At 59.7% G+C, this 57,671-nt stretch carries 51 protein-coding genes and 2 tRNA genes (2 of these 53 running past the window's edge); 25 read left to right on the top strand and 28 right to left on the bottom strand.

What is annotated here, in order from left to right; all coding sequences use genetic code 11:
* From BM036_RS01045 to pyrF, 7 genes are all read left to right on the top strand, one after another.
* Positions 1-357, top strand: partial view of a bifunctional prephenate dehydrogenase/3-phosphoshikimate 1-carboxyvinyltransferase gene (locus BM036_RS01045; protein ID WP_245742394.1) — the end only. Its footprint begins 1,893 nt before the window's first position; 357 of the gene's 2,250 nt are visible here — the last part of the coding sequence; the start codon falls outside the window, past its left edge; it ends in the stop codon at positions 355-357.
* On the top strand, positions 357-1,046 hold the full coding sequence (cmk, locus tag BM036_RS01040; protein ID WP_091848371.1) for a (d)CMP kinase: 690 nt from the start codon (positions 357-359) through the stop codon (positions 1,044-1,046). The genes BM036_RS01045 and cmk overlap by 1 nt, the downstream gene beginning before the upstream one ends.
* A gap of 173 nt (positions 1,047-1,219) precedes the next feature.
* Positions 1,220-2,911 carry a 30S ribosomal protein S1 gene (gene rpsA / locus BM036_RS01035; RefSeq protein ID WP_091848370.1) on the top strand — a complete coding sequence of 564 codons (1,692 nt, stop codon included), beginning with the start codon at positions 1,220-1,222 and terminating at the stop codon, positions 2,909-2,911.
* 259 nt (positions 2,912-3,170) lie between these two features.
* Complete coding sequence (locus BM036_RS01030; RefSeq protein WP_091848369.1) at positions 3,171-3,467, top strand: integration host factor subunit beta; 297 nt, start codon at positions 3,171-3,173, stop codon at positions 3,465-3,467.
* Between the two features lie 100 nt (positions 3,468-3,567).
* Positions 3,568-3,870, top strand: a complete 303-nt coding sequence (locus BM036_RS01025; RefSeq protein ID WP_091848368.1) for a LapA family protein — start codon at positions 3,568-3,570, stop codon at positions 3,868-3,870.
* Complete coding sequence (gene lapB, locus BM036_RS01020; protein ID WP_091848367.1) at positions 3,871-5,040, top strand: lipopolysaccharide assembly protein LapB; 1,170 nt, start codon at positions 3,871-3,873, stop codon at positions 5,038-5,040.
* A gap of 79 nt (positions 5,041-5,119) precedes the next feature.
* Positions 5,120-5,824, top strand: a complete 705-nt coding sequence (gene pyrF, locus BM036_RS01015; protein WP_091848366.1) for an orotidine-5'-phosphate decarboxylase — start codon at positions 5,120-5,122, stop codon at positions 5,822-5,824.
* A gap of 230 nt (positions 5,825-6,054) precedes the next feature.
* Here the strand turns inward: pyrF and BM036_RS01010 are convergent.
* Together BM036_RS01010 and BM036_RS01005 are read right to left on the bottom strand one after the other, a co-directional pair.
* A tRNA-Asn gene (locus BM036_RS01010) sits at positions 6,055-6,130 on the bottom strand.
* Positions 6,131-6,253: 123 nt separating this feature from the next.
* Positions 6,254-7,438: a pyridoxal phosphate-dependent aminotransferase gene (locus BM036_RS01005; protein ID WP_091848365.1), complete on the bottom strand. Its 1,185-nt coding sequence runs from the start codon at positions 7,436-7,438 to the stop codon at positions 6,254-6,256.
* Positions 7,439-7,581: 143 nt separating this feature from the next.
* Between BM036_RS01005 and uvrB the strand changes: the two genes are divergently transcribed.
* From uvrB to BM036_RS00990, 3 genes are all read left to right on the top strand, one after another.
* Positions 7,582-9,612: an excinuclease ABC subunit UvrB gene (gene uvrB, locus BM036_RS01000; protein WP_091848364.1), complete on the top strand. Its 2,031-nt coding sequence runs from the start codon at positions 7,582-7,584 to the stop codon at positions 9,610-9,612.
* Between the two features lie 119 nt (positions 9,613-9,731).
* Positions 9,732-10,535 carry a flagellar motor protein MotA gene (locus BM036_RS00995; protein WP_245742393.1) on the top strand — a complete coding sequence of 268 codons (804 nt, stop codon included), beginning with the start codon at positions 9,732-9,734 and terminating at the stop codon, positions 10,533-10,535.
* 6 nt (positions 10,536-10,541) lie between these two features.
* On the top strand, positions 10,542-11,609 hold the full coding sequence (locus tag BM036_RS00990) for a peptidoglycan -binding protein (protein WP_091848363.1): 1,068 nt from the start codon (positions 10,542-10,544) through the stop codon (positions 11,607-11,609).
* Here BM036_RS00990 and rimI read toward each other — a convergent pair.
* Positions 11,590-12,735 (bottom strand): ribosomal protein S18-alanine N-acetyltransferase, encoded by a 1,146-nt coding sequence (gene rimI, locus BM036_RS00985; protein ID WP_091848362.1) that lies wholly within the window; start codon positions 12,733-12,735, stop codon positions 11,590-11,592. The genes BM036_RS00990 and rimI overlap by 20 nt on opposite strands.
* Before the next feature lie 191 nt (positions 12,736-12,926).
* On the opposite strand from rimI, the gene BM036_RS00980 reads away from it, so the two are divergent.
* On the top strand, positions 12,927-14,423 hold the full coding sequence (locus tag BM036_RS00980; protein ID WP_091848361.1) for a RimK family protein: 1,497 nt from the start codon (positions 12,927-12,929) through the stop codon (positions 14,421-14,423).
* Positions 14,424-14,464: 41 nt separating this feature from the next.
* On the opposite strand, the gene BM036_RS00975 is transcribed toward BM036_RS00980, so the two are convergent.
* Positions 14,465-15,604 (bottom strand): cation diffusion facilitator family transporter, encoded by a 1,140-nt coding sequence (locus BM036_RS00975; RefSeq protein ID WP_091848360.1) that lies wholly within the window; start codon positions 15,602-15,604, stop codon positions 14,465-14,467.
* 455 nt (positions 15,605-16,059) lie between these two features.
* On the opposite strand from BM036_RS00975, the gene BM036_RS00970 reads away from it, so the two are divergent.
* Positions 16,060-17,094 carry a quinone-dependent dihydroorotate dehydrogenase gene (locus tag BM036_RS00970; protein WP_091848359.1) on the top strand — a complete coding sequence of 345 codons (1,035 nt, stop codon included), beginning with the start codon at positions 16,060-16,062 and terminating at the stop codon, positions 17,092-17,094.
* Positions 17,095-17,430: 336 nt separating this feature from the next.
* Here the strand turns inward: BM036_RS00970 and rmf are convergent, their stop codons facing one another.
* The gene (gene rmf / locus BM036_RS00965) at positions 17,431-17,643 is read right to left on the bottom strand and encodes a ribosome modulation factor (protein ID WP_091848358.1); all 213 of its coding nucleotides are present in this window, start codon (positions 17,641-17,643) and stop codon (positions 17,431-17,433) included.
* 354 nt (positions 17,644-17,997) lie between these two features.
* Between rmf and rlmKL the strand changes: the two genes are divergently transcribed.
* Positions 17,998-20,175 (top strand): bifunctional 23S rRNA (guanine(2069)-N(7))-methyltransferase RlmK/23S rRNA (guanine(2445)-N(2))-methyltransferase RlmL, encoded by a 2,178-nt coding sequence (rlmKL, locus tag BM036_RS00960; RefSeq protein WP_281246998.1) that lies wholly within the window; start codon positions 17,998-18,000, stop codon positions 20,173-20,175.
* Between the two features lie 3 nt (positions 20,176-20,178).
* Here the strand turns inward: rlmKL and BM036_RS00955 are convergent, their stop codons facing one another.
* Positions 20,179-20,697, bottom strand: a complete 519-nt coding sequence (locus BM036_RS00955) for a hypothetical protein (RefSeq protein ID WP_091848357.1) — start codon at positions 20,695-20,697, stop codon at positions 20,179-20,181.
* Between the two features lie 534 nt (positions 20,698-21,231).
* Between BM036_RS00955 and BM036_RS00950 the strand changes: the two genes are divergently transcribed.
* Complete coding sequence (locus tag BM036_RS00950; RefSeq protein ID WP_091848356.1) at positions 21,232-22,527, top strand: M18 family aminopeptidase; 1,296 nt, start codon at positions 21,232-21,234, stop codon at positions 22,525-22,527.
* 12 nt (positions 22,528-22,539) lie between these two features.
* Here BM036_RS00950 and BM036_RS20230 read toward each other — a convergent pair whose 3' ends face one another.
* From BM036_RS20230 to BM036_RS00940, 3 genes are all read right to left on the bottom strand, one after another.
* Positions 22,540-23,202, bottom strand: coding sequence for a methyl-accepting chemotaxis protein (locus BM036_RS20230; protein ID WP_245742391.1), 663 nt, complete (start codon positions 23,200-23,202; stop codon positions 22,540-22,542).
* Positions 23,203-23,232: 30 nt separating this feature from the next.
* Positions 23,233-24,171, bottom strand: coding sequence for a HAMP domain-containing protein (locus BM036_RS20225; RefSeq protein ID WP_245742389.1), 939 nt, complete (start codon positions 24,169-24,171; stop codon positions 23,233-23,235).
* Positions 24,172-24,358: 187 nt separating this feature from the next.
* Positions 24,359-24,434 (bottom strand) — tRNA-Asn (locus tag BM036_RS00940).
* 81 nt (positions 24,435-24,515) lie between these two features.
* Between BM036_RS00940 and BM036_RS00935 the strand changes: the two genes are divergently transcribed.
* Positions 24,516-25,526 carry a YheT family hydrolase gene (locus tag BM036_RS00935; RefSeq protein WP_091848355.1) on the top strand — a complete coding sequence of 337 codons (1,011 nt, stop codon included), beginning with the start codon at positions 24,516-24,518 and terminating at the stop codon, positions 25,524-25,526.
* Between the two features lie 29 nt (positions 25,527-25,555).
* Here the strand turns inward: BM036_RS00935 and BM036_RS00930 are convergent, their stop codons facing one another.
* Complete coding sequence (locus BM036_RS00930) at positions 25,556-26,239, bottom strand: arylesterase (protein WP_091848354.1); 684 nt, start codon at positions 26,237-26,239, stop codon at positions 25,556-25,558.
* A 69-nt stretch (positions 26,240-26,308) separates the two neighbouring features.
* Between BM036_RS00930 and BM036_RS00925 the strand changes: the two genes are divergently transcribed.
* Together BM036_RS00925 and BM036_RS00920 are read left to right on the top strand one after the other, a co-directional pair.
* Entirely contained in the window at positions 26,309-27,028 is a 720-nt protein-coding gene (locus BM036_RS00925; protein ID WP_091848353.1) for an ABC transporter ATP-binding protein, read from the top strand.
* Positions 27,028-29,514 (top strand): ABC transporter permease, encoded by a 2,487-nt coding sequence (locus BM036_RS00920; protein WP_091848352.1) that lies wholly within the window; start codon positions 27,028-27,030, stop codon positions 29,512-29,514. The genes BM036_RS00925 and BM036_RS00920 overlap by 1 nt, the downstream gene beginning before the upstream one ends.
* Before the next feature lie 48 nt (positions 29,515-29,562).
* Here the strand turns inward: BM036_RS00920 and BM036_RS00915 are convergent, their stop codons facing one another.
* From BM036_RS00915 to BM036_RS00900, 4 genes are all read right to left on the bottom strand, one after another.
* A complete protein-coding gene (locus BM036_RS00915; protein WP_091848351.1) occupies positions 29,563-30,348 on the bottom strand; it encodes a substrate-binding periplasmic protein in 786 nt (261 codons plus the stop codon).
* Positions 30,349-30,549: 201 nt separating this feature from the next.
* On the bottom strand, positions 30,550-31,734 hold the full coding sequence (locus tag BM036_RS00910; protein ID WP_091848350.1) for an iron-containing alcohol dehydrogenase: 1,185 nt from the start codon (positions 31,732-31,734) through the stop codon (positions 30,550-30,552).
* Complete coding sequence (locus BM036_RS00905; RefSeq protein ID WP_091848349.1) at positions 31,731-32,291, bottom strand: SCP2 sterol-binding domain-containing protein; 561 nt, start codon at positions 32,289-32,291, stop codon at positions 31,731-31,733. Before BM036_RS00905 ends, BM036_RS00910 begins: the two co-directional genes overlap by 4 nt.
* A 130-nt stretch (positions 32,292-32,421) precedes the next feature.
* Positions 32,422-33,711, bottom strand: coding sequence for a M48 family metalloprotease (locus BM036_RS00900; protein ID WP_413774361.1), 1,290 nt, complete (start codon positions 33,709-33,711; stop codon positions 32,422-32,424).
* A gap of 177 nt (positions 33,712-33,888) precedes the next feature.
* On the opposite strand from BM036_RS00900, the gene BM036_RS00895 reads away from it, so the two are divergent.
* The 7 genes from BM036_RS00895 to BM036_RS00865 all read left to right on the top strand — a co-directional run bounded on the left by BM036_RS00895 (position 33,889) and on the right by BM036_RS00865 (position 41,447).
* A complete protein-coding gene (locus tag BM036_RS00895) occupies positions 33,889-34,359 on the top strand; it encodes a PaaI family thioesterase (RefSeq protein WP_091848348.1) in 471 nt (156 codons plus the stop codon).
* The gene (locus BM036_RS00890; RefSeq protein ID WP_091848347.1) at positions 34,356-34,790 is read left to right on the top strand and encodes a PaaI family thioesterase; all 435 of its coding nucleotides are present in this window, start codon (positions 34,356-34,358) and stop codon (positions 34,788-34,790) included. The genes BM036_RS00895 and BM036_RS00890 overlap by 4 nt, the downstream gene beginning before the upstream one ends.
* Positions 34,791-34,920: 130 nt before the next feature.
* Complete coding sequence (gene htpG / locus BM036_RS00885) at positions 34,921-36,813, top strand: molecular chaperone HtpG (RefSeq protein ID WP_091848346.1); 1,893 nt, start codon at positions 34,921-34,923, stop codon at positions 36,811-36,813.
* Between the two features lie 6 nt (positions 36,814-36,819).
* A complete protein-coding gene (locus BM036_RS00880; RefSeq protein WP_091848345.1) occupies positions 36,820-37,038 on the top strand; it encodes a DUF2835 domain-containing protein in 219 nt (72 codons plus the stop codon).
* Between the two features lie 374 nt (positions 37,039-37,412).
* Positions 37,413-39,587 carry a catalase/peroxidase HPI gene (gene katG, locus BM036_RS00875; protein ID WP_091848344.1) on the top strand — a complete coding sequence of 725 codons (2,175 nt, stop codon included), beginning with the start codon at positions 37,413-37,415 and terminating at the stop codon, positions 39,585-39,587.
* Between the two features lie 148 nt (positions 39,588-39,735).
* Entirely contained in the window at positions 39,736-40,701 is a 966-nt protein-coding gene (locus BM036_RS00870; protein ID WP_091848343.1) for a tRNA dihydrouridine synthase, read from the top strand.
* 35 nt (positions 40,702-40,736) lie between these two features.
* A complete protein-coding gene (locus BM036_RS00865; RefSeq protein WP_091848342.1) occupies positions 40,737-41,447 on the top strand; it encodes an SIMPL domain-containing protein in 711 nt (236 codons plus the stop codon).
* Between the two features lie 34 nt (positions 41,448-41,481).
* Here the strand turns inward: BM036_RS00865 and BM036_RS00860 are convergent, their stop codons facing one another.
* Together BM036_RS00860 and BM036_RS00855 are read right to left on the bottom strand one after the other, a co-directional pair.
* The gene (locus BM036_RS00860) at positions 41,482-41,892 is read right to left on the bottom strand and encodes a PaaI family thioesterase (protein WP_091848341.1); all 411 of its coding nucleotides are present in this window, start codon (positions 41,890-41,892) and stop codon (positions 41,482-41,484) included.
* A gap of 156 nt (positions 41,893-42,048) precedes the next feature.
* Complete coding sequence (locus BM036_RS00855) at positions 42,049-42,969, bottom strand: hypothetical protein (protein ID WP_091848340.1); 921 nt, start codon at positions 42,967-42,969, stop codon at positions 42,049-42,051.
* A 289-nt stretch (positions 42,970-43,258) separates the two neighbouring features.
* On the opposite strand from BM036_RS00855, the gene BM036_RS00850 reads away from it, so the two are divergent.
* The gene (locus BM036_RS00850; RefSeq protein ID WP_091848339.1) at positions 43,259-43,678 is read left to right on the top strand and encodes a universal stress protein; all 420 of its coding nucleotides are present in this window, start codon (positions 43,259-43,261) and stop codon (positions 43,676-43,678) included.
* 27 nt (positions 43,679-43,705) lie between these two features.
* Here BM036_RS00850 and BM036_RS00845 read toward each other — a convergent pair whose 3' ends face one another.
* The 12 genes from BM036_RS00845 to BM036_RS00790 form a co-directional block, all read right to left on the bottom strand.
* Entirely contained in the window at positions 43,706-45,286 is a 1,581-nt protein-coding gene (locus BM036_RS00845) for a sensor domain-containing diguanylate cyclase (protein WP_091848338.1), read from the bottom strand.
* 138 nt (positions 45,287-45,424) lie between these two features.
* Entirely contained in the window at positions 45,425-45,895 is a 471-nt protein-coding gene (locus BM036_RS00840; RefSeq protein WP_091848337.1) for a universal stress protein, read from the bottom strand.
* Positions 45,867-47,486 carry a BCCT family transporter gene (locus BM036_RS00835; protein WP_091848336.1) on the bottom strand — a complete coding sequence of 540 codons (1,620 nt, stop codon included), beginning with the start codon at positions 47,484-47,486 and terminating at the stop codon, positions 45,867-45,869. Before BM036_RS00835 ends, BM036_RS00840 begins: the two co-directional genes overlap by 29 nt.
* A 123-nt stretch (positions 47,487-47,609) precedes the next feature.
* Positions 47,610-48,473, bottom strand: a complete 864-nt coding sequence (locus tag BM036_RS00830) for a universal stress protein (protein WP_091848335.1) — start codon at positions 48,471-48,473, stop codon at positions 47,610-47,612.
* Positions 48,463-50,883 carry a Lon protease family protein gene (locus BM036_RS00825; protein WP_091848334.1) on the bottom strand — a complete coding sequence of 807 codons (2,421 nt, stop codon included), beginning with the start codon at positions 50,881-50,883 and terminating at the stop codon, positions 48,463-48,465. The genes BM036_RS00830 and BM036_RS00825 overlap by 11 nt, the downstream gene beginning before the upstream one ends.
* A 105-nt stretch (positions 50,884-50,988) precedes the next feature.
* A complete protein-coding gene (locus BM036_RS00820; RefSeq protein WP_177185956.1) occupies positions 50,989-51,777 on the bottom strand; it encodes an SDR family oxidoreductase in 789 nt (262 codons plus the stop codon).
* A gap of 141 nt (positions 51,778-51,918) precedes the next feature.
* A complete protein-coding gene (locus BM036_RS00815) occupies positions 51,919-52,584 on the bottom strand; it encodes a cupin domain-containing protein (RefSeq protein ID WP_091848666.1) in 666 nt (221 codons plus the stop codon).
* A 259-nt stretch (positions 52,585-52,843) separates the two neighbouring features.
* Positions 52,844-53,320 (bottom strand): Mut7-C RNAse domain-containing protein, encoded by a 477-nt coding sequence (locus tag BM036_RS00810; protein ID WP_091848332.1) that lies wholly within the window; start codon positions 53,318-53,320, stop codon positions 52,844-52,846.
* 27 nt (positions 53,321-53,347) lie between these two features.
* Entirely contained in the window at positions 53,348-54,127 is a 780-nt protein-coding gene (locus BM036_RS00805) for a Crp/Fnr family transcriptional regulator (RefSeq protein WP_091848331.1), read from the bottom strand.
* Between the two features lie 412 nt (positions 54,128-54,539).
* Complete coding sequence (locus BM036_RS00800) at positions 54,540-55,058, bottom strand: PaaI family thioesterase (protein ID WP_091848330.1); 519 nt, start codon at positions 55,056-55,058, stop codon at positions 54,540-54,542.
* Between the two features lie 152 nt (positions 55,059-55,210).
* Positions 55,211-57,412, bottom strand: a complete 2,202-nt coding sequence (locus tag BM036_RS00795) for an OsmC domain/YcaO domain-containing protein (RefSeq protein WP_091848329.1) — start codon at positions 57,410-57,412, stop codon at positions 55,211-55,213.
* A gap of 144 nt (positions 57,413-57,556) precedes the next feature.
* Positions 57,557-57,671, bottom strand: partial view of a GNAT family N-acetyltransferase gene (locus BM036_RS00790; protein ID WP_091848328.1) — the 3' end only. The gene runs 365 nt beyond the window's last position; 115 of the gene's 480 nt are visible here — the last part of the coding sequence; the start codon falls outside the window, past its right edge; its stop codon occupies positions 57,557-57,559.

Here is a 57,671-nt window from a genome sequence, read left to right as displayed (position 1 = left end):
GTCCTGTTCATTGCTGCCGCCTGTGCCGAAGGGCGCACGGTTCTGCGCGGTGCGGAAGAGCTGCGAGTCAAGGAAAGCGACCGTATCCAGGTGATGGCAGACGGTCTCAGGGCCGTTGGGGTGGAAACCACGGTAACGCCTGATGGCATCATCATTGACGGTGGCCAGGCCATTGCCGGGGGAGAGGTAGACAGTCATGGTGATCACCGGATTGCCATGTCTTTTGCCGTGGCGTCCCTGTGTGCCACCGGCGAAATCGTAGTCAACGACTGTGCCAACGTGGCGACCTCGTTCCCGGGCTTCGTCGAGCTGGCAACCTGTACGGGTATCCGGATTCAGTCCGAGGAGGGTGAGTGATGCAGGGGGTGGCGGATAACTCGGTGCCCGTGGTTACCGTCGACGGGCCAGGCGGTTCCGGCAAGGGAACGGTGACACAGATGCTGGCACGCCGGCTCGGCTGGCACCTTCTCGATAGCGGTGCACTTTATCGGCTGACCGCCCTTGCAGCCCGTCGGCAAGGCGTGGACCTGGCAGATGAGGCCGGGCTGGTGGGCGTGGCGGCCGGCCTTGATGTTTCCTTCCAGCCGACACCCGAGGGCGAGCCGGTGCGGGTGTTCCTGCATGGCGATGATGTCACCCGTGAAATCCGTACCGAGGAAACCGGGGACGGTGCCTCCCGGGTGGCGGTGATCCAGGCGGTGCGGGATGCGTTACTGCAGCGCCAGCGGGATTTCCGCCAGGCGCCTGGCCTGGTGGCGGATGGCCGCGACATGGGCACGGTGGTTTTTCCCGATGCGCCGGTCAAGGTCTTCCTTACCGCCAGCGCCGAGGAAAGGGCTCGGCGACGCTACCTTCAGTTGAAGGAAGCGGGTATGGATGTTAATATTCAGAATCTTTTAGACGAGATCCGGGCCCGCGACGACCGTGATATGAATCGTTCGGCGGCCCCGCTTAAACCTGCAGATGATGCGCAAGTCATTGATTCTACGGGTTTAAGTATAGAGGAGGTGCTATCGAAGGTTATGGCTCTTGTGGGCCAGGCCTGACTGCACCTTTTTGCTATTTCTGCTGTATTTTTGAGCAGTTCTGCGGCGGAAATGGTGGTTGAAGGATCCGGCAATGGCGCGAAAGCCAGCCCCTTGCCATAATCGGATTACTACTAATAGACCGTGCTGCTGGCCGCACGGATGAAACTTGCGTTGAACACATAGGACACATAATGAGCGAGAGCTTTGCTGATCTTTTCGAAGAAAGCCTGAAAGAAATTGACATGCAACCGGGTTCCATCGTCCAGGGAACCGTGGTGGATATCGACAACGACTGGGTCACCGTTAACGCCGGACTGAAGTCCGAGGGCGTTATCCCCGCCTCCCAGTTCCTGAATGAAAAAGGCGAGTTGGAAATTGCTGTCGGCGACGTTGTCGATGTAGCTCTCGACGCGGTTGAAGACGGTTTCGGTGAAACCCGTCTGTCCCGCGAAAAGGCCAAGCGTGCCGAAGCCTGGAAGGTACTGGAGAAGTCCTTCGAGGCGGAAGAGGTTGTCAAGGGCATGATTAATGGCAAGGTCAAGGGTGGTTTCACCGTCGACCTGGCTGGCATCCGTGCCTTCCTGCCAGGCTCCCTGGTAGACGTTCGTCCGGTTCGCGACACCGCGCACCTGGAGAACAAGGAACTGGAATTCAAGGTTATCAAGCTGGACCAGAAGCGTAACAACGTGGTGGTTTCCCGCCGCGCCGTTCTGGAAGCCGAGAACAGTGCCGAGCGTGAAGCGCTGCTGGAAACCCTGACCGAGGGCATGACCCTGCAGGGTATCGTCAAGAACCTGACCGACTACGGTGCGTTCGTTGACCTGGGTGGCGTTGACGGCCTGCTGCACATCACTGACATGGCCTGGAAGCGCATCAAGCACCCGAGTGAAATCGTCAACGTGGGTGACGAGATCACCGTCAAGGTCCTGAAGTTTGACCGTGAGCGTAACCGCGTATCCCTGGGTCTGAAGCAGCTGGGCGAAGATCCCTGGGTGGACATCAAGGGTCGCTATCCGGAAGGCAGCAAGGTTACCGCCCGCGTAACCAACCTGACTGACTATGGTTGCTTTGCTGAGCTGGAAGAAGGTGTTGAAGGTCTGGTTCACGTATCTGAAATGGACTGGACCAACAAGAACATCCACCCGTCCAAGGTGGTCCAGGTAGGTGACGAAGTTGGCGTCATGATCCTGGATATTGACGAAGAGCGTCGTCGTATCTCCCTGGGCATCAAGCAGTGCGTACCCAACCCCTGGGAAGAGTTCTCTGCGAACTACAACAAGGGCGACAAGGTTTCCGGCAAGATCAAGTCCATCACCGATTTCGGTATCTTTATCGGTCTGGACGGCGGCATTGACGGCCTGGTGCACCTGTCTGACATCAGCTGGAACGAGACAGGCGAAGAAGCCGTCCGTGAGTACAAGAAGGGTGACGAAGTTGAAACCGTTATCCTGTCTGTTGATCCCGAGCGTGAGCGTATCTCCCTGGGTATCAAGCAGCTGGAAAGCGATCCGTTCGCCGAGTTTGTTCAGCTGAACGACAAGGGCTCCATCGTCAAGGGTACTGTGTCCGCCGTTGACGCCAAGGCAGCCACTATCGCCCTGAACGACGAGGTTGAAGCGGTACTGAAAGCTTCTGAAATCAGCCGTGACAAGGTGGAAGACGCCCGTAACGCGCTGAAGGAAGGCGAAGAAGTCGAGGCCAAGATCATCAGCATCGATCGCAAGAACCGCGTAATCAACCTGTCTGTCAAGTCCAAGGACGTTGAAGACGACAAGCAGGCGCTGGAAAGCGTACGCAGCAAGGCCGCTGAATCTTCTGGTGCGACCACCATTGGTGATCTCATCAAGGAGCAGATGCAGCAGCAGAACGCCAACAAAGAGTGATTCATTCCTCTTGAAGGCAAAAAAACGGGCTCTAAGAGCCCGTTTTTTTTGTCTTTTTTTCAGTTTTGGCTAAACTAGCAGTGTCCTCGTTGTCTGGATCAGCCGCCGCTCGGGTTAGCTGGAATCTGAAGGACCGGCGCGGACGGGGAGTTGAGTAGCCGAATCCCGGCGTCTGTGCAGTCTGCTTCGCAGTCCCGCGTTGGCAACGTGCACAACGATGGCCAGGGCTTGGTAATAAAAACGAAAAGGGATGGGCCTCATGACAAAGTCTGAACTGGTCGAACTGATTGCTTCGAAACAGACTCAGCTGTCTGTGAAAGACGTGGAACTGGCGGTTAAAACCATTATCGAACACATGTCGCAGTCCCTTGCGGACGGCCAGCGGATCGAGATCCGAGGGTTTGGCAGTTTTTCTCTCCATTATCGTGCAGCGCGTACCGGACGAAATCCGAAGACTGGGGAGGCGGTGCAACTGCCGGCCAAGTATGTGCCACATTTCAAACCGGGCAAGGAATTGCGTGAGCAGGTCAATGACAGCATGAAGAAGGGCTACTGAGCGCTTCCGGATTGATTCTGCTCAGAAAGCCCGGACTCCGCTGCGGGTTACAATGAGCGTCATTGGCAAGTCAATTCCCTATTCCTGGAGCAGGGGTGCTATGGCAGGGTTTCAGAAGATCATCATCCTTCTGGTGGTCATACTGGTAGCTATTCTGGTGCTGGTGTTTTCCATGAACAACCAGATGGCGGTATCGCTCAATTTCCTGTTTTTTGAGACCCAGCCTCGCGGGGTCGCAGTCTGGCTGATCCTGGGCTTCGTCTTTGGCATTCTGCTGGGAGTTATACTTACGCTGATGGCGACGGTTCGTGTATCCGTCTCTCGCCGTCAGCTGCGCAAGCGCCTCGATAAGGCTGAAAAAGCCCTGGAGCAGAATAAAACCCCTGAAGACCGGGCTATCTAGATGGATATGCTTTTTCAGTGGCTGCTGCTGACAGCTGCGGTTGCCGCTGGCTGGTTTGTGGGGCGCTATTTCCGGGCTGAGCGCAGTTCGGTCAGGGACATATCCGATGAGTCTTCGGTCCGCGAACGGCTCCAGTTCCTGTTTACCAATTATTCTGACCAGGCTGTCGAAAACTTTGTTCAGTCACTCGCGGTCAACAGGGAGACGGTTGGCCTGCACCTCTCCATCGGTGCGCATTTTCGCAACAAGGGTGAAACCGACCGCGCCATCCTGATTCATCAGAACCTCCTTGCTCGCCCGGAATTGCCCGGGCATTTCTCGCCCCAGGTTACCTTCGAGCTGGCCCGGGACTACCTGGCCGCAGGCCTCCTTGATCGTGCCGAGGCGCTCTTTCACCAGTTAATGGATGATCGGGGTTATGGTGAGCGGGCCGCAGCCGAGCTTATCGAGCTGTACCAGCAGGAAAAGGAGTGGGGCAAGGCCGCCCAGGTTGCCCGCACCCTGATGAAGAGTCGCCTTGATCCTCAACTGGCACGGCAACTGGCGTATATCACCTGTGAGCTTGCAGACGACTGCCTGCATCGGGATGACCGTTGGGGTACCCAGAAACTGGTCAGGGAGGCGCTTTCCATCGATGCTAACTGTGTCCGCGCCAGCTTTATTCTGTCTACCCTGCAGGCCCGTCAGGGGAACTACCGGGAGGCGGCTAATCAGTGCCTGAAAGTGTTCGACCAGAATCCCGAGTTTGGACCCGAGGCCGTGGATCGTTTCATGAAGCTGGAGCGCTCCCATGGTGATGTCGGACGCAATGCGAAAAAACTTCGCAAGCTCTATGAGCAGCATCCCGGAACCAGCCTCCTGCTCGCCCTGGCAGAGGCGGTGGAGCACGTGTCCGGGCGCCAGGCCGCCATTGAGCTGCTGCGTAACGAACTGGAAACCCGTCCCAGCGTCGGGGGGCTTTTAAGGCTGGTAGAGCTGTCGGGCTATGAACGGGGGCTCGCTACCGGTGAGGGCCGCCTGGTCAGTCGGATCGGTCAGCTCATTCTCACCAACCGTCCGGTATATCGTTGTGTCAGCTGTGGGTTCTCCGGTCAACAGCTGCATTGGCTGTGCCCCAGCTGCAAGGAGTGGGAAACCGTGCGTCCGATTCAGGGTGTAGAGGCAGAGTAGGGCGTTTTCTGCCATAATCCCCGCCCGATCGCCTCCGGCAAAGCCGGATTCCCCCGTTCGGACACAGGAGTCTCTCCCCATGCAGGATTCACTCGGCCCACGCATCATCGTTGCCCTTGATTTTCCCTCCGAGGCCCCGGCCCTCGCCCTGGTAGATACCCTTGATCCCACCCTGTGCCGCCTGAAAGTCGGCAAGGAGCTGTTTACTCGCTCTGGTCCGGAGCTGGTTCGAAAACTCCAGGATCGTGGTTTCGATGTGTTTCTGGATCTGAAATTCCACGATATTCCGAACACGACGTCGGCGGCGGTAGCCGCTGCCGCGGAGTTGGGTGTGTGGATGGTCAACGTGCATGCCTCCGGGGGTGAAAAGATGATGGTTGCCTGCCGGGAGCGACTGGAATCTTTTGGGGCGGATCGGCCTTTGTTGATCGCGGTGACGGTACTGACGAGTATGGGTGCTGAGGATCTTGCCGGTATCGGCATTACCGACTCACCGGCGGACCAGGTGAATCGCCTGGCGACGCTGACTCGCAACTGTGGTCTCGATGGGGTGGTGTGCTCGGCCCAGGAGGCGACCGCGCTCAAGCGTGATCAGGGCGCGGAATTCAGACTGGTAACGCCGGGTATCCGGCCGGCTTCCGCTGAGCGGGGTGATCAGCAGCGGGTTATGACGCCTTCTGCGGCCATTGCGGCCGGTAGCGATTACCTTGTGGTTGGGCGGCCGATTACTCAGGCTGCTGATCCTCTGGCTTCCCTGCGGGCCATTGTCGCTGAGATTTCTTGATCTGGCTTCTGTGACTGGCCGTGTAGCCTGATAAGCCGTGCCGGAGGGCTCAGGTCGATACCCTTTTCCGTGGGACGTACTTGCGGGGCGTCTCCCGAAAAACGTTATCGGCCTGCCGCTCCCGGCACCAAACCTGAAGGCTGCCAGGCCCATCATCAAAGTCAGATTCCAGGAGATCTGAGAACGAAAAAAGCCGCGTCTGCAAAACAGAGGCGGCTTTCCGGAATTAGTGGCTCCCCGACCTGGGCTCGAACCAGGGACAAACGGATTAACAGTCCGTTGCTCTACCAACTGAGCTATCGGGGAACAGTCGATGTCGACGAGGCGCGTATATTAAAGAGCCGGTACCCCCTCGTCAACCCTTTCAAAAGACTTTTTGGTGCCCGCTGAAGATTCCCCATGCGGGCACCGAAAGCCAATCGTCAACGCTTATGATAGCGCCTTCTTCAGGCGGGTAACCGCCTCCTTCAGAACATCCATACTGGTGGCGAAGCTCAGCCGCATATGGCCCGGGCAACCGAATGCCGAGCCTGGAACCAGTGCCACGCCGGCGCCCTTGAGCAGAACCTCCGCCATTTCCACATCGTCGGAAACGTTCGGGGTTTTCTCGATAGCGCCCTGGAAGCTCGGGAACACGTAGAAGGTGCCGTCACCCTCCAGGCACTCGACGCCTGGCAGCTCGTTCAGGGCCTTTACCAGGTAATCATGACGTTCCCGGAAAGCTTTCACCATTTCGCCGACACAGGCCTGGTCGCCATCCAGTGCTGCCTGGGCCGCAGCCTGAGAGATGGACGCCGGGTTGGAGGTGCTCTGGGACTGGATTTTCTTCATGGCGCCGATAACCTTGGCAGGCCCTGCGGCGTAGCCGATCCGCCAGCCGGTCATGGAGTAAGCCTTGGACACCCCGTTGAGTACGAAGGTGCGGTCGTACAGCTCCGGTGTGGCGTTAAGGATGTTGCAGAAAGGCTTCCCGGTCCACAGGATCGGCTCGTACATGTCATCGGTGGCGACCATGATGTTCGGGTGCTTCTTCAGCACCTCACCAATGGCCTGCAGCTCTTCCATGGAGTACGCCATACCGCTGGGGTTGGAGGGACTGTTGATAACGAACAGACGGGTGCGGTCGGTAATGGCGTTTTCGAGCTGCTCCGGGGTGATCTTGAACCGGGTGTCAGCGCTGGTTTCAATAATGACCGGCTTGCCTTCCGCCACCAGCACCATGTCCGGGTAGGAAACCCAGTAGGGGGCAGGGATAATGGCTTCGTCGCCGGGGTTCAGTGTGGCAAGTGCCAGGTTGAAAAAGCTCTGCTTGCCACCACTGGATACCAGTACCTGGTTCGGCTCGTAGTCCAGACCGTTGTCCCGCTTGAACTTGGCGATGATCGCTTTCTTCAGCGCGGGAGTACCATCCACTGCAGTGTATTTGGTCTGACCGTTACGGATGGCCTCGATGGCCGCTTCCTTGATGTGGTCAGGGGTATCGAAATCCGGTTCCCCGGCACCCAGGCCGATGATGTCCTGGCCTGCGGCCTTGAGTTCCGCTGCCTTATTGGTGACAGCGAGGGTGGGGGATGGCTTGATGGCCTGTACACGGGTGGAAAGTTGAAGGTCCAAACTTGCGCTCCTTAAAGATGCGTCTGAGAGGGCTGCAGCGGCCATGTGGCGGCACAGAGCCGTCAACACGGGCTGTTTAACCCGTGGATGTTACCATGAGAGATTCGCAACGATAAGTTTCCCGCAAGGGTGGAGGTAAATCAGTGTCCAGGTTCAGAGTGGATTCTCCCTACAAGCCGGCCGGTGACCAGCCGAAGGCCATCGAGGGCCTGGTGGATGGCATCGAGTCGGGGCTGGCCCACCAGACGCTGCTGGGGGTGACCGGTTCGGGGAAGACCTTCACCATCGCCAACGTCATCGAGCGGGTGCAGCGGCCAACTATTGTCATGGCGCACAACAAGACCCTGGCGGCGCAATTGTATGGGGAGTTCCGGGAATTTTTTCCGGACAATGCGGTTGAGTACTTCGTGTCCTACTACGACTACTACCAGCCTGAGGCCTATGTCCCGTCCTCCGACACGTTTATCGAGAAGGATGCATCGGTGAACGAGCACATTGAGCAGATGCGCCTCTCTGCAACCAAGGCTCTGCTGGAGCGGGAAGATGCGATTATCGTTGCGACGGTATCCTCCATCTACGGCCTGGGTGACCCCCAGTCGTACCTGAAGATGATGTTGCACCTGGACCGGGGCGACCAGGTTGACCAGCGCACCATCCTTCGGCGACTGGCAGAGTTGCAGTACACCCGCAATGATGTGGAATTCCACCGGGCCAACTACCGCGTGCGCGGTGATGTCATCGATGTATTTCCGGCCGAATCCGAGAAAGAGGCCATCCGCATCGAGCTGTTCGACGACGAGGTGGACAACCTCAGCTACTTCGACCCGCTGACGGGGGAAGTGTTAAGGCGTGTGCCGAGGGTAACCATTTACCCCAAGACACACTATGTCACCCCCAGGGAAACGGTGTTGGGTGCTATCGAGCAGATCAAGGTAGAGCTGGATGAACGGCTTAAACAGTTCCGGGACAACAATCGCCTGGTGGAAGCCCAGCGGCTGGAGGAGCGCACCCGCTACGATATCGAAATGATGCTGGAGCTGGGTTATTGCAACGGCATCGAGAACTACAGTCGCTATCTCTCCGGCCGCAATCCCGGAGAAGCGCCGCCCACATTATTCGACTACATTCCGCCCAATGCCCTCTTGGTGGTGGACGAGTCCCACGTGACCATTCCCCAGATTGGTGCGATGTACAAGGGTGACCGCTCCCGCAAGGAAACCCTGGTTGAATATGGTTTCCGCCTGCCGTCGGCGCTGGATAACCGGCCCATGCGATTCGACGAGTGGGAGCGGATTGCGCCCCAGATGATATTCGTGTCGGCCACCCCGGCCAAGTACGAGGAAGAACATGCCGGACAGGTGGTGGAGCAGGTGGTACGCCCCACCGGTCTGCTGGACCCCGAGATCGAGGTACGCCCTGCCTCCACCCAGGTGGACGACCTGCTCGGGGAGATCCGCGAACGGGTAGCCGTTAACGAACGGGTGCTGGTTACCACCCTGACCAAGCGCATGGCGGAAGATCTCACTGACTTCCTGATGGAGCATGACGTGCGGGTACGTTACCTGCACTCGGATATCGACACGGTAGAGCGCGTGGAGATCATCCGTGACCTGAGACGGGGTGAGTTTGATGTGCTGGTGGGTATCAACCTGTTGCGGGAAGGGCTGGATATGCCAGAGGTTTCCCTGGTCACTATCCTGGATGCCGACAAGGAGGGCTTCCTGCGGTCGGAGCGGTCGCTGATCCAGACCATCGGCCGGGCGGCACGGAACGTTCATGGCAAGGCCATTCTCTATGGTGATGTGATCACCGGGTCCATGCAGAAGGCTATCGACGAAACCGAGCGTCGCCGGGCGAAGCAGGCGGCGTTTAACGAGGAGCACGGTATTACCCCGCAGGGCCTCAACAAGAAGATCGCCGATATCATGGAAGGCGCCGCCGGAGGCGGTGGACGTGGTCGCCGCAGGGCCGAACGGCCGGGTCAGAAGGCCGCCGAGGAGGCCGAGAAATACCAGGTGAAGGCCAAGGGCAAATCACCGGAGGAGCTGCTCAGGGAGATTACCCGGCTGGAGGACGACATGTACAAGGCGGCTTCAGACCTGGACTTCGAGACTGCGGCGCGTATCCGTGACGAGATCTCGGAGCTGAAGGAGGCGGCCGTTCGTCTGGGTTGAGATTGACGTCGCGCCGGATGGCCGTTATAGGCCTTGCATTCCCGGGGGCGGCTTGCCAGTCTTAGGAAGCATGCGCAGTCGCGCACCCGGCTCATCCACCTTTCACGCGGTATTCCTGCATGAGTAACCTGAAGCACACGCTTTTCTGGATGTCCCTTTTCCTGGCCATTGTGGTGGCAGTATGCGCGGCAATCTACCGGCCGCTGCAGACAGCCTTCATGGCGAACTGGGTATTCAACCTGCTGATCCTCCTCGTTCTCCTTGTCGGTATTGTGCTCACTTATCGCCAGGTGCTCGTGTTGTTCCCCGAGCTGCGCTGGGTAGCCCAGTTTCGGACCGGGCATTCCGGGCTCTCCGTGCTCCAGGAGCCTCGCTTGCTGAAGCCACTGGCCCGGCAGTTGGGAGAAGACACCAAGCGCGACCAGTTCCGCTTGTCCACCCTGTCCCTGCGGACGGTGCTCGATGGCATCCACAGCCGGATGGACGAGCAGCGGGAAATTACCCGGTATTTCATCAGCCTGTTGGTCTTTCTCGGCCTGCTTGGTACCTTCTGGGGCCTGCTTGGCACGATTAACGCGGTTGGAGCGGTGATTGGCGACCTCAATATGGATCAGGGCGATTTTGGTGCCGTGTTTGCAAACCTCCAGGGTGGTTTGCAGGAGCCACTCAAAGGCATGGGGACCGCGTTCAGTTCCTCGCTGCTGGGTCTTGGAGGCTCCCTCATCCTGGGGTTCCTTGATATCCAGGCCGGGCATGCCCAGAACCGGTTTTACGACAACCTGGAAGAGTGGCTTACCGGGGTGACCGACCTGGTGGGTGGTGTCGACAGCATGGAGGCCCAGCCGGCCCGGGCGTCTGATGACCTGGAGCGACTGGCCGTCGAAAACCAGCGGCTCAGAGACCAGTTGGCGGACCGGGAGTAAGCGCCCATGATCGGCTATCGACGCCGCAACCGCAGTGCGGTCAATATCTGGCCGGGCTTTGTTGACGCCCTCTCGTCCCTGCTGATGCTGGTTATCTTCATGTTGCTGGTGTATGTGGTCAGCCAGCTTTACCTCTCCCAGACCCTGTCTGACCGGGACACGGAGTTGGCCCGCCTCAACAGCCGCTTGCAGGAAATTTCTGCGTTACTGGGCCTGGAACAGGGCCGAACCGAGGCACTTGAGCGGGAGATGCAGCGGGTCCAGGACCAGCTCGGGGCGTCACTGGCCCTGAATGATGAACTGGAAGTGGAGCTGGAAGAGGCCCGGGACGAGTCGCTGGGGCGGCTCAATGATATCGAGGCCCAGTCCATGCAGATCGCAGAGCTGGAGGATTCAGTGGCCCGGGCCCGTAAACAGCTGGACGAGAAGGAGCTGCTTTCGGCCACCCAGCGGGCCATGTTGCAGCAGCTGTCCAACCGTATTGGCCAACTACAGGCCCAGTTACAGCAGATCGCCACTGCACTGGAGATGCAGGAGGTTGAGACGGCTGAGAAAGAGGCGGAATTGCAGGAAGTCAGCCAGCGGCTGAATACCCTGCTGGCGGAGCGGGTCAACCAGTTGCAGCGTTACCAGTCTGAATTCTTCGGGCGCCTGCGGGAAATCCTGCAGGATAATGAGAACATCCGGGTGGTGGGTGACCGCTTCCTGTTGCCCTCGGAGCTGCTGTTTGGCTCCGGTTCGGCAGACCTGGGGCCATCCGGCCGGGCTGAGCTGGACAAGCTGGCAAACGTGCTGCTCGACGTGGCTGGGCGCATACCAGACGATATCGACTGGATTCTTCGAATTGATGGCCATACCGACCGGATTCCCATCAATACCGCAGAGTTCCCCTCCAACTGGGAGCTGTCCACGGCCAGGGCGGTGGCGGTTGTGCGCTACCTGGCGGACAAGGGCGTGCCGGAGGGTCGCATGGCCGCCGCTGGTTTCGGTGAATTCTTCCCGGTGGCGGAAGGCCGTACCGAAGAGGCTCTCCGCCAGAACCGGCGCATCGAGATCAAGCTGACGTCCCGCTGATGCGGGCATCGCCGGTGCGTTTGGGGCCGACGATGACTGCCGCTTGCAGGGGCTGGTTACGCCCGTACCGGGACATGCGGTCGAAGATCCGGCGGTCAACAGGCAGATACTGGTTGTCAGCGATGGTTTCGCCTTCCTCGACGTCCACTTCCGGGTCATGGAGATAGACGAACTGCTCGTCGACGGCGCAGACGGTTACCCAGTGGGGCACCCGGCTGCGGTTCAGTTGCCAGGTGCTGATCAGTATCACCGGTACCTGGCCTTCTCGCAGGGCCCGTTCGATTTCTTCAAGGGTCAGGGGGTCGTGGTGCAGCTCGATACCGGTCTGACCGATGTCGTGCAGGAAACCCTCATGGACCAGCTCCAGAACCCGTTTCTTGTCATCATTGCGCACCGTTTCCCGGAACAGGGGGCCTTCCTGGCTGATCCATGCCGTGGCGTTGTAACCGCGATTCCAGGCGGCCAGGGCCAGGCCGTGGGGGCCACAACCGCCGTGCCCGGCGAGCATGAAGATGGTAGTGGCCTCCCGCCAGATGCGAAGCTCTTCCAGGGTAGTCAGGGATTGGTCATGGGCTACCGCCGCCATCGCCATCAACAGTGATGCGGGGCCACAGGTAAAGTCCGTGGTCTGGGGGTAGTAGGGTACCTCCGGGAATTCTGCAGACGGCTCATAGAACAGGATTCGTCTCTCAAACCGCAGCGCATCGCCGTGATCCTCGTAGTAATCCCGCAGCGTGCCGAACTGACGATAGCCCAGGCGCTCATACAGTGCGATCGCGCCATGGTTATCGGTGCGCACTTCCAGGCGCATCAGAATACGCCCGACGTCAGCAGCCTGTCGCTCCGATTCCCGCACCAGGGCTTCGCCCAGACCTTCGCCGCGTCGTTCCGGGGCCACCGCAATGGAATAGATCCTGGCCAGGCGGGTGTTGGCTTTCATCAATACCAGGCTGTAGCCGGCCAGCTCTCCTCCCTGTTCCGCCAGGACCAGGCGATCACGGGGCATATCGATAAAGCGGCGGAAACTGCGGCGGGAAATACGATCGTCCCGGAAACACCGGTTCTCCAGCGCGACGAGGGCATCGATATCGGCCAGTGAGGCGTTACGGAAAGTAGTCCTGGTCATAGTGACAGCCGCCAGCAGAGGGTGGAAACGCCGCTATTATGGGTGACAGGGCTCGTACCGGATAGCGCCCTGTCATGCGTAAAAGCACGCATCCGGTGACGATTGCCGAAACCGGTTACTGGTACTACTGTAGCCAACATTGCGTTCACGGGTGAACGCCTTTGCCTGTGCTGGCCGGGAGGCCTCTTCTGATGTCACGATTGCTGCTTGTTGTGGACCATGCCAGGGACTGGGCGCCGTACTATCCCAGTGAGGATCTGCTGACCTTCGATCAGTACCTGCAGTTTTCAGCGCCGGCACACAGCCGGGTACGGGTCATCAACCTCTGCCAGAGTGCCCGCTACCTGAGTCAGGGGTACTACTGTTCCCTGCTGGCAGAGGCCCGGGGCCACCACGTGGTGCCCTCGGTCATGACCCTGAATGACCTGGGGCGCAAGGGTTTGTTCTCGCTGCAACTGGAAGAGTTGGATCCCTCAGTGATCCAGTGGCTGGACCAGGCAGCGAGGGATGAGGTGCCGGACAGCAAGGGTGGCCGTAATGTAAGGGTGCGCACCTTCTTTGGCCAGGCCGAGGTGCCCGATCTCAAGCCAGTGGCGCGGGCCCTTTTTGAACGTTTTCCATGCCCGATCCTTGAAGTGTCCTTCCGGTACCGCAAAGGCAAGGGTTGGCAGATTGATGCCATGAAGCCGGGTGCCCCGGCGGACCTGACGGAAGCCCAGCAGGATGCCTTCGCCGCAGCCCTGGACCGGTTCAGTAGTATCGTCTGGCGCAAGCCCCGCACCCGCAGGCGATACCGTTTCGACCTGGCGATGCTGGTCAACCCGGAAGAAGACATGCCCCCCAGTGACGAAGTGGCCCTGGGCCGCTTCGAGAAGGCCGGGCGCAAGCTGGGTATCAATGTGGAGCGAATCACCCGCCGGGATTACATGCGCCTGCCGGAGTACGACGGGCTGTTTATCCGGGAGACCACGGCCATTGACCACCACACCTATCGTTTTGCCCGCAAGGCGGAGGCAGAAGGCCTGGTGGTGATTGACGATCCGGTTTCCATCCTGCGCTGTACCAACAAAGTGTTCCTGGCGGACCTGCTGAAAACCAACAAGGTTCCTACGCCACGAACGCTGATCCTGTCAAAGGACCAGAAAAACGCAGCGAGCCAGGTGATTGAGCAGCTGGGCTTGCCGGTGGTGGTCAAGATCCCGGACGGGGCGTTTTCAAAAGGGGTACTCAAAGCCCGGGACGAGAAAGAGCTGAGGGAAGCGCTGAAGACCCTGTTCCGCCAGTCCGCACTGGTGCTGGCCCAGGAATACCTCTACACCGACTACGACTGGCGTATCGGGGTACTCGGAGGGCGGGCCATCTACGCCTGCAAGTATTTCATGGTCAAGGGGCACTGGCAGATCTACCAGCACGGGGAAGCCAAGCAGGTGGACAGCGGCGACTTTGATACCTTGCCCACCTACGAAGTCCCCAGGAACGTGGTCCAGGCTGCCCTGAACGCAACCCGGCTGATCGGCAATGGCCTCTATGGCGTAGACATCAAGCAATCCGGGAACCGGGTGGCGGTGATCGAGGTGAACGACAACCCCAGCATAGACTCCGATGTGGAAGACAGGTTCCTTGGGGGAGAACTCTACACGCTTGTCATGCAGGAATTTCTCTCCCGCATGGAGGCCAAGCGCCGGTAGGCCGCCGTAGTTGGGATCGTTTCCCCGATAGTGGGCCGGATTCAGCCTGGCTGCCAGACTCTCAGGCTGCCCAGCCAGGCGGGGGAGTCAAGCCTTGCCATCACAGTGTCCCCAGAAAGGGGGTGTGGCGGGGATTCGTCGAGGAAAAGCTCTACGTGTACCTGATTGCCAAGATAGTGCAGGCGCAGGTGGTGCCGGGTTTTGTCCAGTTCCGGAACCTGCCCGCGTAACCACTCGCGGATCGACTTGCGAGACGGCAGTTCGGGGTTGGTAATGATGCCTTGCTGGTCATTCTCGGCGTCAATATGGAAATTGATGTCGCGGATCTCAGGCAGGGTTTCGCGCATGCGCCGGATGACCTGCATGCCCACCTGGTGGCCTTCTGACACGCTGATTTCCGGCTTTACCACAAGGTGTACATCCACCAGGATATCGCTGCCCATGCGCCGGCTGCGCAGGTCATGGACATTCCGTACTCCCTCCGTTTCCATGGCCGCAGAGCGCAGGCGCTGGGTGTCTTGGTCAGATAGGCCGGTATCCACCAGCTCCCTGACGCTGCTCCAGGTAAACTGCCAGCCAACATGGGCAATAATGATCGCAATGATGATAGCTGCCAGGGCGTCAAGCCAGGGGAAGCCGGCCATGGCACCTATGGCGCCCACCAGTACGACGACCGACGAAAAGGCGTCGGTACGGCTATGCCAGGCATTGGCGACAATCAGGTCCGAGCGTATTTCTTCACCCACTTTACGGGTGTAGCGGAAGATCCATTCCTTGCCGAGAATCGACAGGGCTGCAATCACCAGTACGGGCCAGCCAGGAATCGCCAGTTCATTGGACGTGAGTACCCGCCACAGGTTGTCCCAGGCGAGGGCGCCGCCAATCGCGATCAGGAAGCTGCCCAGGATCATCGTGCCAAGGGTTTCGAAACGCTGGTGCCCATAAGGGTGGTCCGCGTCTGGCCCCCTCCTGGAGAGCTTCATGACCACAAGGACGACCAGGTCGGATGCCACATCGGTGAAAGAGTGGATGCCGTCCACAAACAATGCCTGGGAGTTGAACAGCAGCCCTACGATACATTTAAGGAGACCAAGCACGGCATCCAGTATCATCCCGATGACGGTCACCCGGGAGGCGGCGCGGTACTCTCCGTCCAGGCGATGCTGGTGGCTGGCAGACATGTCAACTCCTGTAAAATGGACTTGCTTTTGAGATCTGCGTCACAGAACTGTGTTCGTTTTATGCACAAGAACCGTGTACGGATATTCGATTGCTAAAGCGTAGCGTAAAGCCTGAATCAATGCGTTGACTAATATAAAATCATGAAAATAAAAGAAAAAATAACTGGTTAAAAAATGATCAATTTGCAGGGGGCGGCTTGAGGCAAGGGATCAGCCCGGTTGAAAGGCGATTTTCAACAGAGTTATCCACAGAATTCGTGGAAAAGGTCACAAGACCTTAACCAGACAGTCATTTAGAGGTCATCGCGATGCAACAGAAGCCACTGTGGAAAACTTCCGCTATACTCGCTGCCCGTTCACAAGGCGCGAAATAATACCAGAAGATTTCACAAGGTCACGTTGTTTTGCCGGTTTTCTGACCAGCGCCGTAGTCGCGATATCAACCAGGGTCTTCTATGTATACGTTGCTTCGCAGGATTTTGTTCACCTTGCCTCCGGAAACCGCTCACCGGGTTGCGCTGGCCGGCCTGGATGTGGCCGCGGCCAGCGGCCTGCTGAAGGCCCTGATCCCGCCGCCGGCCAACCTGCCTGTCAAGGTTATGGGGCTGGACTTTCCCAACCCGGTGGGGCTGGCGGCGGGGCTGGACAAGAACGCAGACCACCTGCTGGGGCTGGGTGCCCTGGGCTTCGGTTTCATTGAAGTGGGGACCGTCACGCCACAGCCGCAACCAGGAAACCCGTCTCCCCGTATGTTCCGCCTGCCGGAGCACCATGCAATTATCAATCGCATGGGCTTCAATAATGAGGGCCTCGATCACCTGGTAGCCCGGGTGGCCAAGCGCCGCTATGCCGGTGTGCTCGGAATCAACGTAGGCAAGAACAAGGACACGCCTGCCGAGGAGGCTGAGTCGGATTACCGAAAGGGTATTGCCGCTGTCTACGATTACGCCGATTACATTACGGTCAATGTCTCTTCTCCCAACACACCGGGATTACGCGACCTCCAGTTTGGCGACTCCCTCAGGCAGTTACTGACGGCAATAAAGGAAGAACAGGGGATCCAGCACCAGGCAACCGGCCGCTACGTTCCTCTGGCGGTAAAGATCGCTCCGGATATGGACGACGAGGAAATCCGGTTTGTGGCGAATGCATTGCTCGAGGCGGGAATTGATGGTGTTGTGGCCACCAATACCACCATCAGCCGAGAGGCGGTGAAAGGGCACCGGCATGCAGGCGAGGCGGGGGGCCTGAGTGGTGACCCGGTTCGTGAACCTTCCTTGCGAGTGATCCGGGGGCTGTATCAGGTTCTCGGCGATGAGATCCCTATTATTGGTGTTGGCGGTATCGGGGATGGTGGGAGTGCTGCGGAGAAGATCCGCGCGGGTGCGCGCCTGGTCCAGGTGTATACAGGCTTTATCTACCGTGGACCGGCATTGGTGAGGGAGTCGGTAGAGGCGATCCGGGCATTGAAGGCGGGTCATCAGGCGTAGCGAGGCAGAGTCTGACGGACGCACAAAATAAAGGGCCCGCTGAGCGGGCCCGTGCGGGGAATAAACCCCGTGGCGACATGCTTATGTCTGGTTCGGGTCGGGTGGACCCGATTTCAGGTTCCGGCAGTTGATGGAGGGGAGCCGGTGCGCCCCTGCAGAAAACCAGATTGTCAGTTTGTATAGTCCGTCAGTGTGACGACGCCTTGATTTCGTTCTGTGTTATGTGTCCGCCTGAAAGCGGCAAGTCTCTGGTCGTACTTTCACTAAAGTACTGAAAAAACATCCGTCAGAGACATTCTTCCAGCCCGGAGCACGCGGGGTTGTCCAGGGTGACCGTCAGGTCGTGCCGTTGACGGCAAGCCTGTGAATGCCGGAAACGCCGGTCATACCCTCCCAGTTATCGGTGCGTCCTTCCCGCCACCCGTTCAGCCATTCCTGCCTTATTTCTGGCTGGTCCAACGGGCAAGTGTCCTTGGATTTACCGGACACGCCGGCCTGGTATCCCCGCTTGAATGCGCGAGCGTACATGTCTCTTTTCTGTCTTTTCATGCCGTTCCTCACCTACATGGATTTACAGAACAAGCGTGTACACGTCTGCCAGTGTGCGATGAAAGAAACCCTTGAAAAACAAGACCCTCAAGGTCCCCGGTTACTTTCTGACAAGGCAGTCAGGATCCTGAATCAGGGAGGCCACCTGGCGCTCCCCTTTATTTGACGCGTCTATGACACCCTATGATGAATCTGGTGGCGGAGTACAGTACTTATTTCATCTATGTGACCGCACCTTTATGTTTATGTGAAATAACCAGGGTCGGTTACCATGCGCTACCCTGACTCTTTGACACCCAATCCCCACACCGGCGTCCCGCAAACCAGGGGCGAGGTGCTGATCCGGAGGTTCCAGTGACCGAGCAATACGAATTTTTTGTGACCTGTCCCAGAGGCATGGACAATCTGCTGCAGGCGGAGCTGGCCTCGTTCGGATTGGAACCCCTGAAGACGGCACCTGCCGGCGTATGGGTTCGGGGCGGGCTCGCCGAAGGTTACCGTGCCTGTCTCTGGTCCCGGCTGGCTAACCGGGTGCTGTTGCACCTGGCAACGGTGGATGCCCGCACCAACGAATCCCTTTACCAGGGTGTCCATGAGATACCCTGGGAAGCCCACCTGGCGGTAACCGGCAAGTTTCGTGTGGTGTTTACCGGGACCAACGAGCTCATCCGTAACACGCAATATGGCGCCCAGAAAGTAAAGGATGCGGTTGTTGACCGGCTCCGGGGGAAGGGCACGGTGCGTCCCAGCGTGGACGCAAAGGATCCGGACATTACCGTGTCAGCTCGCCTGCACCGGGGAGAGCTGGACATAGCTGTTGACCTGAGTGGCGATAGCCTGCACATGCGGGGCTATCGCACAGAGAAGGGGATCGCCCCGATAAGGGAGAACCTCGCGGCAGCGCTGCTGATGCGTGCAGGCTGGCCGGACATTGCCGCAGAGGGTGGGGACTTCATTGATCCCATGTGCGGTTCCGGAACGCTGGTGATCGAGGCGGCCATGATGGCCCTGGACCAGGCGCCGGGAAGGCTGCGCAAGACCTTCGGCTTTGAGCGTTGGCTGGGCCATAAGCCGGAAACCTGGATGGAGTTGCGCCAGGAGGCGGAACGCCGGGCCTGGGAGGGCAAGCAGGGCCGGATACCCCGTTTTGTCGGCTACGACCAGGACAGCCGGGTGATTGCCACCGCCTGGCGTAACATTGCCCGGGCAGGGCTGGACGGTATCATCCACGTGGAGGCAAGGGCGGTGGCAGACTTCCACCGGGACGGACAGTGGGCATCTGAGGGCCTGGCCCTGGTCAACCCGCCCTATGGTGAGCGCCTCAGTGAACGGCGCGAGCTGGGAAGCCTTTACCAGGCCCTGGGAGAAGCCGTCCGTGAACACTTGCCTGGCTGGCGTCTGGGGGTCTTCACCGGTGCCCCTGAGCTGGGGCACTCCCTTGGCCTGCGGAGCCATAAACAGTACCGGTTCTTTAATGGCAAGATACCCGCCCAGCTGCTGTTGTTCGATATTAACGAGGGCAATATCGTCCGTCCGAGGGATGTCACAGCGCCGGGAGAGATCCGCGCGAAGATCAGCCACCCCGAGCGGGCGCAGATGCTCGCCAACCGTCTGAAGAAAAACCTGAAAGCCCTTGGCCAGTGGGCCCGCAAGCAGAATATCCAGTGCTATCGCCTGTACGATGCGGATATGCCGGAATTTTCCATGGCGATCGATATCTACGGCGACCGGGTTCATGTGCAGGAGTACGCCGCCCCGAAATCGGTAGACGAGAAAAGTGCCAGGGAGCGGCTGGCGGAAGCGCTGGCGGTCATACCCGAAGCACTGGGTGTATCTCCGGAACAGGTGGTGTGCAAACAGCGCCAGCGCCAGACCGGAACCCGCCAGTACGAAAAGCAGGACGCTACCGGCGAGTTCATGGAAGTGGACGAGCTTGGCAGTCGCCTGAAGGTCAATCTGAGGGACTACCTGGATACCGGCCTGTTCCTGGATCATCGCCCGGTACGACGCTGGATTCGAGACCATGCCCGCAACAGGCGATTCCTCAACCTGTTCTGCTACACCGGTGCTGCCACGGTGCAGGCGGTGGCTGGGGGCGCCAGCCGGTCACTGAGCCTGGATATGTCCAACACCTATGTGGATTGGGCCCGGGACAATCTGGCGCTCAATGGCGCAGATCCGAAGAAACACGTGGTTGAGCAGGCGGATTGTCTGAAATGGCTGGCGGACAAGCCGGCGGCGGATCAGCGTTTCGACCTGATTTTCATGGACCCGCCGACCTTCTCGAACTCTGCCCGTATGCAGGGGGTTCTCGATATCCAGCGGGACCACGGCAAACTGATCCACCAGGCCATGTCCCGGCTGACGGCCGACGGCGTGCTGATCTTCTCCAACAATTTCCGGCGTTTCCGGCTGGATGAGGGCCTGGACGAGCTGTTCGAGGTGGAGGATGTGACCCCGGCCACCCTGGACCGGGACTTCCAGAGGAATCCCCGGATCCATCAGTGCTGGCATATCCGTCACAAGGTGTGATGGTCACCACTCATCGTTATGGTGGTCTGCGTCCGGAGCCTCGATAAGGCCTTCCTGACGGGCGAGCAGGAGCAGGGCGTAGACGCCGTTTTCCGGCAGTTGGGGCTCCAGGCCCTGTTCGAACATGAGGTCCCGCCGGTGGTCTTCGAGGGCATCCCGGTCCAGGCCCGGTATCAGGTCGTCCAATGGTGCCAGCTCGAAGGGCACGGGCATGGCGACGGCGTCGAAGATCAGGTCGATCAGGATTTCGTCCGGGTCGAGGCCGTCGGTGTAGACCTGCTGGTCGGGCAGGTCTTCGTGGAGTGCCCGGGCCAGTTCGATGAGGGGGACGCCCTGTTCCCGCAGGTACCGGAGTTCGTCTTCGGCCAGTTCGGCATCCTGGGGCAGCCAGCTTTCGTCCGGTTCGATGACGACGGTTTTCATTCGGCCATCGGCGAGGCTCCAGGCGATGGCGGTGGGGAAGAAGAGGTCGTCGTTCTGGAAGTATTCGATGTCCAGAAAGTGGGGGATGCCCTGCGGCATATTGGCTCCTAAGTATTCGATGATCAGCGACTGCAAGCTAACAGTCTACCCGAGAAGTAAGGCACGGTGTTGGGGGGAGGTTTCCAGGACCGTCGAAAACAGGGATGTTTTCGTCGAGCTTACAGGGATGTATTCACAGCGTGTCCTGGAAACCTCCCCCCAATGGCGGGCCGTCAGGGTAGCACCGTATTCGAGTTCTAGACTATGTAGGCCTGGGAGTGCGTGCCAGGGGCCAGGGAGCGGTATAATTTTCCGGGACACGCCGTGGATCCGTCCATGGAGGCTCTTCAAAAACGTCCCTGTTTTTGAAGGTCCCGGAAAATCATCCCCCACCCTGTCCCTCCAACAGAGGGGTGGCCTCTAATTCAGAATAAGCTTTAAAGCTGAAAACCAACTTAGTGTTCGCCGAACATTTTGCCCACTGATCACCTGCAGCTCGAGTGTGGCTGTAAGCTTAACCCCTCAGTAGAGTACACCCCGGTCCCCATGAGATACTCCCTTCAACTGAATTCCCGTGCGAGTCTTTGAGAACCTATGGAACACACCAGCTTTAACCAGAAACTGCTCGAATTCCTTTCCGCTTCACCAACCCCCTGGCACGCAACCCGCAACATGGCCCAAACCCTGGACAAGGCCGGGTTCCAGGTCCTGGATGAACGGGAGGAGTGGAACCTGCAGCAAGGTCAGGGTTACTACGTCATCCGAAACGGCTCATCCATTGTTGCCTTCCGGACCGGTAAGCGGTCGCCGCTGGAGGCGGGTGTCCGTATGGTCGGTGCGCATACCGACAGCCCCTGCCTGAAGGTGAAGCCCAACCCCGAACTGCGTCGTAAAGGGTTCTACCAGTTAGGGGTGGAAGTCTACGGTGGTGTACTGCTCAACCCCTGGTTTGACCGGGATCTGTCACTGGCGGGGCGGGTAACCTTGCTGGACGGGCAGGGCCGGGTTCAGGACCGGTTGGTGGATTGCCGGCGGCCGGTGGCGTTTATCCCCAGCCTGGCGATTCACCTGGACCGGGACGCCAACAGCAGTCGTTCCATCAATGCCCAGACGGATCTGCCCCCGGTGTTAATGCAGGCTCCAGATGATGACAAGACGGCGTTTAACGACCTGCTCGAGGCGCAGGTACTCAAGGAGTACCCGGAGCAGTCCATCGGCAAGGTGCTGGGTTATGAGTTGAGTTTCTACGATGCCCAGCCGGCCAGTTTGTCCGGCCTCCGGGACGAGTTTATTACCTCTGCGCGGCTGGATAACCTGCTCAGTTGCTACATTGGCCTGCAGTCGCTGCTGGATTCAACCGGTGATGAGCCGGCACTGCTGGTGTGTAACGACCATGAAGAAGTGGGCAGTATGTCGGCAGAAGGGGCTCAGGGGCCGTTCCTGTCGTCGGTGCTGGACCGCTGGTGCGGTGCGGAGAACCGTAGCCGGGTGATCGCCCGTTCCATGATGATCTCTGCTGACAACGCCCACGGCGTGCACCCCAACTACAGTGACCGGCATGACGAAAACCATGGTCCGCTGCTGAACCAGGGACCGGTGATCAAGGTTAACCACAACCAGCGCTACGCCACCAACAGCCGCTCAGCGGCCCTCTACCGGCATATCAGTGACGAGCTGGGCCTGCCGCACCAGACGTTTGTGGTGCGCAGTGACATGGGCTGTGGCAGCACGATCGGACCTATTACGGCGGGTAACCTTGGGGTGACCACCCTGGATATCGGTGTGCCCCAGCTGGGCATGCACTCGATCCGTGAGCTCTGCGGCACCCGGGACGGTTATACCCTGTACCAGGTGCTCAAGGGGTTTATGGGGTGGCCAGAGGTGAACTGACCACCCGCGCTGTCAGCCCTTCTGATGGATTCGGGAGGCCAGTTCCCTGGCTTCCCGGGCCATGCTTTCCAGTTCCGGTACCCGGCGCAGGTTCTCTTCGGCACTGGTACGCATGTTCTCCGCGGTTTCCGAAACATCCGTGACGTTGCGATTGATGTCATCTGAAACGCTGGTCTGCTCTTCGGCCGCGGTGGCTACCTGGATGGTGGCGTCGCTGATCTGTTTCATGCGGTCGTTGATGCCGGCGAGGGTCTGACGGACGGCGTCTACCGCCTCACTGGTCTCGCCGGCAACGATTTCACTGGCGCGCATGAACTCGGTGGCGTCGTTGGAGCCCCGGGTGATGGTGTCCACGATGGTATCGATACGCGTGGTTGCCTCCTGGGTCTTGGCCGCCAGGCTTCGCACTTCGTCTGCCACCACCGCAAAGCCGCGACCTGCCTCGCCGGCCCGGGCCGCTTCGATGGCCGCATTCAGGGCCAGCAGGTTGGTCTGGTCGGCAATTTCGCGGATCACGCCCATCACTTCGCTGACCTTCCGGCCGTCGCCTGCCAGGCGCTCCACAGTTGCGGCTGATTGGCGGATCTGGTCGCTCAGCCGGCCCATGCTGTGTGTCGCCTGTTGTGTACGGTTGTCAGCGTCATCCACCTCGGCGGTGGCTTCCCGGGTCTCCACGGAAACCGAAGTGGCGTGGTTGGCGACGTCCTAGGCGGTGGCAGACATTTCGTTCATCGCTGTGGCGATCTGCTCGATGCGCTGGTGGGACAGGTCGGAATGGTTCGCGACCGCCTGGGCGTTGCTGCGGAGACTCTCGCTGGTACTGGAAAGCTGCTCTGCAAAGCGTCCCATAAGGGCTCCGGTCTCAGACAGGAAGGCATGCAGGTTACGTGCTGCATCAGCCAGGCGGCCGAGTTCGTCCTCGCGTCGCAGGGTGGCCGGATCTGAAAGGTCGCCTTCGCCCAGGCTGTGAAGTTGGGCCGTCAACGTACGGACCGGTCGCACTACGGAGCGGGATAGCACCAGGATGCACAGAAGGGTTCCTGCGATGATGGACAGCAGCATCAGCGACCCGATAAGGGTGGTGTTGCGGCTGACGGATTCGTTCAGGGCGGACGCCTGCGTCAACGCCTGCTCACGGATCAGCGTAGACGCTTCTTCGATCAGTTGAGCCGGCTCACGGTCAATGCCCTGCACAGCCTGGTCACCGGCCTGGTGGTCATAATTTGACCGGCTGAAGGCTTCGAAGCCTTCCCGGTAGGCCAGGCCCATACGCTGGTGGGCGTCCCGGAAACGACTCATCAGGTCCCTGGCTTCACCGTTCTGGAGCCGGGGTAGGAGGTCGCCCAGTGCCTGTTGAATGCTGGTCTCCTGCTGCTGGAACTGGCGCCAGTACTTGTTCCGCTGGTCACTGTCACTGCCACGGATCAGCACGTTCTTCCATTCCTGAACCTGGGTCTTGAACTGATTGAGGATGTCTTCAGCTTCCAGGGCGTTGACCATCTGGTCGCTGGCCAGGGCGTGGTATTCCCGGTTCGAACTCAGCGAGTGACTGAAGTAAAGCAGGGCACAGATAGCAACCAGCAGGTTAGCTGCCAGGACAACGGAGAGGACTCGGGCGAGAATACTTCTGGAAAACAGGGACATTAGTGGTCTGGCGCTCCATGGCAAGGCGGGCATATGGTGGAGTTAACGGCCGTGGCACGGATTTCTTGAGCGTTAGTAAGCGGGTATTTTCCGAGTTCAGGAGATGGCAGTGGATGTGGGAGGGAGGCGAGCTACGAGCAAAATAAAAAGCCGCCAACCTTGTAAAAGGTGGCGGCTTTTCGGAATATGGCTCCCCGACCTGGGCTCGAACCAGGGACAAACGGATTAACAGTCCGTTGCTCTACCAACTGAGCTATCGGGGATTGGCGTCGAGATGGCGCGCATATTAAGGTCTTTGGGGGGTGGGGTCAAGCCCCTGAAAACACAGGATTCGAATTTTCACCATGTCTGAAACAGCGGTATCCGCAAGTCCTGAACAGGCACCGGCGGAGGTGGCTTCCACGACGCCTTATCGGGCTCCATTGCTGCTTCGTAGTGGCCACGCCCAGTCTATCTGGCCCAGCCTCTTCCGGCGGGTGGACCTGCGTGAGCCCGAAGCGGAAGCGATTGTCACACCAGACGATGATGAACTCTGGCTGGACTGGTACCGGCAGGGTTCGGATCGGGTGGTCGTTGTCTGCCACGGGCTGGAAGGGCACAGCCGGCGCCCCTATGTGCAGGGACTTGCCCGTGCACTGTTGGCGACAGGCTGGGATGTACTGGCCTGGAACTATCGCTCCTGTGGCGGTGTCATGAATCGTCAGCCCCGGTTCTACCACAGCGGCGCTACCGAAGACCTCGATGTGGTGGTTCGCCATGGCCTGGGCCAGGGTTACCAGGCCATGGCGCTCGCCGGTTTCAGTATGGGCGGTAACCTGGCGCTGCAATACCTTGGCGAGCAGGGTGAAAGGGTGGACAGCAGGATTGCCGGTGCGGTGACCTTCTCAGTCCCCTGCGACCTGGCCGGGGGCGCTGATGTATTGGCGCTCCCGAGCCGTCGGCTGTATATGTCCCGCTTTATCCGGGACCTGAAGCCCAAGATGGCCGAAAAGGCCCGGCGCTTCCCCGAGCTGATCACCATGGAGGGCTATGACCGCATCCGCACCTTCCACCAGTTTGATGAGCGGTATACGGCACCGCTTCATGGCTTCGCCAGCGCGCAGGATTACTGGCACAGGGCGTCGTCCCTGTTTCGCCTGAGGGATATCCGGGTGCCCGCGCTCATAGTGAACGCCGCCGACGATCCTTTCCTTTCACCCGCCTGTTTTCCCGGAGATCCGGGAGTCCTCGGTGCGTGGACGCAACTGGAGACTACCCGCCATGGCGGGCACGTGGGATTTGTGCAGTACGGCCGTGGTGGCTGGTACTGGTCCGAGCAGCGGGCCGTGGATTACCTTGGCGCGCTCGTCCGTTAGACATGGCTCTGCAGGGGCGGCCAGGCAAACTACCGGCTGGCGGATGCTGTTTCCTGCAGGAGCGGCTGAAGGTGCGGCCAGACGTTTTCCAGCAGGAGTGGCTGGGCTTCGCTGGTAGGATGAATGCCATCATCCTGCATCAGGCCATCGCCATTGTAGATTCCGTCCAGAAAGAAGGGAACCAGGGCCGTGTCATACTGGTCTGACAGGTTTGGGTACATCTCGGTGAACAGGCGGGTATAACTGGCGCCATAGTTGGGAGGAATCTGCATACCGACCAGCAGTACACGGGCACCGGCCTGCTGGGAGGCTTTAATCATGGCCGACAGGTTGTCCCGGATGACCGGCGGCTGGAAGCCCCGAAGGCCATCGTTGCCGCCCAGTTCGATGATGACAATATCCGGTTGGTGCTTGTCCAGCAGCGCCGGCAGGCGACGGGCACCGCCATCAGTGGTTTCTCCGCTGATGCTGGCATTGACCACCTGCCACTGCTCGTGGTCGTGCTCTTCCAGGCGCTCCCGAAGCAGGTTGACCCAGGCAATTTCTGTTTCCACCCCATAGGCGGCACTCAGGCTGTCGCCCATAACCAGGATGGTCCGGGCTGCAGCGGCACCGGGCAGGACCAGGCAAGCCAGTAACCAGAAAAGCAGAACCGTTGATCTCTGGCGGGAAAATACCGTAGTTATAGAAGCAACCACCGAGTTAACGACCATTAAGCGTCCTCTTGTCTTTCTATCAGGCAAGGTAGAGTGGCAAATACTGAATCAGTTCCCGGAGCATACGTGACAGACCTTTCCAGCGGACCCCGACAGACTTCCGAAGCCATTCTCACAGTAACCGACCTGACTCAGCGGGTAGACCTGGGCAGAGATACGCTCACCATCCTGCAAGGGGTCAGTCTTGAAATCAAGCGTGGAGAATCCGTAGCCATTGTGGGGCGCTCAGGGTCTGGAAAGACCACGTTGCTGGGCCTGCTGGCAGGGCTGGATACGCCCACCGAAGGTGAAGTGGTGCTGGAAGGCAAGGCCATCAGCCGACTGAGTGAAGATGAGCGGGCCGCGTTGCGGGCCCGGCGTGTTGGCTTCGTGTTTCAGTCGTTCCAGTTGCTGCCCGCACTCACTGCGCTGGAAAACGTGATGCTGCCGCTGGAACTGGCGGACTTCCCGGACCCGCAAGCCCGGGCCCGGGAGTTGCTTGGGCGTGTCGGGCTTGGTGATCGCCTGACTCATACCCCGCGCCAGCTTTCCGGGGGTGAGCAACAGCGGGTGGCCATTGCCAGGGCGTTCGCCTGTGAGCCGGTGATCCTGTTTGCGGATGAGCCCACCGGCAACCTGGATAACCAGACCGGCCAGGAGATCCAGGAGTTGCTGATGGCCCTGAACCGGGAGCAGGGCACTACCCTGGTGATGGTGACCCACGATGAAACCCTCGCGGCCCGTTGTCAGCGCCGCCTGACCATTGAGGCCGGACACTTGGAAGCCGCCCGTGAGGAGACCGCCTGATGTCGGCCAGCCAGAAACTGGGTTCCGTCAAGAGGGACTGGCGCCAGCGTGACGTCAAGGTGGTGCTCAGTGCCCTGATCATTGCGGTGGCCACCGTTGCGATCATTGCCCTGTTCGCCAGCCAGCTTCAACGCACGCTGATTACGTCTGCCAGTTCCTTCCTGGCGGCGGACCGCCAGCTCGAGGCCGAGCACGGCAAGCCCATTCCTGCCGAATGGCGGGAAGAAGCCCGGAACCGGGGACTGCAAACTGCCCGTATGGTGGAATTTTCAACCATGCTGAGCGGCGGCGAACGTTTCCAGCTGGTGTCTATCAAGGCAGTCAGCGATGAGTATCCTCTGCGGGGGAAGATTGAATTCCAGCAGGATGCCGACAGTGACCGGCAGTTGCTCGGGCAGGGCCCACGTCCCGGGGAGGCCTGGCTGAATCCCCGCCTGGTGCGACTGCTGGAGATTGATGTTGGTGACACCGTCGAGGTGGGTAACCTTGAACTTACCGTATCCGGCCTGCTGGTCCGTGAGCCGGATGGGGGCTTTAACCTTGGCGGACTGGCCCCCCGGGTGATGATGCACGCGGACGACGTGGATGCTACCGGTGTCATCCAGGAAGGCAGCCGTGTCGAGTACGTCAACCTGTTTGCCGGTGAAGAAGCTGCACTCGATGGCTTCTACCAGTGGCTCCAGCCACGGCTGGAACCCTCCCACGAATGGGAAAGTATCCGGGATGGCGAAGCCCTCTCCGAGTCCCTCCAGCGGGCGGAGCGATTCCTGCTGCTGGGGGGCAGTATTGCGGTTCTGCTGGCATCGGTGGCAGTGGCGGTGGCCAGTCGTCAGTTTGCCGTCGGCCAGCGGGACACTGTCGCCCTGCTCAAGACGCTTGGCCTGTCCAGCCGACGCATCGGCCATATGTACCTGGTGCGCCTGTCTGTCTGGGGCCTGGCTGGCATGGCCGGAGGGTTGCTGGTGGCGCTCCCTGTCTATGGCTTTCTCAACAATCTGATGGCCAGGGTGCTGGAGCAGGAGATTCCGTTCACGGTGGATCTGCCATCCCTGATGCCCGCCCTGGCCACGGCGGTCGTTTCACTGTTTGCGTTTGCGTATCCCCCGATTCGTCGCCTGCGCCATGTGCCTGCGATGCGGGTGCTGCGCAGTCAGCCCGGTGAGGCAGACAGTCGCGCCTGGAGCGATATCGCCATTGCCGTAGTGGCCATTTTCGGCCTGGTATGGCTGTACGCCCGTGAAGTGATGCTGGTAGTGGCACTGATTGGCGGGCTGGTGGCGTTACTGGGCACCCTGGCCCTGCTGGGCTGGTTGTTGCTGCTCGCCCTGCGCCGTGTCACCGGTGGCGGCAACGCCTGGCGCCTGGCGCTGGTTGGCCTTTACCGGCATCGCCGCGCAAGCCTGTCACAGATTGCCGTGTTCGCCATGACGCTGATGCTGGCCAGTACGCTGATCCTGGTGCGTTCCTCCCTGCTAGCGGACTGGCAGGCACAGTTGCCGGAGCAAACCCCTAACCATTTCCTGATCAATATTGCCCCGTCGACTGTGGATGAGGTTGACGCCTTCTGGCGTGAGCAGGGGCAGGGCCTGGATACCCTCTATCCCATGGTCCGGGGACGCCTGACCGAGATAAACGGCCAACCGGTGAGGCAGGTGGTCAGCAAGGATGACAGCGTGAACGCCCTTAACCGTGAGCTGAATCTTACCTGGATGGAAAGCCTGCCGGAGGATAATCGGATTGTTGCGGGCGACTGGTTCGGGAGTGATCAGACGGAAGGGGTTTCCGTCGAAGCGGAACTGGCGGCTGAACTGGGCGTTGACGTTGGCGATGTGCTTGGATTTACCATCGGCTCGGAAACCATCGCCGAACCAATAACCAGTATCCGCACGGTGCAATGGGAGAGTATGAAGCCCAACTTCTACATGGCATTTCCCCCTGGCGGCGCACTGGAAGGGTTGCCTGCTACCTGGATTACCAGTTTTTACCTGCCGGAGGACCGAAAGGACGCCCTTAACGAATTCACCCGCGAGTTCCCGACGGTTTCCCTGCTGGAAGTCGATCACATCATCGAGCGAATACAGGCAATCGTGGGGCAGGTAACCCAGGCCATTGAAGCGATACTGGCGTTGATCCTGGCGGCTTCCCTCGTCGTCATGGCAGCTGTGGTCAGTGCCACGCTGCAGGACCGGCAACGGGAGGGCGCCCTGTTGCGGACTCTGGGAGGTCGCCAGTCGTTGCTGGTAAACAGCACCATGCTGGAATTCGGCCTGGCGGGTTTGCTGGCAGGGATACTGGGCGTACTGGCGGCGGAAAGTGCAGTGTGGGCCCTGCAGTACCGGATGTTTGGCGGCGAATTCCGGTGGCACTGGCAGGTGGCGCTGCCCATCCCGCTGATCAGCGGGTTCGTACTGGCACTGCTGGGCCGATGGCAATTGCGGCCCGTGTTGCAGGTCAGCCCGATGCTGCTGTTACGACGGCTGGAATGACGACCGGGATGCGCCCGCCGTCGGACGAACCGTGGCGGGTGCATTGGCTCAGCGGTACTGGTTGAGGATCTGCTCCAGCTCGCCACTGGCTTTCATTTCGGCCAGCTCTTTGTTGAAGGCTTCGGCAAACGATGCCCAGTCCTGGCGGAGCATCAGGCGGTAACCATAATCGCTGAGTGCCTGGTCGCTATGGCGAAATCGTCCCTGCCAGTTATTCTGACGAATAATCCACTGGCCCACGGCCAGGTCGGCGATTGTCGCGTCCAGGCGCCGTCCATGGAGCAGGTAGGTGAAGATGTCCCGGTCGTCAGACACCTCGTACCGCCCAATAATGCCGCTTTCAAACAGCGGCTCCAGTTCAGGGTAATGGTAGCCGAGCGGTGTCACCAGGGTGACATCCTTGAGTTTTTCCAGACCGTCGAACCGGAAGTCAGATTCAACCGGTGTAAAGAAGACTTCCCGGATGGATACGATGGCATCGGTGAACAGGAAATCCCCCGGCGTTTCCGTCCATTCCCTGGCCCTGGGTGTCGCATCAATGTAGCCATCCTGCAGCATGGCATCTACGCGCTTGCGTGGAATTTCATGGGGCTTGAGGTGGTAACCGAGGCGCTCGGAGATCCGGCTGACCACCTCATAGGCGATACCACCATAACGGTCTTCACCAAGGTGAATCAGGTAGGGGGGGTAGCCGCTGGTAGACACGTTGAAGTTGAGGGTCGGGTTCTCGCCGTTCAACGGTTCGGACGAAGTCACCGGTTCACTGGCATTGGCCACGGTGGACGCGAGGGGAATGACAGCCGTGGCCAGCCAGCGCAGAAGGGGATGGAGCATGGTTAAGATACCCTGTTAATGCTGTTTCACACGGTATGGATGTCGCGCCAAAACCGCAGGGTTGAGACTCAATGCCCAGTGAGCAAAAAGGGCATCCGATCCGTCTGCCTGTCCTGTAAGCGTTTTCTGATTCCTTGTTAGCTTGCAAAGATTGTTACCCGTTTCGTTCTGCTATTCAACCCTCAAAAAGTCGGAACTGCTTCATCCCCATGCCTTATCGAGTATTGACCGGACTTCTTTGAGGCTGGCCTCCCGCGGGTTGTAGATAATGGATCCATCATCCAGCGCCTGGCGGGCGATGGCATCCAGCTGGTCTTCTTTTAGCTTGCCGGTCTCCCGCAGGGTTCTGGGCAGTTCACAACGGTGGTGCAATTCGTCCCTGAGGTGACGGATGGCAGAGATGGTGGCCTCTGCGCGACGGGACGCGGGAGTGGCTGACCAGACTTCCGGACCCTCCAGGTAAAGCAGGAGCTCTGCCAGCGGCTCACGTATGTCTTCCAGGTTGTATTCAAGTACGTATGGCAGGTAGAGGCTCATGCAGAGACCGTGGGGAAGGTGACAGATTGCGCCAGTGGCATGGCCAAGGGAGTGGACCAGGCCCACCATGGAGTTGGAGAACGCAATACCCGCCATGGTCGAGGCTTCCGCCAGGTCCAGCCGACCCTTGGCGTCGTCAGGGTTGTCCATAACCGCCAGTAATGAACGACCGATTTTCCTGATCGCGGCCGTCGCATAGGCGTCGCTGAGAGGGTTCTTGGCCAGGCAGGTGTAGGCTTCCGTGGCATGGGTCAAGGCATCCATGGCGGTCGCTGCCGTGATGTGGGGCGGCAGGGTCAGGGTCATTCTCGGGTCGATGATCGCGGCATTGGGCAGCAGGAATGACGACGTGAAGGGCAGCTTCACTGACCGCTCGGTGTCGGCAATCACGGCTACAGAGGTGACCTCCGAGCCCGTGCCAGCGGTTGTCGGAATCACAAAGAAGGGACGCAGGGGCCGGGTCAGGACACCTGCACCGCTGTACGCGGCGATGTCATCACCGCCCTCGGAGACCAGGATATTTACGGCCTTCGCGGTATCGATGGAAGACCCACCTCCGATCGCGATAATGGCGTCGCATTGTTGCTGCCGGTAGAGGTTGGCGATATCCCGGACGATCGTGGTGGAGGAATCCGGCGGCACTTCATCGTAGATGGCCGCGATGGTGACCGCGCTCTCTTCACAGGCAGCGATGACCGGATCCAGCAGGCCAGCGGCCCTTACGCCTGCATCGGTGATGATCATGGGGCGGACAGACGCGATGCCGGTCAGCTCGTAGGGCAGGTGCTCCAGTGCGGCTTCACCGGCGATGACCTTTACCGGGCAGAAGAACTCGTAATAGCGACTCATTGTGACAGGCCCTCTTTGCGTAAATCGCGGATCATCGAAAAAGCCACCCGGCGATACACACCGATGGCTCCGGGTACCTTTTCCAGCAGGCCAAGTTCGGACGGGTATTCCTTAACCGCCCTGCGGGCAACAAGCCTTGGCAGGATGATCGCTTCCAGGCGATTGAGAATCCGGGTCATGCGTACTGCCAGGGCAATGTCACCGTCCACCACCATCCGGTCGTTGGCAAAGGCCTCCACCGTTTTTTCCTGGAAGGAAAGCACCAGGAACGCATGGGCAAGGTGCTTGAAGCGGATGGACAGGTCCACGGGGCCCTGGTAATGGCTGCCCAGGTAGCGAAGAGAACCGCCCCCGGTGTGTTCAACCGCCAGCGAGGGGCCGGCAGGTAATACCGTCATCTGGAATACCAGGCCTTCGGGCAACGCTGAGGCCTCATCGATAACCGTCTTGTCGAAGCGGGAGATGGCCTCCAGGGCATGGCCCATGAAGCGGAACATCATGCCGACATACTGTCGGCGCGCGCGACGCGCGGTTGAGCGGGAGAAGCTTTCCAACATGGGCAACACCTTCGTGGGCAGGCCAGGAATACTGAGTTTCAGGGGGATTGCCCAGCCAAGTCAATGCCGGATGGCGGGAAGGGAGACACGTGACCGAAGGGCAGGGAGCTGCCCTTCGGTATGCAGGGGGTTACCTGAGGTTTGACAGCTTGCGTTTTGCTTCTTCAGCCAGTTCGCCATCCGTCTTGGCGACTTCGTTGTAATAGGCTGCCGCCTTGTTACGGTCACCCTGCCGGGCCGCAATGTCCCCCAGCCTCAGATAGGCAATGGAGGTGGGAACCACTTGCGCAGACGCCTCCAGGTCGGTCCTGGCGCCCTGCAGGTTACCCTTATCCAGCCGGTCAAGGCCTCGGTACAGGCGATAGCTGAACATCTCCGGGTAGAGCTCGACGGCTTTGTCAAAATCCGCTTCGGCCTTGTCCGGGTTGTTCATGGCGTCATACAGACGGGCCCGGGTGGCAAAGAACGCCGCCTCGCGGGGTGCTTGCTTGAGGGCCTGGTTCACCTTGTCCAGCGCCGCCTGGTACTTCTTCTCACCGGCGAGCTTGAGGGCTTCATCGTGCAGGTCGTAGGCCGGCTGCAGGCGCTTTGCTTCGGCGATCATCTGCTGGTACCTGTCCCGGTTTCGGGTACCTCCAGTGCCCAGCTCCCGGGCCATTCGCCGGTTCTCGTCAACCCGTCGCTGTGACGGCGGGTGAGTAGCGAACAGACCTTGCAGGAAGCTGGACGAGCGGCCCTCGGACAGTTCAAGGAACAGCTCCTGTAGTTCCACCGCTGCCTGGGGGTCATAGCCGGCTTCCACCATGTATTCGATACCGTAACGGTCAGATTCCAGCTCGTGGGACTGGCTGTACTGGGCCAGGGCCAGCTGGCTACCGACGGCGGCGCCGCCCATGATCAGGCCACCCCATTCGTTATCACCCAGTGCCAGGCCCAGCCCCGCCATACCGGCGCTCAGCAGCATGCCCTGTTGCATACGCTGAACACTGTGGCGGGCAGCGGCGTGGACGATCTCGTGGCCAAGGACGGATGCGAGCTGGGCTTCATCCTCCAGCTTCACCAGCAGCCCGCGGTTGATGGCAATCTTGCCGCCCGGGAGCGCCCACGCATTGGGCACACTGCTGTTCAGTACGGCGAATTCGTAGGGCAGGTCAGGTCGGTCACTGACCTGTGCCATCTTGTTGCCCACTTCCTGGACATAGACTGTGAGCTCCGGGTCCAGGTAGAACCGTCCACCCTGGGTCTGGATGGTGGGGGTGTAATTTTCCTGACCGAGCTGACGTTCCTCGTTCTCGCCGATCAGTGACAGCTGGGACTCACCGGTAACCGGGTTGGTGGCGCAGCCGCTGGTCAGAACAACCAGTGCCGTCGCAGCAGAGATAATGGCTGCCCTGGCCCTGGTCAAAGACAGTTTGCTCACGTAGGTCTCCTTGCCTGTTGTTTGAGATGTGTGCCCAGAGTGTCCCTCAAGAACACCCTGGTATAATAGCTGAATCTGTTGCTTCAGGTAGTCCTCCAGCAATCGGGGTGTCGCCGCTGAACCCATCGATTAAATGGGGTATGATCCGCCCGTTTTTCGCCCGACGACAGGATCGCTATGACCGATAAAGTGCTTATGGACCGGGTCGACCGGTTCATCAACATCCTTAACCAGGCCCGTGACCTGGGGCTGACCGTTGCGGATGCCGACGCAGGGCAGTTGACCCTGTGCCTGCCCTACAGCGAAAAAATCATCGGTAACCCGGAAACCGGCGTGATTCACGGGGGGGCCATTACCACGCTGATGGACACCACCTCGGGCTCTGTCATGATCTGCGCACTGGACGAGTTCGAACTGTGTCCCACGCTGGACCTGCGCGTCGATTACATGCGTCCCGCCGAGCCGGGCAAGCCGGTCTACGCCCGGGCAGAAATCCGCAAGATGACCCGAAACATCGTGTTTACCCGCTGTGAAGCCTTCCAGGACGATGGCGAGATCGTGGCCACCTGTGTGGGCACCTTCATGCGTATCGGCAAGGATGCCACACCCAAGGCGTACCGCGACATGATCATGGGGGTGGACCAGTGACTACTGCAGATATTCTTCGCGAAACCCAGCAGACCGGTGACTTTACCCGGCTCCTGGAGAGCATCCCCTACGCCGGTTACATTGGTCTGCAGTGCGACCGGTTCGGCGATGACCTGATCTTCCGTCTGCCCCGCAAGGACTCCAACCTGGGCAACCCCATGCTGCCGGCCATCCACGGCGGTGTGATCGGCGGCTTCATGGAAGTTTCCGCGGCCATTTACCTGATGATGTCCCAGGACACCTTCCGTATGCCCAAGATCGTGGATTTCTCCCTCGATTACCTGCGTGCGGGACTGGACCGTGAAACCTACGCAGAGTGTCACCTGACCCGCCAGGGTAACCGGGTGGCCAATGTGATGATCAGCGCCTGGCAGAAATCCCGTAACGAACCCATCGCGACGGCACGGGCGCATTTCCTGCTGGAAAAGTGAGTCCTTTCTGGGGCTTGAAATGGCCCTCGATATCCCCAAATTAACTCCACACCATGAATCAGCCACACCGGCCGGTTGTTATCGGCCGGTGTGGGACGTTTGTCAGACATTGAGCAGGAGATACCGCGCCATGACGGTTGATACCGGTAAAGAAACCCTGGGTTTTCAGACCGAGGTGAAGCAGCTGCTTCACCTGATGATTCACTCCCTCTATTCCAACAAGGAAATCTTCCTGCGAGAGCTGATCTCCAACGCCTCGGATGCGGAAGACAAGCTGCGCTTCGCCGCCCTCAAGGACGACAGCCTGTACGAGGATGATCCGGAGCTGAAAATTCGCCTGGACTATGACGCTGATGCAGGCACCGTCACCCTGACTGACAACGGCATCGGCATGTCCCGGGACGATGTAATCGAGAACCTGGGCACCATCGCCAAGTCCGGAACCGCCGAGTTCCTGAAACAGCTGTCCGGTGACGAGAAGAAGGACAGCAAGCTGATTGGCCAGTTCGGGGTTGGCTTCTATTCAGCATTTATCGTGGCCGACAAGGTGGAGGTCTATACCCGCCGCGCCGGCGCACCCAAGGCCGAAGGCGTGCACTGGGAGTCCCTCGGTGATGGTGAATTCTCCATCGAGAACCTTGAACTGGACAACCGTGGTACCCGAATCGTCCTCCACCTGAAAAAGGACGAGAAGGAGTTTGCGGACGGCTGGCGCCTGCGCAGCCTGGTCAAGAAGTACTCGGACCATATCTCCTTCCCGGTGGTCATGAAGTCCGAATCGGAAGACGAGGACAAGAAGGGCGAGGACGAAACCGTCAACGACGCCACCGCCCTGTGGACCCTGCCCCGTACCGAGATCAAGGACGAGGAGTACAAAGAGTTCTACAAGCACATCGCCCATGACTTCGAGGACCCGCTCACCTGGTCTCACAACAAGGTGGAAGGCAAGCTGGACTACACCAGCCTGCTGTACATCCCCAAGCGTGCACCGTTTGACCTCTATAACCGGGAAGCGCCCCGCGGGCTGAAGCTGTACGTACAGCGCGTGTTCATCATGGACGACGCCGAGCAGTTCCTGCCGCTGTACCTGCGCTTTGCCAAGGGTGTGATCGACTCAAACGACCTGTCCCTGAACGTCTCCCGGGAGATCCTGCAGAACGACAGCACCGTGGAGTCCATCCGCAGTGCCATGACCAAGCGCGTACTGGACATGCTGTCCAAGCTCGCCAAAAAGCAGCCCGAAGACTACCAGGGCTTCTGGAACGAGTTCGGCACAGTCCTCAAGGAAGGCCCGGCGGAGGACTTCAGCAACCGGGAGAAGATTGCCGGCCTGCTGCGGTTTGCCTCGACCCACACCGGCGAGAGCGCCCAGAATGTCTCCCTCGACGACTACATCGGCCGTATGAAAGACGGCCAGAACAAGGTCTATTACATCACCGGCGACAGCTTCCAGGCAGCCAGCAGCAGCCCGCACCTGGAAGTCTTCCGCAAGAAAGGCATCGAGGTGCTGATCCTTTCCGATCGCATCGACGAGTGGATGATGGGTTACCTCAGCGAGTACGACGGCAAGCAGTTCCAGGACGTCGCCCGTGGTGACCTGGACCTGGGCGAAGTCGAGACCGAGGAGGACAAGAAACACCAGGAAGAAGCCGCCAAGGAGCACAAGGACCTGCTCGAGCGGATCAAGACCGCCCTGAGCGACCAGGTGCAGGAGGTACGCGTGACCAACCGGCTGACCGATTCACCGGCCTGCCTGGTGGTCGGGCAGTTCGATATGGGCGCCCAGATGAAGAAGATCATGGAAGCTGCCGGCCAGAAAGTGCCGGAAAGCAAACCCATCTTCGAAATCAACGTGGACCACCCGCTGGTACAGCGATTGGAAACCGAGCAGGGCGAAGAGCGCTTCAAGGAGCTGTCCGCTGTCCTGTTCGACCAGGCCACCCTGGCCAGCGGCGAACAGCTGAAGGATCCGGGTGCCTACGTCAGCCGCCTTAACCGGTTGCTGCTGGAGCTGTCGAACTGATCTGCCATGCAGCAAATTATTGTGGACATCCAGATCAGCCCGGACGAGTGGATCAAGCTCTACCAGGGCGTTGCCACCGATGTCCACACCACGGCCCGGGACGGACGATCTGTCCGTTTCCCGGCCCGTATCCTCTCCCGCTTCTTCCTCCGCGATGGTATCCGCGGCAGCTTCCGTATCCTCTTCGACGACGCCGGCAAGTTCCTGTCCATCGAACGGTTATAGTCTTCTGACCTGACCATTGCGGGTCAAACATAACCACCTGTCCGTCAATCGATAGTAAAAAACTTTCAAAAAAGTTCTTTTAATTAATTGTAGCCAGGCCTGCTCCCCGGCGTACAGTGACCCTGTCGCTGATAACGCAGGAGTTGCCCTATGTCAGTGTTGACCGATTTCACGCAGTTAGCATGGAAAGAGACGCTCGCAATCCTTGCTGAATACTACGGCGACTATGCCAGCGCTCAATGCCCCGCTGGCCATAGCGATTCGCTATCCAGACGTTAGGAAAGTTTCAAGCAGGGGCGATCAGCTTGACCTATGTTAAGTGATGCCCCTCAACAACGTGTCCCTTGCCCAAGTGGTAAACACAGGAGTGAACGATGAGTCAGAATAACAGTACAGGTGGAAAGTGCCCGGTCATGCACGGAGCCAACACCGCCAGCAGTCAGAGCGTGACCGGCTGGTGGCCTGAATCCATTAACCTCGACATCCTCCATCAACACGACATCAAAACCAACCCGATGGATGAAGGCTTCGACTATCGGGAAGAAGTGCGCAAACTGGACTTCGACGCCATCAAGCAGGATCTGCATGCACTGATGACAGACAGCCAGGACTGGTGGCCAGCAGACTGGGGTCACTACGGTGGCCTGATGATTCGTATGGCCTGGCACTCTGCCGGTACCTACCGTATGGCCGATGGCCGCGGTGGCGGTGGCACCGGTAACCAGCGGTTTGCCCCGATCGCTTCCTGGCCGGATAACGCCAGCCTCGACAAGGCCCGACGCCTGCTGTGGCCGGTCAAGAAGAAGTACGGCAACAAGATCAGCTGGGCGGACTTGATGATCCTGGCCGGCAACATTGCCTATGAGTCCATGGGCTTGAAAACCTACGGTTTCTCCTTTGGCCGTGAAGATATCTGGCATCCGGAGAAAGACATCTACTGGGGTGCCGAAAAAGAGTGGCTGGCTCCCTCCGATGAGCGTTACGGCGACATCGAGAAGCCGGATACCATGGAAAACCCGCTGGCAGCGGTGCAGATGGGGCTTATCTATGTAAACCCGGAAGGCGTTAACGGCCAGCCCGACCCCATGAAGACCGCTGCCCAGGTGCGTGAAACCTTCGCCCGTATGGCCATGGACGACGAAGAAACCGCTGCCCTGACGGTGGGTGGCCATACTGTGGGTAAATGTCACGGTAATGGTGATGCTGGTGCACTGGGGGCCGAGCCAGAAGGCGCGGATATCGTCGGCCAGGGCTTCGGCTGGGATAACCCCAATATGCAGGGCAGGGCGTCCAACGCCGTCACGTCGGGCATTGAAGGCGCCTGGACCAAGGAGCCCACCAAGTTCGACATGGGCTATTTTGACATGCTGCTGGACCATGAGTGGGAGCTGAAGAAGAGCCCTGCCGGTGCCTGGCAGTGGGAGCCGGTGGACATCAAGGAAGAGGACAAGCCGGTGGATGCCACCGACCCGTCCATTCGCCACAACCCGATCATGACCGACGCCGATATGGGCATGAAGGTGGATCCGACCTACCGCAAGATCCTCGAGGACTTCCGCAAGGATCCGCAGCGGTTCCAGGACGCCTTTGCCCGTGCCTGGTTCAAGCTGACCCACCGTGACCTGGGGCCCAAGTCCCGTTACATCGGCCCGGAAGTGCCGGATGAAGACCTGATCTGGCAGGACCCGATCCCGGCCGGCCCCACGGACTACATCGAGGAAGTGGTCAAAGAGAAGATCGCCGATGCCGGCCTGTCCATCAGTGACATGGTCAGCACCGCCTGGGACAGCGCCCGGACCTACCGTGCCTCCGACATGCGCGGTGGTGCCAACGGTGCGCGTATCCGCCTTGCACCCCAGAAGGACTGGGACGGTAACGAGCCGGAGCGCCTGGCCAGGGTGCTGAAGGTGTATGAGCAGATCTCTGCCGACACCGGGGCCAGCATTGCCGATGTGATCGTACTCGGCGGCAGTGTTGGTATCGAGAAAGCTGCGAAGGCGGCTGGATACGACGTGCACGTACCCTTCCTGAAAGGTCGCGGTGATGCTACCGACGACATGACCGATGCGGCTTCCTTCGATGTGCTGGAGCCGGTGGCCGACGGTTTCCGTAACTGGCAGAAGAAGGACTACGTGGTCAAACCCGAAGAGCTGCTGCTGGATCGTGCCCAGCTGATGGGCCTGACCGCCGCACAGATGACCGTTCTGATCGGTGGTATGCGGGTATTGGGTACCAACCACGGTGGCAGCAAGCACGGTGTATTCACCGACCGGGAAGGCCAGCTGACGAACGACTTCTTCGTGAACCTGACCGATATGGCCTACAGCTGGAAGTCCGCCGGTGACAATCTCTATGAGGTTCGTGACCGCAAGACTGACCAGAAAAAGTGGACCGCTACCCGGGTCGACCTGGTATTCGGCTCTCACTCCATCCTGCGGTCGTACGCCGAGGTGTATGCCCAGGACGACAACCACGAGAAGTTCGTTCGTGACTTCGTCTCAGCCTGGGCCAAGGTCATGAACAATGACCGGTTCGACGTACAGGCCTGATACGCCAGTAGTGTCGTAAAAAGTCAGCCGGGCACCCTGATTTCAGGGTGTCCGGCTACCATCTTCCCCGCATATTCCTTACAATCCGCCCCGCCTGATTTTTGATCAGCTGAACCCTGACTCACTTCGTTCAGACCCTGGAGCTTCCATGCGAATTATCCTTGCCCCGATGGAAGGGCTGGTGGACGCACCGATCCGCGAAACCCTGACCCGGGTTGGTGGTATTGACCGGTGTGTTACCGAGTTCATTCGCGTGACCCACGGCATGTTACCACCGCGGATCTTCTACAAGTACGCGCCGGAACTATACAACCAGGCTGTGACAGAAGCCGGCACCCCGGTTGCGGTCCAACTGTTGGGCTCTGACCCTGAAATGATGGGCCGCCATGGTGCGAAAGCCGCCGAGCTGGGTGCAGGGCAGGTGGATATCAACTTTGGTTGTCCCGCCAAGACCGTCAATAAACACAAGGGTGGTTGTGTGTTAATGCGGGAACCCGAGCTGATGTACGAGATCGCTGCTGCTGTGCGCAGGGCTGTACCGGCTGAAATCCCGGTGACCGCCAAGATGCGCCTGGGCTACGATGACCGGTCCATGGGTGTCGCCTGTGGCCAGGCCCTGGAGGCAGCGGGTGCTGCAGAGATCGTTATCCACGCCCGCAGCAAGGTTGACGGCTACAAACCGCCAGCCTACTGGGAGGAAATTGCCCGGGTACGGGAGGCGGTCAACGCCCACGTGATTGCCAATGGCGAGATCTGGTCCGTCGAAGACTACTGGCGCTGCCGCAGGGTGTCTGGCTGTGACGACGTGATGATCGGCCGGGGCCTGATTGCCCGGCCGGACCTGGCCCGGCGCATCAAGGCCAGCCAGGCTGGAGAGGCCGAGCGGGAAATGACCTGGGCTGAGGTGGTCCCGCTCATCGCCGAGTATGCCGAGGCCCTCCAGGCCCGGCTCGAAGACCGCTATGTGACCGGGCGCATCAAGCAATGGCTCAATTACCTGCGCCAGGGCTTTGTCGAGGCGGAGCAGCTTTGGCCCCAGGCACGCAAACTGAAACAGGTTGATGCTATGCTGGGTTGTCTGGCGGGTACCGCTGGTGAAGAACAGGCAGCTTGAAGCTGTTGCCGTTAAAGACCGTAAGGGAATACCCCATGAAATTTCTGGTAGCGCTGATTCTTGGAGTCAGCATGATTTTCTCCGCCTCGCTGCTGAAGGATGGCCTGACCGAAATGCGCACCGGTGACCGCTATGTCACCGTCAAGGGCGTGGCCGAACAGGAGGTCACCGCAGACCTGGCCCTGTGGCCGATTCGTTTTGCCGCCAGCGGCGATACGCTGGACGCGGCCCGGGAGCACGCTCGCAAGAGCAGGGACGGTGTCATGGCCTTCCTGAAGCTGCAGGCTATCGCCGACGATGCCGTGGAGCTGCAACGACTGGATGTGGTGGACACCGGGGCGAACCCTTATCAGCCTGAGGGGGGCACCCGCAAATTCATCATTAACCAGGTTCTGATGGTGCGCACCGATGAAGTGGACAAGGTGCGACAGGCGGCCCAGAACGTCAGCGACCTGGTGGACTCCGGCGTCATCCTGTCGTCGGATTATGGCCCGGCCGGACCGACCTACCTGTTCACCCGTCTGAACGATATCAAACCGGACATGATTGCCCAGGCCACAGCCGCGGCGAGGGAGTCTGCGCAACAGTTCGCCCGTGATGCCGACGCCGAACTGGGCGGCTTGCGCCGCGCCAACCAGGGTGTCTTCCAGATCCTGGCTCGGGACCAGGCGCCGGGTGTCATGGCTGAACAGCAACCCGTGAAGACGGTGCGTGTTGTCTCTACCTTCGATTACTACCTTAGGTAGCGCTGGCGATGCCAGCTGCCCCGGCATATCCTGGCTATGCGCTCTTGCCCTGTGACGGGTTGCCGTTACCGGATTTTATGCGGAAAATCGCATAGTTGCCGTTGGCCTGGGCCACCAGCACATCATCCACATACAGGCGGGACTCCAGGTTGGCGATGGTCTTGCCGCGGTTGATCATTTCGGTGCGGCACACCACCTTTCCGGCGAACACCGGCTTGAAATACGTCATCTTGATCTCGATGGTGGCACACACCTGACCCTCATCCAGGGTGGGGAACAGGGCTGAGCCCATGCCGGTGTCGGCCAGCGCGAAGAGTACGGCGCCGTGGGCCACGTTATTGGTGTTCATGTGCTTTTCGCCGATCTGGATACTGTTAACGCTCCAGCCGGGTTCACTCTCATCCATGACCATATCGATCAGGTCGGGAAAGGGGTGTTTCATCATGGACTGTCAGCCTGTTATTGGGGGTATTGTTATTGTGGTCAGGTACGGAAGTTATCGGCACCGGTAAAGAGAGTAGTTTGCAAAGGATTTGTGTGAAATGGAAGTCTGTTGATGCTGCCAGTGTCACAGGAGGCCCCGGGTGGGGCCTCCAGGGTCTTAGCCTGCCGCTTCTTCGTCGTAGTGAGGGTAGGAGTGCTTCAGGGTGGCGTGGTTCAGGAGCATTTCCGCCTTCAGGGTCTCTCCGGCAGCATCGTAGATGCGTGATCGTACCCAGTAGGACTCTGTACGCTTGCTCTCTGACAGGGCAACGATTTCCCGGCGAATCAGGTAGTCTTCACCTACAAAGAGCGGGCCGTCCACCATGCGGATTTCCTGGTCGGCAAAAAGGCCGACAGTGGGCTGCTTCACCGGGAAGCGTGCATCCTTGCTGCTGTATTCGGCCAGTACACTGACCATCTCCAGGGGGATAATCGCCCGACCCCAGGGGGTCGAGCTGCCATCGCTGTACCAGGGGGTGTTTTCGGTGATGCGTTCGAGCTTCTGGTTCAGGGAGAAGGGGTACAGCTTGCCCATGTTCTGGTCCGGGTCCATGCGCACAGGCTCGTCTTTCTCTCCAGTCATGCCAATGCGGAGGTCCGACAGAATCACCAGCTTTTCCGGAGCCCGCAGTTTCGCCATCCGCTGGTCCAGCAGGGTGTCGCCGTCACCAGGGCCGAGGCTGGCACTGGCTTCCAGCACAGGGGTGCCGTCTGCCTTCTCGGCCCAGGCCCGGACCCGGGTGGCACCTGGTGCCGGCCGCTCAATGAAGGCACGTACCTGCTCCCCCTCAACCACCATGTTCTGGAAGTGAGCGGAGAAGCAGCCCCGTTCGAACCAGTCCCGCCCCCAGACTTCCGCCAGCAGCGGTACAAACTGACTGAAATGGGTGGGTCCTTCAATGGGGCCGGCCTGGAAGCCCAGCTTTTCGGCCATGCTGTCATCGTGGATGGACGTGTGCCCGCTGTACTCCTGGTCCGCCAGCATCTGCCGGGGCTCGCGAAGTGGGCCACACAGGTAGAGAGGTGTATCAAAGGCCATGGCTTGTCCTTGTTGTCGGTGAACCACAAACGGCACCCTCGGTCGGTGCCGGACGTTATTGGAACGCTAACTTTAGTCGATTCCCCGGTCTGGGCGAAAGCACTGAAGTATTCACTGGCCATCGCTGGCAAAGACGCCATCGCCGCAAACCGTCCCTGGTTTCTGGTTACCTCATCACCTACAGGATTGATCAGGGTCATAGGCTAACCACCATGCAAGCGGTAGCCTTGGTCTAGACTTGCTGAGAGGAGTCAGACCATTCACCCGGCCAACCAAAAGGAGGCTGCCCATGTACAGCAAGATTCTGGTACCCGTGGACCTTGGTCACCTGGAGAAACTGTCCAAGGCGCTCAACACAGCCATCGACATTGCCAGGCACTACAAGGCCACCCTCCATTATGTGACCGTTACCAACAGCACGCCTTCGTCGGCTGCGCACAGTACCCGGGAACTGGAGGAGGAGCTTGGCCGGTTTGCGGAGGAGCAGGGAAAGGACCATGGTATCGACACGTCCTGGTCGATGATTACTTCACCAGATACTGCCGTTGAGCTGGAAAAGCGACTGGTCTCAGCGGTCAGGGAGACCGGGGCGGACCTGGTTGTCATGGCCTCGCACGTGCCCGGTATTGGGGACAAGCTCCATTTCATCCATTCCAACGCCGCCAACCTGGTGAAGGATACGGATGTTTCTGTCTTTGTCGTGCGTTAACCGGGCAGTCCAGACTCTACCGTGAAGTTACTCATCGGCCTCAGCCGGCTGTTGCCGGCGTGGCTGACCCTCAGCGACGATCTGATCACGGCCAGACCGCTTGGCGCTGTAGAGTGCCTGGTCAGCCAGGCGCATGAGGCGCTCAGGGTCTGCCGGATCCCCGGGTTGCCAATGAACCAGTCCCGCGCTGAAACGAACCGTATGAGTGGCGGGTAGTCCGGGTATATCCAACCCGGCCAGTGCATCCCGTATACGTTCAAGCAGCTGAAAGGCGGCAGCTGTGTCTGTTTCCACCATCAGGATGACGAATTCCTCTCCGCCGAAGCGTGCCAGCAGGTCGGTGCTGCGCAGGTTTTTCCTACAGCATTCTGCAAATGCCACCAGGACCTGGTCACCCGTGCCATGACCATATTGATCATTGATCCGCTTGAAGTGGTCCAGGTCGATAACCGCAAATGACAGGTTGTGCCCATATCTCTGGCAACGCTCCATTTCAGAGCGAATGCCAGTATCAAAGGCTCGCCGGTTGAGGGTTCCAGTCAGCGAGTCCCTGGTGGCCAGCTGGTTCAGCTGGTTTTCGAGGGCTTTGTGGTGGCTGATATCGCGGAGCTCCAGAATGCTTTGTGACTCGCCGTTCCCGATGGGAGAGAGGGTGATTTCGCAGTCAAAGGGGCCATTGTCTCTGTGGACTGCCAACAGGTCCTGCTGACGGACACCGCCCTGATTGAGGTAACCCCTGAGTCTGACCTGGCTGCTGGCGCTGAACAATCCACTGACGGGCAGGCCCAGCAACTGGTCGCGATTGAGCCCTGTCAGCTGTTCCAGGCCGGTGTTGGCATCGGTGATAACCTTGTCCCTGAGAATGGCTACGCCTGACGTGGAAGCGGACATTAGCCGCTCGAAGCGTTCGGCACTTTGCCGGGCTTCGACAGCGTGGCGCTCGCTCTGGGCGAGGATTCGCTGCATGGTCATGAGCGTCACGCCAATAAAGCCCATGACAAGGGCCGGAATTGCAAAGTTGTAGGGCAGTAGGTAACTGAAGGACTCATAGGGCATCTGGTAGGGTTTGCCCTGCCACCAGTCCAGGTACCCCAGGGCACCCCGCATCAGGGTGACCACCGAGTAAACCAGCAGGCTCAGCCCAACCAGGAGGCGTGCGGGGCGAGTCACCGTATCGTTCCTGGCCTTGATCAGCAGCCAGATGGCCTGCATTGGCAAAAGTCCCGCAATAGTGGAATAAACGCCCATCAGGAAATCGGAGTTTCCGGAGTAAACCCAGTAGTGGATATTGAAGGCCACCATGGTGCCCACGCTGGCGGCAACAATCCACCAGGGCAAGGGGCGGCCCATAAACCGGAAAATGCCCAGCAGGAATATGGCCTCACCGGCAAGTTGTCCCGCGTTACCCAATACATTCAGTACGGGGTTGCCGGTAACCATGAAACCGATAAAGAAGACGATGCCGCCGATCAGTGACCAGCAACCGGCCATCCAGAACCCGGGGCCGGCGTAGGGTCTCGACATGCGCCACAACGCGGTTGCCGCAATGGCGACGGCAACCAGCAGGCAGAGCCCAAGGAGCATGGGTGAGAAATACAGCTGGCTCATCGGTCTGATAACTCCTGTAAATAAACGCCGATGGTAGCTCAGCGACAGATGGGTATCACAAACGGTTGACGAGGGCGCTCTGATGTAGCCGAACAGTATAAATCGGCTATGCGGATAGAAAAACTGCCCGGTGCGGCCTTAGCCTGTCTGGCCAGGCTCGTCCACTTCCTCTTTTCCGTTCCTGTTAATCTCGGGCAATACCAGTACAGCGCAGTTGGCGTTGACCGTCACATACTCTACGGTAGCTTTTCGCAGGGGCCAGTAGCCACTGCTGCCCCTGGATACCAGTATGACCAGGTCAACGCATAGCTGTGCGGCCAGCGCCACGAGTTTCTCGCCAGCTGCACCCGCCACTACGTGAAGACTGGCGCTTCGGTTCAGTGGCAGGTACTTGCGGGCAAGGAGGTCAAGCTTCTCCCGTACCCTTGTCTCCTTTTCTTCAGGGGCCTCTTCGGTGACATGCGGGAAGAAGCCGCCGCTGACAGGCTGATACACGCTGGCCAGGTGGAGCTCGCCAGTCTCATCCAGCAATGCCAGCGCCGCTTCCAGCGCACGCTTGCCTTCACCGTCGTCTTCCGGGTCAATCGCGATCAGTAGCTTCCGGTACATAGTCGGTCTCCTTTGGTTGGGGCGGTACGGCTTCCACTTCCGGATAGGCCTGGCCTTTTACCAGTTCGTCAATGCTGTAGCCCCGGTAGTCGGCATGGAGGGCCCGGTACAGGGCAACCGCCATGAAAATGAGTAGGACACAGAATGGCAGTCCCAGTGAGGTGATGACGTTCTGCAGGGCATCCAGACCCCCAGCCAGTAGCAGTGTGGCCGCAATTACCCCCTGGGCAGCTGCCCAGAATATGCGTTGCCGTATCAGTGACGGCTGGTCTTCCCGACGGGTGAGCAGGTCAATCACCAGTGAGGCAGAATCCGATGAGGTCGTAAAGAAAATGACGATAATCACCACGCTGAGCGCGGACGCTGCCTCTGCCAACGGGAATGCCTCAAGGAACGCAAAGATGGCTACTGAGGGGTCCTGCTGAACCTGCTGTGCGAGGGCCACCCCACCGCCGGATTCCACCTGGATGGCGGACAGGCCGAAGACGCCGAACCACACGAGGGTAAAGGCCGTTGGCGCGAAGAGTACACCGGCCACGAATTCACGGATGGTTCGCCCCCGGGAGATCCGGGCAATGAAGATGCCGACGTAGGGCGCCCAGGAAATGGTCCAGGCCCAATAGAACAGGGTCCACTGGCGCTGCCAGTCGCTCTCGCGAAAGGTTTCGGTCCAGAAGGCGAGCCAGGGAAGGGCATGGAGGTAGTCGCCCACACTTTGCACCATTCCCTCGGCGATAAAGACGGTGGGGCCGACGATTGCCACAAATCCGATCAATACGATGGCGAGCACGATATTGAGCTGCGAGAGGCGGCGCACGCCCTTGTCCAGACCGAGCGCGACAGAGGTTGCGGCAATACTGGCAATCACCGTGATCAGCACTACCTGGACGAGGCCACTGACGGGCACTCCGAACAGGTAGTTGAGACCGCTGTTCAACTGAAGTGTTCCGAGGCCCAGGGAGGTGGCGACACCAAACAGGGTTCCCAGTACGGCGATGACGTCCACCGTCCAGCCCCAGGGGCCGAACGTTTTCTCTCCGAGGATCGGGTAGAACAGGCTGCTGATCCGCATCGGGAGGTTGTGGCGGTAGGCAAAGTAACCAATGGCCAGCCCGGGCATGGCGAAGATGGTCCAGGTGTGCAAGCCAAAGTGGTAGAGCGCCAGGGTCATGGCGTCGCTGGCTGCCCGTTCAGAGCGGGGTTCCACGCCATCGAACGGGGGACTGGAAAAGTGGGAGACCGGCTCGGCCACACCCCAGAACATCAGGATGGTGCCAATGCCGGCGGCGAACAGCATGGTGAACCAGGTAAGGTTGGAGTAATCCGGCCGGCTGTCATCCGCGCCCAGACGGATGCGGCCGTAGCGACTCATGGCCAGCGCCAGCAGGAAAATCAGCAGCGAACTGACTGACAGGATATAGAACCAGCCCATATTGCGGGCAACCCAGCCGGTCAGGTCGCCAAACCGGATAGCCACTTCCTGGTCGAAGGGAATGGCCAGGGCAACAAACACAATGGCAATACCCGCCGAGGTAAAGAACACCCCGGGAATGGTCTGCAGGCCGAGCCGGCGTTGCAGCCGTTCTAGCACGTGCGCCTCCGTTACCGTCGTGAATGGAGGGCAGCCGTGAGCTGCCCGACTCAACAACGCTATCACATGCGGGCTGCTCAACGCCCTTGTCAGGTCAATTTATAGCGAATCGGCCTGTCCGGATCAGGGTGTTACCGTCAGAGGCAGGCTTAGCTCCATCAGCAGGTTGTCGGCGCCCGGCTCGCTGAACAGGCTGCAGGTGCGGCTGATCACCAGTTGCGATGCGCCTTCTTCCTGCAGTGCCCGCGTCACGGCACTGGCCGATGCCATGGGCAGTAGCCGTATGCGAGCGGCGATACCCTGTTGCTGCAGATAGCTCAACAGGTCTTCAGTGACCCGCTGATGGTCGCCATTCGTGGTACGAACCAGGACCGAGAGCGGCTGATGGTACTGCAGGGCAAGGTCGGCTCCCACGCGTACAGCCCGGTGGTTGGCCCCCTGGTCGTGATTGAGCAGGACCACGACCCGGCCTTGCGGTCGCTGGCGGGGACGGGTCCAAAGCAATACGTCTCCGGGGGCCTGGCGCACCAGTGACCGGGCGGTAGAGCCAATGCGCGAGCCCGGCGCAGCGGACCAGCCCACCCGGCCCAGAACCAGAAGGTCTTCCGGGCTTGCCAGGCCCAGGACTTCCTGCACTACCTGGCCCCGGCAAAGCTTCAGCGTCTGGGGAATGCCGCGCCGGGACATGGCCTGTGCCAGTGAACGCCTGGCCTGTTCCGCCAGGGCATGCATCCGTGCCTCGATGTGGGCTGAATCCAGGGGGCGGGCCTGGCCTGAGCTGGCGCCCACCTCCCGGGCAAAGCCATAACCGGCGCTGCGCAACAGGTTCACCTCTTCAACAAAGATGCCGAGCACTTCGGCACCGCGTGAATGCGCCAGATCCGCCGCCGCTTCAAGGGCATCGAGGCTGAGGCGGGATCCGTCCAGCAGCACCAGCACCCGGCCCGCGGGCCGGGTCGGGTCGGGGATCTTCGGTTCACTGGTCATCGTCGCCCCCTCCACTGCCGCTGTCGTTACCGTTGCCGCCGTTATCCCCGTTTACGTCCTTCTTGCGCCCGACTTCGGCGAACTCTGCAAGTCGGTCAGCGACCCGCCGGTTAAAGCTGCCATCGGGGAAGTTGCCGTCTGCGTCAGGTTCACCGGGCTCCATACCGGTCATCAGGGTGATGGCCTGGTTGATGTGGGTGACCGGGTAGATGGCAAACCGACCCTCACTGACGGCTTGCCGGACCTCGGCGTTCAGCATCAGGTGTTCGACGTTACTGGCAGGTAGCAATACGCCCTGGCCGTCTACCTTGCCGGATTGCTGACAGACGTTGAAGAAGCCTTCGATTTTCTCGTTTACGCCGCCAACTGCCTGGACCTCCCCATGCTGGTTCATGGAACCGGTCACTGCCAGGGATTGGCGCAGGGGTACACCACTGATGGCGGATAACAACACGCAGGTCTCAGCAACCGAGGCGGAATCGCCCTCGACGCCGCCGTAGGACTGCTCAAAGGCCAGGCTGGCGGAGAGCGAGAGTTCGCTCATGGGTGCGTAGTGGTTGGCCAGGAACCGGGACAGGATCATCACCGCCTTGCTGTGAATGGGTCCCCCCAGTTTGACCTCCCGCTCGATGTCCACCACCTGGCCCTTGCCGGGCCGCGCGGTGGCGGTAATACGGGTAGGCTGGCCAAACATCATGGCCCCCAGGCGCAGTACGGAAAGACCGTTGACCTGCCCGGTGACCTCGCCGCTGGTGTCGATCATCACCACGCCACGGCGGATCTGTTCAAGGCTGCGTTCACGGACCCGGCTGGCCCGGTAATCCCGCTCATCAATGGCCTGCTGGATATGGCTGGCGGTGATGAGGTCGCTCTCATTCCGGGATGCCCAGTGGTCGGCCTCGTTGAGCAGATCCTTTAGCACCCGGTCATGGGCAGTGAGTTTCTTCTGGTCACTGGCCAGGCGACTGGCGTGTTCGATCAGGCGCGCAACGGCGCCCCGGTCCAGGTTTCGTGCCTGCACCGAGCGAGCCATGGTGGCGATCATACGGGCATAGAGCTCATAGCTGCTGTCATCCCGGTCCAGGTCATCCTCGAAGTCTGCCTCAACCTTGAACAGGTCAAGGAAGTCCGGGTCGTAGTGGGAGAGCAGGTAATAAAGCATCCGGTCACCCAGCAGCACGACCTTGACGCTTACCGGAATCGGTTCCGGTTGCAGGCTGACGGTACTGACCAGGCCGTAAAGCCGTTCCAGCGACTCGATACGGATCTCACCGGAGAATAACACCCGCTTGAGGCTCTCCCAGGCCATGGGGTGAGTCAGGATTCGTCGGGCATCGACGATCAGGTAGCCACCGTTGGCCCGGTGCAGGGCGCCACCCTTGATCAGCGTGAAGTCAGTATACAGGTTGCCCTGGTGGGCCCGGTGCTCGATCTGTCCCGCCAGGTGCTGATGGTTTGGCAGGTCTTCGTAGATCACGGGTGCGCCTTCGGTACAGGCGTTATCCACCATCAGGTTGACCCGGTAACGATTGAGCAGGCCCGATGGCGGGCCGTTGCCGTCATCCTGGAAGGCCTCGGCGTGTTCTACGATGTCATTTCGCACCCTATCCAGGTGTTCGACCACCGCTGGCACGTGGGTCCATTTTTCCCGGAGTTCTCCAAAAGGTCCGCCAAGGGTGAGCTGAACCATTTCCTCATTGAGCGCATGGATACGTTCGCGGACTTCCTTGCGTAGCCGGGGAATCTGCTGGATAGCCTGCTGCAGTTTCTTCTGCAGTTCCTCAACCTTGGATTCGATGAGTTCCTTCTCGTCGTCGGAGAATTTCTTGTATTCATCCGGCTCGATGACCTCTCCGTCCCGCATGGGAGCAAAGGTGAACCCGGCCGGAGTGGTGATCATGGCGATGTTACTGCGGTTCGCTTCCTGCTGGATTTCGAACAGGCCCTGATGTTGACGCCGGGCCACCTCTTCCTGCAGTTCCTGCAACCTTGCCTGGTATTCCTCGCTTTCGAAGGTGGCCGGGACGGCGGTTTTCAGTTCGTTGGTCAGTTCCTGCATATCCTTGCGGAATTCCCGGCCCTGACCGGCGGGCAGTTCCAGGGCGCTGGGCTTGTCTGAGGACTCGAAGTTATAGACATGACACCAGTCCGGGGGCACTGGCTGAGTGGCGGAGTGCTTTGCCAGGAAGCGTTCGACCAGCTCATTCTTGCCGGCACCGGAAGGGCCGAGAACGAACAGGTTGAAGCCGCGGGCGGCCATGCCTGCGCCAAATTCAAGGGCGCGGAGCACCCGCTCCTGGCCAAAGGGCTGGTCCAGGTCTTCCAGGGTTTCCGTGGTATCAAAGGATAGCTTTTCAGGGGGGCAGTAGTGGTAAACCTGGTCCTCTGTCAGCGCGGTGGGTAACGTCATCCGGTCCTCCTTGGTGGTCCGTACTGCAGTGACAGTACCTTTTGGATCATTTCAAGGATAGACCAGTTGGCGCTCCCCGCGACTGACAGGGATCAAAAGGGACTTTTACTCGGTATACGGCAGCTTGGCGTAGGCGTGGCCTCCGTCTACTGCGATGGTGTCGCCAACCACATAGTCACCGGCGCGGGACGCCAGGAAGATCGCCGCACCGGCCATATCCTCGTCGTTGCCAACCCGCCCCAGAGGGGTCTTGTGGGCGACTTCATCCCCGTTATCGCGGGCATCCCGGTTCATTTCTGACGGGAACGGGCCCGGGGCAATGCCGCTGACCACGATGCGATCCTGTACCAGGCGTGCAGCGATGCGGCGGGTCAGGAAAATCAGGCCAGACTTGGAGGCGTGGTAGGAGTAGGTTTCCCATGGGTTGAGGCGGATGCCGTCAATGGAGGCGATGTTGATCACCTTGGCGGGCTTCTGGTCGGATGCGCCGGCCTTGAGCATACCGTGCAGGGCCTGGGTCAGGAAGAACGGCGATTTCAGGTTCAGGTCCATCACCTTGTCCCAGCCGTGCTCGGGAAACTCGTCAAAGTCAGCGCCCCAGGCGGCGCCGGCGTTATTGACCAGGATATCCAGGTGATCTTCCCGCTCCTGCAGCTTGCGGGTCAGCTCCCGGCAGCCTTCCACGGTGGACAGGTCCTGGGGCAGGGAGAAGCAGCGGCCATTGCCCTCGGAGAGTTCCTGGGCAGCGGCATCGCACTGGTCCGCCTTGCGGGACGAGATATAGACCTTGGCACCCTGGGCGATAAAGCCGGCGGCAATCATCTTGCCGATACCACGGGATCCGCCGGTGACCAGTGCCGTGCGGCCTTCAAGGGAAAACAGGTTTTCGAACATCAAGGTTGCTCCGAATTGTCGTTATGGGTAAATGGCCGCGCCTGACAACACACCAGCCGTTCAAGGCATGGCCACCAGCGCGGCCCGGCAACATAGCGCACCCATTCTGACGCTTTCCGGGCTGGATGAGAAGTTATTGGGCTATGACGGCGAGTGCGCCACCGGAAGGTGACCGGTCTTGACCCAGATTACGGTCTCCTGCTCCACGAACGGATGATGCTGGCTCATGTGGGGGCTGCGCAGCCAGGTACCGGCTGGATAGCTTCCAAGCTCGTCGCGGAACTCACCGGAGAGCACAAAGATCTCTTCTCCACCAAAATGGCGGTGGGGCTGGAAACGCTCGCCGGCCGGCCATTTTACCAGGGCGACGTGTTCATGCTCGAAATCGTGAAGGGGCATGACCTGCAGGCCGCCCTGGCCAGGCAGCCAGGGGGTAGTCCTGGTATCAACCCGTACGGTTTTCAGATCCCGGGGGTCGAACTGGTGCAGTTTGACCAGCAGGGTGCAACCCTCCCGGGAAAATGGAGCGTGGCCACTGCCGGGTGGGTTGCGAAGGTAGGTGCCGGCGGGATAATCACCGGTTTCGTCGGAGAATACGCCCTCCAGTACGAGGATCTCTTCCCCCAGTGGGTGCTCGTGACGATTGAAGCTGGCGCCAGGCTCGTAGCGAACCACAGAGGTGGCGTGTCCGCGCTCAGCCTCTTCCCGAGCCAGGGGCTTGCGCAGAACGCCCCCCGCCGGACTGGGCACCCACTCCTGCTGGTTGGTGTTGATCACCACCCGTTCATCAAAATTCATGTTGAGCATGTCGGCCTCCGCAAGGTAGTTGGCCAGTGTTACGTCCGCTCGCGTACGACGGATGACGGTCACCGGATGCCTGAATAATCCTTGACCCGGCAGGTGGTTTAAAACCCCTGGGCGGCTTCGTCTATACCGGGGCACCGCAACAGGTGGTGTTGCCACCTTTGCCGCCGGTTAATCCGGCCCCTTGAGATTGTCTAAAGCGCATCCATCAAGCAGGGACTGTCGGTGAGTATAGGCAGGGTGGGTTGATGCAGGTAACCGGTCAATCGGGAAAGAGCGTTTCCAGAACCCGCCGCATACGGCGGGTATGACTGCCCGGCCAGTATACCCGGCCACAGCCGGGGCACCTCAGAAACGGCCCCGGGCGGGCGCGTGCCTTGTCCGGCACCAGCGTTGCGACTTCCTGTTCAGTGGCCTGCCGCAACTCCGTATTACACACCATGCACCGGGTGAACAGATCCTCCGCCATACCGATACCGCATGCCTCGGCCACCTCCAGCAGTTGCTCGTGTGGCGACAATGACTGCAGCAATAAAGAGTTGCGGGGTCTGAGATAGGTGACCAGGTGGCGGTCACGGGTGAGCAGGATCCTGCCTTCCCGGTCGGCCAGGGCCACCAGGTCATGGTCATCAACATCCGGGATGTGAACGGTATCGAAGCCCAGCACCCGAAGCCATCGGGCCAGGCGGCCCAGCATGGCGTCTGCGGCAAACCGTTTTTCTGCTTCAGGATGGCTCACAATACACGCTTCCCGTCGTGAGGGCGTTCACCCCGGGGTGGATCGCCAGCGTGCCGCCGGATCGACCCCGGCAATGTTGCGCAGGCCGTCCACATCCATGAGGGTGATGCCCTGATTCTGGGTGGTGATCATATCTTGTTCACGCAACTGTCGCAGCACACGGCTGACGTGCACAATGCTTAAACCCAGGGTGTCTGCAATCACCTGCTGAGGGATGCGGAACGTGAGTGGAGATTGCAGGCCCTTGTTCGCCTGGTCCGCTTGCTCGGCCGGCACTTTGCGCAGTGACCGTACCCCAATGGGGTTGGCATAGCCACCGCGGTGCAGAATCTCCAGCAGGAAGTGTGCGACCCGGCGAAGCGCACCGTGGCGGGCGAGGCCTACGATGCGCTCCGTCATGATTGCCTGCCCTCGTGAGACCATGTGGAGCAGTAATCGGGCAAGGGCCGGTGAGCCCGTAAACAGGTGCATTACCGAAAGCTTGTTGTACATGAACAGGGCTGTATCGGTCATAGCCGCCAGGCCAGACAGGTGCAGCGGCTGCGAAAGCTGGTCCAGCCCAACGATCTCGCCGGGAAAGTGTACATCGATAATATGGCGTGTACCGTCGTGCAGGAAACGCTGGGTATAGCAAAGCCCCTTTTCCACCACGAACAGACCATGTGCAGGCTCGCCTTCTCGAAGAATCACCTCATCTTTCGGGCACACCAGGCGTTCTGACGGTAGTTCCACCAGTTGCCGGCGCTCCCGTGCCGGCAACGTGTCCGCATCTTCGAAACATGCATAGAGCCCTGCTTGTGATGCCATGGCGCACCTCCTGGTTCGCTGATTCCGTTACCTTTCACACCAATCCTGCGGCGCCGGCGACAAGTACCGGGGCTGGACAGGCAGTAACGCCTGTGTCTCAGCTGCCGCTTGCAGGTCATAAATTACGGTTTGTACGTATCCAAGCTATTGATTAATCGAATTTTCTGTACATAAAAGATTGCAGGCAGGTGCTCGGGTTTTCAATAAGGAGGGGGCGCAAGAACCGGGTGCCAGGGTGAAATCAAACATCCGTTTAATGTTTTCGGGTGTGCTTAAGTTGTTCTTGTGAACCATTAACCACGTGATCCGTTAGTGATTGTGGGGACGGATTCCGGGGAGGTTATTAAATTTCTGTAGTTGGGCAGGGACTGGATGTTTGCCCGCTTGCAGTGCCTTCCGTGGCGTGGTGCCGTCAGGCGCAGACGGTGTCCCTTTCCTTACGGCCGTGTGCCTTGTCAGTCAGTTCCTCCGTGTCCACTCGCACAAAGACTGAATCTGCCACGACGGTCATTACCTCACCTGCCCAGACTTCACAGATGACCCGACTCTTGCGGCCAACGTCGCCTTCAACCCGGGCTTTCAGGGTAAGTTCCACGCCCATGGGTGTGGGCTTCAGATAGGTCAGGTTGAGTTTGCCGGTGACGCAGTCGATTCGGGGCAGGGTGCCGGGCTCGCGGCCTTCGGCCCGATAGTGCCAGGCCATGGCAGTCCAGTTGGAATGGCAATCCACCAGCATGGCCAGCAGGCCGCCATAGACCAGTTCCGGCCAACCAGTGTATTCGGGGGCCGGTGTGTGCCGCGCCACGACATGGGTGCCGTCGTCTGACCAATAGCTTTTCAGTTGCAGGCCGGTGGGGTGAACGGTGCCACAGCCGAAGCAGATCCCGTCGGGGCTGGCCAGGTCCTGCAGTGCGGTGGGTGTATCAGTCATTACTGCTATCCTTTGTCGGTTTCTTAGATCGGGATAGCATAACCGCAGATCAAAAAGGAATCGAGCGGTCGCTCGGTTTTGGCAGGTAATTTCTCACTCAGGGTTACCGATGAGCGACGCGGGCGTCGTCGCTCATCGGCTTGACGGCCAGGTTACGCAGAACGCGCAGTTGCAGCCTGTGCCCGTGCAGCCCGCGCTGCATGAAGCTTGTTGTAGCTCTCCAGCAACCGCAGGTGCCGGTCAAGGCCTTCCAGCTGCATGTTGGTCGGCGTCAGGCCCTGGAAGCGCACACTGCCGTCCACGGAACCCACCACGGCGTCCATGGTCTCGTCGCCGAACATGCGTCGCAGGTTGACGTCAAAGTCCTCCAGTTCCAGTTCGTCATCCAGCACGATTTCCAGTACCGCATTCATGGCCCGGTAGTAGAGGTTGCGCTCGACCGTGTTGTCGTTGAACTGGAGGAAGGCATCCACCGTGTCCAGGGCCTCATCATGCTGCTGCAGGGCCAGGTAGATCATGAGCTTGAGCTCGAGGATGGTGAGCTGGCCCCAGATGGTATTTTCGTCGAACTCCACGCCGATCAGGTTGATGATCTTCATGTAGTTGTCCAGCTGGCTCTCTTCCAGGCGCTCCACCAGGTCGGCCAGCTGCTCGTCATCCAGGCGGTGGATGTTAAGGATCTCCTCCCGGTAGTCCAGGGCCATGTTGGTGTTGTCCCACACCAGGTCTTCCACCGGATAGACCTCGGAATAGCCGGGCACGAGAATGCGGCATACCGGTGCGCCGAGATCCTCGTGGATGGCCATGTAAACTTCTTTGCCCAGGTCTTCCAGGATGCCGAACAGCCTGTCCGCTTCTTCCTGGTTGGTGCCGGAAAAGTCCCAGTGACTGAATTCGTATTCGGAACGGGCGCTGAAGAAGCGCCAGGACACCACGCCGGTGGAGTCAATGAAGTGTTCCACGTAGTTGTTGGGCTCGGTAACCGCCAGGCTGTTGAAGGTGGGCGGGGGCATGTCGTTCAGGCCTTCAAAGCTGCGGCCCTGCATCAGCTCGGTCAGGCTGCGTTCAAGCGCCACCTGAAAGCTGGGGTGGGCGCCGAAGGAAGCAAACACGCCGCCGGTTTTCGGGTTCATCAGGGTGACGCACATTACCGGGTACTGGCCGCCCAGGGAGCCGTCCTTGACCAGGATGGGGAACCCCTGTTTTTCGAGTGCCTGTACACCTTCCAGAATGTGGGGATACTGCTCCAGCACGGACAGGGGTACGTCCGGCAGGGCGATTTCCTCTTCGATGATCTGCTTCTTGACCGCCCGCTCGAAGATTTCCGACAGGCACTGTACCTGGGCTTCCTGCAGGGTGTTGCCGGCGCTCATGCCGTTGCTGAGGAAGAGGTTCTCGATCAGGTTGGAGGGGAAATACACCTCCTCGCCATCAGAGCGCCTTACAAAGGGCAGTGAGCAGATACCCCGGTCCACGCGGCCGGAATTGGTGTCAATCAGGTTGGATCCCTGCAGTTCGCCTTCCGGGTTATAGATGGCCAGGCAATGGTCATCCAGGATGCCCGCAGGCAGTTCATCATCCGGTCCGGGTTTGAACCACTTTTCATTCGGGTAGTGGACGAATTCCCGGTTGGCGATGTCCTCACCGAAATACTGGTCGTTATAGAAGAAGTTACAGCTCAGACGCTCGATAAACTCACCCAGGGCGGAACACAGGGCGCTTTCCTTGGTGGAACCCTTGCCGTTGGTGAAGCACATGGGGGAGGAGGCGTCCCGCACGTGTAGCGACCAGACATGGGGCACGATGTTGCGCCAGGAGGCAATCTCTATCTTCATGCCCAGGTCCCGCAGGATTCCGGTCATGTTAGCGATGGTTTCCTCAAGCGGCAGGTCCTTGCCCTCAATAAAGGTGCGGCTGCCCTCCGGCGTCGTCATCAGCAGGGCCTGTGCGTCTTCGTCCAGGTTGTCCACGGTCTCGATCTCGAAGGTCGGTCCGGTCTGGACCACCTTTTTCACGGTACAGCGGTCGATGGAACGCAGGATGCCCTGGCGATGCTTCTCCGGCAGGTCTTCCGGCAACTCCACCTGGATTTTGAAGATCTGGTTGTAACGGTCCTCCGGGTCGACAATATTGTTCTGGGAGAGCCGGATATTGTCTGTGGGTATTTCCCGGGCCAGGCAGTAGACCCGCACGAAATAGGCAGCGCACAGGGCAGAGGAGGCCAGGAAGTAATCAAACGGACTGGGCGCGGAACCGTCACCCTTGTAGCGAATAGGCTGGTCTGTGAGAACGGTGAAGTCGTCGAACTTCGCTTCCAGTCTCAGGTTGTCGAGAAAGTTAACGTTGATTTCCATGGCGAGTCTACCGGATCCGGAAAAATGGCGGGCTTACTGAACTGGCCGCCATTATCCAGATTTTGCCGGGTCCCGTCTCGGTGGATTACCCCGACGTCGGGCTGGCGCTGGCTGGATCGGTCGGGGCGGGGCTGGAAAACCGCCCTACAAGGCCTTGCGCATGTTGTACCGCAGGAAATGGGCACCGCGCACGGTAGTCTGGTACTCCTGCTCGATTTCGAAGCCGTGACGGAGGAAGAACGGGCGGGCAACCACGCTG

It is taken from the genome of Marinobacter segnicrescens (assembly GCF_900111555.1).
GTDB lineage: Bacteria > Pseudomonadota > Gammaproteobacteria > Pseudomonadales > Oleiphilaceae > Marinobacter > Marinobacter segnicrescens.
This window is presented reverse-complemented; position numbering and strand designations above follow the sequence as displayed.

Coding starts and splice junctions, on each gene's coding strand:
- cmk (WP_091848371.1), top strand. CDS start 357: ATGCAGGGGGTGGCGGATAACTCGGTGCCCGTGGTTACCGTCGACGGG.
- rpsA (WP_091848370.1), top strand. CDS start 1,220: ATGAGCGAGAGCTTTGCTGATCTTTTCGAAGAAAGCCTGAAAGAAATT.
- BM036_RS01030 (WP_091848369.1), top strand. CDS start 3,171: ATGACAAAGTCTGAACTGGTCGAACTGATTGCTTCGAAACAGACTCAG.
- BM036_RS01025 (WP_091848368.1), top strand. CDS start 3,568: ATGGCAGGGTTTCAGAAGATCATCATCCTTCTGGTGGTCATACTGGTA.
- lapB (WP_091848367.1), top strand. CDS start 3,871: ATGGATATGCTTTTTCAGTGGCTGCTGCTGACAGCTGCGGTTGCCGCT.
- pyrF (WP_091848366.1), top strand. CDS start 5,120: ATGCAGGATTCACTCGGCCCACGCATCATCGTTGCCCTTGATTTTCCC.
- BM036_RS00995 (WP_245742393.1), top strand. CDS start 9,732: ATGAGTAACCTGAAGCACACGCTTTTCTGGATGTCCCTTTTCCTGGCC.
- BM036_RS00990 (WP_091848363.1), top strand. CDS start 10,542: ATGATCGGCTATCGACGCCGCAACCGCAGTGCGGTCAATATCTGGCCG.
- rimI (WP_091848362.1), bottom strand. CDS start 12,735: ATGACCAGGACTACTTTCCGTAACGCCTCACTGGCCGATATCGATGCC.
- BM036_RS00980 (WP_091848361.1), top strand. CDS start 12,927: ATGTCACGATTGCTGCTTGTTGTGGACCATGCCAGGGACTGGGCGCCG.
- BM036_RS00975 (WP_091848360.1), bottom strand. CDS start 15,604: ATGTCTGCCAGCCACCAGCATCGCCTGGACGGAGAGTACCGCGCCGCC.
- BM036_RS00970 (WP_091848359.1), top strand. CDS start 16,060: ATGTATACGTTGCTTCGCAGGATTTTGTTCACCTTGCCTCCGGAAACC.
- rmf (WP_091848358.1), bottom strand. CDS start 17,643: ATGAAAAGACAGAAAAGAGACATGTACGCTCGCGCATTCAAGCGGGGA.
- BM036_RS00955 (WP_091848357.1), bottom strand. CDS start 20,697: ATGCCGCAGGGCATCCCCCACTTTCTGGACATCGAATACTTCCAGAAC.
- BM036_RS00950 (WP_091848356.1), top strand. CDS start 21,232: ATGGAACACACCAGCTTTAACCAGAAACTGCTCGAATTCCTTTCCGCT.
- BM036_RS20225 (WP_245742389.1), bottom strand. CDS start 24,171: ATGTCCCTGTTTTCCAGAAGTATTCTCGCCCGAGTCCTCTCCGTTGTC.
- BM036_RS00935 (WP_091848355.1), top strand. CDS start 24,516: ATGTCTGAAACAGCGGTATCCGCAAGTCCTGAACAGGCACCGGCGGAG.
- BM036_RS00930 (WP_091848354.1), bottom strand. CDS start 26,239: ATGGTCGTTAACTCGGTGGTTGCTTCTATAACTACGGTATTTTCCCGC.
- BM036_RS00920 (WP_091848352.1), top strand. CDS start 27,028: ATGTCGGCCAGCCAGAAACTGGGTTCCGTCAAGAGGGACTGGCGCCAG.
- BM036_RS00915 (WP_091848351.1), bottom strand. CDS start 30,348: ATGCTCCATCCCCTTCTGCGCTGGCTGGCCACGGCTGTCATTCCCCTC.
- BM036_RS00910 (WP_091848350.1), bottom strand. CDS start 31,734: ATGAGTCGCTATTACGAGTTCTTCTGCCCGGTAAAGGTCATCGCCGGT.
- BM036_RS00905 (WP_091848349.1), bottom strand. CDS start 32,291: ATGTTGGAAAGCTTCTCCCGCTCAACCGCGCGTCGCGCGCGCCGACAG.
- BM036_RS00895 (WP_091848348.1), top strand. CDS start 33,889: ATGACCGATAAAGTGCTTATGGACCGGGTCGACCGGTTCATCAACATC.
- htpG (WP_091848346.1), top strand. CDS start 34,921: ATGACGGTTGATACCGGTAAAGAAACCCTGGGTTTTCAGACCGAGGTG.
- BM036_RS00880 (WP_091848345.1), top strand. CDS start 36,820: ATGCAGCAAATTATTGTGGACATCCAGATCAGCCCGGACGAGTGGATC.
- katG (WP_091848344.1), top strand. CDS start 37,413: ATGAGTCAGAATAACAGTACAGGTGGAAAGTGCCCGGTCATGCACGGA.
- BM036_RS00870 (WP_091848343.1), top strand. CDS start 39,736: ATGCGAATTATCCTTGCCCCGATGGAAGGGCTGGTGGACGCACCGATC.
- BM036_RS00865 (WP_091848342.1), top strand. CDS start 40,737: ATGAAATTTCTGGTAGCGCTGATTCTTGGAGTCAGCATGATTTTCTCC.
- BM036_RS00860 (WP_091848341.1), bottom strand. CDS start 41,892: ATGATGAAACACCCCTTTCCCGACCTGATCGATATGGTCATGGATGAG.
- BM036_RS00855 (WP_091848340.1), bottom strand. CDS start 42,969: ATGGCCTTTGATACACCTCTCTACCTGTGTGGCCCACTTCGCGAGCCC.
- BM036_RS00850 (WP_091848339.1), top strand. CDS start 43,259: ATGTACAGCAAGATTCTGGTACCCGTGGACCTTGGTCACCTGGAGAAA.
- BM036_RS00845 (WP_091848338.1), bottom strand. CDS start 45,286: ATGAGCCAGCTGTATTTCTCACCCATGCTCCTTGGGCTCTGCCTGCTG.
- BM036_RS00840 (WP_091848337.1), bottom strand. CDS start 45,895: ATGTACCGGAAGCTACTGATCGCGATTGACCCGGAAGACGACGGTGAA.
- BM036_RS00830 (WP_091848335.1), bottom strand. CDS start 48,473: ATGACCAGTGAACCGAAGATCCCCGACCCGACCCGGCCCGCGGGCCGG.
- BM036_RS00825 (WP_091848334.1), bottom strand. CDS start 50,883: ATGACGTTACCCACCGCGCTGACAGAGGACCAGGTTTACCACTACTGC.
- BM036_RS00820 (WP_177185956.1), bottom strand. CDS start 51,777: ATGTTCGAAAACCTGTTTTCCCTTGAAGGCCGCACGGCACTGGTCACC.
- BM036_RS00815 (WP_091848666.1), bottom strand. CDS start 52,584: ATGCTCAACATGAATTTTGATGAACGGGTGGTGATCAACACCAACCAG.
- BM036_RS00805 (WP_091848331.1), bottom strand. CDS start 54,127: ATGGCATCACAAGCAGGGCTCTATGCATGTTTCGAAGATGCGGACACG.
- BM036_RS00800 (WP_091848330.1), bottom strand. CDS start 55,058: ATGACTGATACACCCACCGCACTGCAGGACCTGGCCAGCCCCGACGGG.
- BM036_RS00795 (WP_091848329.1), bottom strand. CDS start 57,412: ATGGAAATCAACGTTAACTTTCTCGACAACCTGAGACTGGAAGCGAAG.